We start from the raw sequence: 57,671 nt of genomic DNA, 5'->3' as shown, positions 1-57,671 counted from the left end.
AATAGCTGGTTAAACCAACTGACAGAGTTGACGATAGAGCCAGGTTCTACGATGAAAACTTTTACATTAGCAGCTGCAATTGAAGAAGGTAAATGGTTTCCGAATGCTATTTTCCAGTCTGGTCAATATACTGTTCTTGATCGAACTATTAGAGATAGTAACCAGGTAGGATGGGGGCCTATTTCCTATTTACAAGGAATACAACATTCTTCAAACGTAGGTATGGCTCATTTATTAAAGTTAATGGGTGATGATACTTTTATTTCATATATGAAAAAATTTGGTTTCGGTGAAAAAACAGGAATTGATTTACCTAATGAAGCAACTGGCCAAATTTTAGATAAATACCCGATTAATCGGGTAACAACTACTTATGGACAAGGTTCTACGGTTACTCCTATTCAATTGATTCAAGCAGTTTCTGCTGTAGCAAACGATGGTAAAATGATGCAACCGTACGTAATTGATAAAATCGTGAATCCAAATACGAAGAAAATCGTCAAAGAGAACACCCCGACAATTAAAGGCAATCCTATTTCGAAAAAAACGGCAAAAGAAGTTAGAAAAATTTTAGCCTCTACCATTTATTCCGAAATAGGTACAGGTCAAGACTTTGCGAGTAAGGAATATGAAGTAGCCGGTAAAACAGGGACAGCACAAATTCCGAAAGCATCAGGTGGTTACTATTGGGGGAAAAATCAGTTCTTGTATTCATTTTTAGGTATGGCTCCTGCAGATAATCCTCAGTTAGTTATGTACATTGCTGTGGAAAAACCTAAGCTTGGACTAACAGAGGTGGGCTCCGAGCCAACATCAACAGTGTTTAATACAGTTATGGGAAGTAGTTTAAAGTACTTAAATATTAAGCCTCAAAAAATTAAGAAAACAAAATCCCAAACGATGGAGAACTTAAAAGGCCAACTTGTTGAGGATGTTGAAAAAAAATTTGAAGAAAATGGCATCGAAACGGTTACTATAGGTAATGGTAAAAAAATTATTGATCAATATCCAGCAGAAAAAACAGAAGTCGTATCTAGTGGTTTTGTATTCTTGAAGACAGATGGAGATTCAATAGTACCTGATTTCACAGACTGGTCACTCCGGAACATTTTAACGTATCAAACAATGGCTGGTGCTAATATAGAAATTCAAGGTGAAGGCTATGTACAGAAACAAAGTATTAAAGCCGGTACTGTACTAAATGCAAACAAGAAAATTATTCTGAAAATGAAAAAACCAGAGGAACGTTACAAATAGTTCATGTGATTTCGCAAAGAATTTGAATAGTACGGAGAGTCATATCATACTTTGTAAGAAAAAAAGGTGTGATATGTCGAACAATGTGGGCCACTAAAAGTACAAAAAAAAGAATGCAGTGGATGTGGATTGTCTTTGTTGCTTTATTCCTCATGCTTATTGGAAAATTAGTACATGTACAATTTGTACAACATGATTTGTTAACAAAAAGGGCAGAAGAAAGTTGGGATCGTGAAATACCAGTTTCAAGTCTAAGAGGGAATATTGTAGATCGTAATGGTAAGTTGATTGTCGGTAATAAACTAGCCCCAACATTGTATTTTATGCCAGCTCAAAATGATAAACCTTTAGAAGCTGCAAAAGAGCTGGCAACTTTACTAGGAGTAGATGAGCAAGCATTGGCAAAAAAAATGCAACAAAGAGTTAATGTTATTAAGCTTGCTCCTGAAGCTAAAAACATATCTAAAGAGCTTGCCGAAAAAATACAACAAAAAAATATACCAGGACTCTACGCTGGGCTTGATTACATACGTTATTATCCGTATGATCAATTACTCTCTAGGCTAATCGGTTTCACAGGTTATGATCAGCAAGGATTAGCTGGATTAGAGTATCAGTACGATGATTTATTGATGGGAAAAGCTTCCGCAATCCGCCTGTTTACAGATGCGAAAGGTGCTGCATTACCTCATGTTCAAGATAGTTGGAAAGAAGGTAATGACGGTGCAACAATGGAGCTGACCATTGATGTTGATATTCAAAAGGTCGTAGAACGTGAGCTTGCTCAAGCAATGGTGAAATACGAGGCAGACCAAGCAATGGGTATTGCAATGAATCCTAAAACTGGTGAAATATTAGCGTTAGCATCCTATCCAACATTCTCTCCTCCTTCATTTTCCAAAGTTGATTCCAAAATTTATAACCGAAACCTACCGGTGTGGATGACATTTGAGCCAGGTTCTACATTTAAAATCATTACATTAAGTGCAGCGTTAGAAGAACAAGTAGTCGATTTGGATAAGGATCAATTCTTTGATCCGGGCTACTCTATGGTAGAAGGGGCTCGTCTGCGTTGTTGGAAGCGAGAAGGGCATGGAAGTGAAACGTTTCTAGAAGTTGTACAAAATTCTTGTAATCCAGGTTTTATTGAGTTAGGAAGAAGAGTAGGACCAACAAAACTTCAGAAATATATTCGGGATTTTGGCTTTGGGCAAAATACAGGATCGAATATGGCAGGAGAGTCTAGTGGGATATTGTTTTCTGAAAAGGCATATGGTCCAGTAGAGCATGCTACAACGTCATTCGGGCAAGGGATTTCTGTCACACCAATTCAACAAGTCCAGGCAGTATCAGCAGCTATTAATGGTGGCACGCTTTATCAACCATATATAGTAAAAAATCTAATCGATACTGATACAGGCAAAGTGTTGAAAAACTATAAACCAGTAAAAAAACGCCAAGTAATTAAGCCTGAGACGTCTAAAAAAGTCCGAGAAGCATTAGAATCGGTCGTTGCTCTAGGTTCCGGTCGCAATGCATTTAGAGATCATCTACGTATAGGTGGTAAAACTGGAACGGCTCAAAAAGTTGAAGATGGGCGATATAAGGATGGCGAGTACATTGTATCCTTTATCGGCTTCGCACCTGCAGATGATCCAGAAATCGTTGTTTATGTTGCAATAGATAACCCAAAAAACGTTACGCAATTCGGTGGAGTTATTGCAGCACCAATTGTAGGGCAAATTATTGAAGATGTTCATGATAAAGTGGGTATTACTGAACGTAAAGGACAATTAGAAAAGGAATACAAATGGGGGGATGTGGAGAAAGTGCGTGTTCCTAATTTGGTCGGTCAAACAAGAGAAAATATAGCAAAATTACAGTATCCGTTTCGTTTAGAATGGCATGGAAATGGCTCCAAAATTGCATCTCAACTGCCAAAAGCAGATGCACAAATCGGACTAGATGGCATAATTCACGTTTATTTAGAAAAATAGCGTGTGTTAGTCTTTAAAAATAGAATTGAAACTACTATGATAGTACATGTACTAAAGAAGGTTAGAAGGAGAATTTTCATGACAATTGCAACAACTTTAATCGTTTTGGCCACTTCGTTCGTCTTAACGGCTATTACAGCACCAGCTGTTATTCCGTTATTACGTCGAATGAAATTTGGTCAGAGTATTCGAGAAGAAGGACCAAAATCACATCAGAAAAAAGCGGGAACTCCAACGATGGGTGGCGTAATATTCTTATTCGCTATTATCGCAACAACAATTGTATTAGGTTTTCTAAATGATGCCTTTACTTCACAATCTGTTGTATTAATTCTTGTCTTATTCGGCTTTGGTTTAATCGGCTTTTTAGACGATGGTCTTAAAATTATTTTCAAACGTAATTTGGGTTTAACATCCCTCCAAAAGTTAATCGGACAAATCATTATTTCGATTGCTGCCTATTTCTTATTAGGTCTAGGCGTTTTCCATAATACAATTCAGATACCACTTACTGATTTCGCCTTAAACTTAGGTGGGTTTTATGTTTTATTCTTAATCTTTTGGTTAGTAGGTTTCTCTAACGCTGTCAACTTAACAGATGGGTTAGATGGTCTTGTATCAGGAACGGCTTCCATTGCTTTTACTGCATTTGGTGTTTTAGCACTTGTAAACAATCAAGTTGATATCGCGATATTCGCATTTGCTGTAACAGGTGCTTTACTTGGTTTCTTACTATTTAATGCAAATCCAGCAAAAGTGTTTATGGGGGATACAGGTTCACTTGCTTTAGGTGGGGCACTTGCAATGCTGTCAGTATTAGTTGGGCATGAAGTGTTATTACTATTGATTGGTATTATCTTTGTCGCTGAAACACTATCTGTTATTTTACAAGTAGCAAGTTTCAAATTGACAGGTAAACGAATTTTTAAAATGAGTCCACTACATCACCATTTTGAGTTATCAGGCTGGTCTGAATGGCGTATTGTTCTAACATTCTGGTTGACAGCAGTAGTTGCAGCGTTGATCGCAGTGGTTCCGGAGGTCTTGAAATGAAAAACATAAAAGGGATGGAACATAAAAAGGTACTTGTACTAGGATTAGCAAAAAGTGGCATCGCAGCTGCGGAATTACTGCATAAAATGGGCGCATTTGTTACAGTGAATGATGCTAAGCCTTTTGAAGAAAATACGGATGCCCAACGTCTTTTACAACAAGGAATTACAGTAATTTGCGGTCGTCATCCAGAGGATTTACTGGATGAGGGTTTCGAATTAGTTGTTAAAAACCCTGGTATTCCTTATACAAATATCTTAGTAGCAGATGCTGTAAAACGAGGTATTCCAATCTGGACAGAGATAGAGCTTGCTTACTTAATAAGTGATGCACCAATGATTGGTATTACGGGATCCAATGGTAAAACAACAACGACCACTTTGCTTTATCATATTTTAAATCAAGGTGGTTTAAATCCTCTGATTGCTGGAAATATAGGTACAGTAGCATGTGCAGTCACTGAAAATGCTACGGAGGAAAATGTAATTGTTACAGAATTATCTTCATTCCAATTAATGGGTACTGAACAATTTAAACCTAAAATTGCGATTTGGACAAATTTATACGAGGCGCATATTGACTATCACGGTTCGATGGAAGAATACAGTAATGCTAAATTTGCTGTAACACGTAATCAGGATGCATCAGACTATTTAATCTATAATGCAGATCAAGAAATAGTTGCTAGTTATGCAAATAAATCACATGCACATAAAATTCCATTCACAACAAAGGGTATCAATTATTTAGGAATTAGTGCAGATGATGACATGATTTACTGGTTAGGTAAACCATTTATCGAACGTAGTAAAATTGCTCTTCCTGGACAGCATAATTTAGAGAATGTTTTAGTAGCAGTAGCAACAGCAATCATTATGGATTGTCCGAAAGATAAGATTGAGCATGTTTTATTATCATTTACGGGTGTTAAGCACCGCACTCAATTTGTTCGAGAATGGCAAACTCGTAAAATCTTTAATGATTCTAAAGCAACTAATACACTGGCTACTCGCAGTGCATTAGCAGCGTTTAAACAGCCGATTGTTTTACTTGCAGGTGGTTTAGATCGAGGGCATTCATTCGAAGAACTACGTCCACATATGGGCAATGTTCATGCGGTTGTCGTAGCTGGGGAAACAGCTAAGCGATTTGCTGAATTCGCGGAATCATGTGGTGTTGCAAAAATAGCATATGCTGATCATATGGAGTCAGGTGTTAAACAAGCAGCGTATTTATCAAATGAAGGAGATGTTATCTTATTATCTCCTGCATGCGCAAGCTGGGATCAATACCCAACTTTCGAGGTGCGTGGTGATAAATTCATCGAAGCTGCTATGAAGTTGTAAGGAAATTTGAACAACAGGAAGGATGCCATAGCTGAATCAACGTGAACGCACGCTATTTATGAGTGCAATCATTTTATTGACATTGATAGGCATTGTTTTCGTCTATTCTGCAGGGACTTATTGGGGCAAGGTACACTATGGGAATACTGCCCCTTTTCTTTTCAAGCAGCTAATCTATTTAGGTGTGGCAGTCGCCGCATTTTACGTTGTTTCCAATAGTTCCCTACTAAGAATGGAAAAAAGTTGGTCAATACTGTACATATTTTCTCTCTTACTTTTAATTGCGGTATTGATTCCTGGAATAGGCGCCGTGCGAAATGGTTCTCAAAGTTGGATTGCTTTTGGACCCCTTAGTATTCAGCCCGCTGAATTTGCTAAGATTGCATTGCTAGTAAAATTAAGCTTTGTATTAGCACGTAAGAAAAGTACGGAAAGAACCATTCAATTAAATCACTTTGTATTGATTTTATTGCCAGCAGCGCTTATAATGCTGCAACCTGATTTTGGTTCTGCGTTTATTTTACTTGTATCATCCTTTGCCTTACTTTTTATAGCTGGTTATCCAATTCGTTTTTACGTTTTTCTAATGATGGTTGGTATAAGCGGTTTAGTTGGTTTAATCATGGCGGCTCCATATCGATTAAAGCGTATAGAGGCGTTTTTGGATCCTTGGTCAGACCCTTTAGGTAGTGGCTTCCAAGCAATTCAATCCTTACTTGCTATAGGTCCAGCGGGTTTGTTTGGACATGGTTTTGGGAACAGCCGTCAAAAGTATCTCTATTTACCCGAACCACAAAATGACTTTATCTTTTCTATCATTGCCGAAGAAACAGGCTTTATAGGCGCAGCATTGATCGTTATAACCTTTGCGGTAGCTTTATACTCTGGATATGCTTTAGCGGTCAGAACGCAGCAATTAAGCTATTATTACAGCGTTGCAGCATTGATTAGTATGCTCGGCTTTCAAGCATTTTTGAATATTGGTGTTGTTTCAGGATTACTACCTGTCACAGGGGTGACTTTGCCTTTTATAAGTTATGGTGGTTCTTCCTTAATGTCCGCTTGGCTTATAGTCGGTGTTATTTGGAATTTTACAAAAAGAGTTTAAAAAAAAGAGGAAGGAGTGCACAGTATGGAGAAAATTATAGATATAGAAGAACGTATTCCGACGCTTCGTGAACGTCGAAAAAAAAGGACGAATCAGCGGTTTACAATATTGCTAGCCATTTTCGGCATTATCTTACTGGCACTTCTTTATTTTCAATCATCATTAAGTCACGTAAGTGAAATTAAAGTTACCGGAGGTCAATTAAAAAATGCGGAATACTACACAAAGCATAGTAAGATCCGTGTAGGAGATTCTTTATGGGGGTTTAAAACAAAGAAAATTGAAGAGATTATTCAAAAGAAAGATTGGGTAGAGAGTATATCTGTTGAACGGAACTGGTTAAACACTGTAAATATAAAAGTGAAAGAGTATGATAAAAAAGCTTTTATTAAGAATGGTGGTCAATATAATCTAGTGATGCAAAATGGTGTAATCTACAGCTTAGATGAAATACCACATGATTTGAATTTACCAATTTTGGTTGGTTTTCAAGAAGACGCTTTATTACTTAAGATGATTAAACAGTTGGACAAAGTCGATAAAGAATTAATGACTTTAATATCTCAGATAAATGCTGTTCCAACAAAATCCAATCCGTATGCGATACGTTTATTTATGAATGATGGTTTTGAAGTTCGTGCAACTATTACGACATTGGCAGAAAAACTAGGTTATTATCCATCTATTATTTCGCAAGTCAAAAAAGGTGAAAAAGGGGTTATTGACTTAGAAGTAGGTTCATTCTATCGCTCGTATTCGAGTGAATATGGTAAACCAACTTCAAAGGAGGAAGTAGATGACCAAACAACCGGCCAATAAAAAACGCCATTCATTTAAACATCAATTTGCCTTTTTAGTAGTTTCGATTGCTTTGGGCTTTCTATTCGCATATGCCTATAATATGGCAAAGACTAAAGACAACTCGATGACTGAAATAGACTCTTCTGATTTTGAAAAAAAGGAGCAATTACGTGAGGGTTTAATTGCTCAACAAGAACGTAATAAAGAACTTGAAGAAGAAAAAATACTTTTACAACAAAAAATAAAGGATTACGAACAAGACTTTTCGGGTAATGAAGAGGGATATAGGGCTTTAGTAAAGCAGGCAGATGATTTACGTCTTTTACTTGGTAAAATATCTGGACATGGTACGGGTGTTACAGTAACACTGCAAGATGCTGAATATGATCCGAAATCGGTTAACCCGAATGACTATATCGTTCATGAAAGTCACGTCTTTAAAGTATTGAATGAATTAAAGATTTCTGGAGCTCAAGCTATTGCTATTAATGGTCATCGATTACAAGCTAATTCCTATATTAAATGTAATGGGCCAGTAATTACGATTGATGATGACCAATTCCCAGCACCATTTGTCATTGAAGCAGTAGGTGACCCAAAGGTATTATCTGCCGGTTTAACATTAGCAGGTGGGGTTTTTGACCAACTTACTGATGATAATATCGTTGTGACGATTGATGGGAGTAAGCAGCTTGTCATGCCTGCCGTCCAAGGAAATTCTTAATGGCCTTAAGTAAGGAGGCGACAGATTGAAGCGTAAAATGCATATACCTTTCATCAGCGTTTTGTTCATTATTGGATTTATGTTAGCGATGCAGTATAACACGGTGAAAAACCCACAACAACGTGATACACGTGATTTATGGGATATTCGCAGAGAATTATCGCTAGAAAAGCAACTTCATTCAGAACTGTTAGCAAACATTCAGCAGTTAAATGCAACGATAAGTAAATATGAGAATGTAGAAAATGATAGCCCAGATCGCATATTGAGGGAAACAGTTCAAGGACTGAAACAAGAAGCGGGATTAACGACAATAAAATCTCCTGGGTTAGTGCTAAGAGTTGATGCTTCAACAGAAGCGAAGATATTAGGACAAGCAGTGCCAAATATCTCACCGGATTTATTAGTGAAGCTTGTCAATGATATTAATCGTTTTAAGGGTAACGCAGTCGTAATTGATGGTAAGAGAATCGTACAAACAACAGCGATTCGTGATATTAATGGACATACAACTGTTAATAGTTTAGCTGTTCGAACACCACCATTTATGATAACTATTAGTACAAGTACTTTAGGGGATGCTAAAAAACTTGCAAGTTATCTGGACGCTTCATCTATTGCAGATGACTTTTATATTGATAATTTAACTTTATCAATTGGAAAACCACAAAATAAGGTAACATTAGGTGGATTTGATCAATCTTTTCACAATAAATATTTATCAGAAAAGACAAAGGGGGAATAGGATTTGTGGTTACCGTTACTTGGTTTACTATTAGGTATTTCCCTTGGTCTGTTAACTGATGTTCAAATACCTACTGTTTATGAAAGTTACTTATCCATTGCAGTCCTTGCTGCTTTAGATACTCTCTTTGGTGGGATAAGAGCACAATTACAACGAGTATATGATGATTATGTATTTGTGACAGGCTTTTTCTTTAATATTGCACTAGCAGCAGGATTGGCATTTTTAGGAGTTCACTTAGGTGTTGATCTTTATTTAGCAGCTGTTTTTGCTTTTGGAGTACGGCTTTTCCAAAATATTGCTATCATTAGAAGGATATTATTATCAAAATGGAATGATAAAAAAGCAAAATCATCTTAAAAAGCAGTCTAATAGAAGGAATTTTTTCGAAAAAACAGGAATTTATTTAGACAAGTTACTCAATTTACAATAGAATATTGTTAAGAGTTGTTGAAGGAGGTGCCACAGATTGAATCACTCAGAATTATATGTATCACTAGATATAGGATCATCATCCATTAAAGTCGTTATTGGAGAAGTAAATAATGAGACTTTACATGTAATAGGAGTAGGGAATGTAAAATCTACTGGCATTCGTAAAGGTAGTATTGTAGATATAGATGCTACAGTACAATCTATTAAAAAAGCGGTCGAACAAGCCGAAAGAATGATAGGGATGACTATTAATAAAGTTATTTTGGGTATTCCTGCCAATCAGGCTATGCTTCAGCCTGTTAAAGGGGTAGTTGCTGTTAATAGTGACAACCGTGAAATAGGAGATGAGGATTTAGATCGCGTTATGGAATCGGCACAAGTGATGTCAATTCCGCCAGAGAGAGAGCTAGTCAATTTAGTTCCTAGACAATTTATAGTAGATAATTTAGATGAAATCAAAGACCCTCGAGGTATGATTGGCATCCGATTAGAAATGGATGGTACATTAATTACTACTTCTAAAACGGTCCTGCATAATGTACTCCGGTGCGTTGAAAAAGCGGGATTGGATATACAACAAATTTACTTACAGTCACTTGCTGCAGGTGAATTTGCATTAACAGAAGATGAAAAGAACCGAGGCACTGCATTTATTGATATTGGCGGTGGTTCAACAACAATTGCTGTTTTCAAGGATGAACATTTCACACACACAGCTGTTATTCCAGTAGGTGGAGAACATATTACGAAAGATTTATCGATTGTATTAAAAACACCGACAGAACAAGCTGAGAAGATTAAAATTGACTATGGACATGCATTTTACGACGACGCTTCAGAAGATGAACTTTTTGAAGTGCCAGTTATTGATGGAGATACAAAGGAGCAATTTAGTCAGAGGTACATATCCGAAATTATCGGTGTTCGATTGGAAGAATTATTCGAATTGATAATCGACGAGTTGTATCGGATGGGTATTCAAGATTTACCAGGTGGCGTAGTATTAACTGGTGGCGTTGCCAAATTAGAAGGTATTTCTCAACTAGCTCGCCATGTGTTACAAACGAGAGTAAGAGTTTACACGCCTGAATATATTGGTGTAAGAGAACCTGAATTTACATCAGCAGTAAACTTAATCCGTTATGCATATATGGAATCTGAGTTTCTCGGAGATTATAGCGATGACAAACCGCTAGGACCAATTCAAAATACAGAGTCAAATACAAAAATACCAGCCGCTTATGATACACAAGAGCAAAAAGAAGGCGTAGTTGGTAAGGTTCGGAGTTTCTTAACCAAATTTTTAGAATAATATAGGCGGCTTTCTCTACACACAATGAGCTAAATTAGGAGGAATAGAGATGTTAGAATTTGATACAGATATCGAACAACTAGCAGTTATTAAAGTAATCGGCGTTGGCGGCGGCGGTAACAATGCAGTCAATCGTATGATTGAACATGGTGTACAAGGTGTAGAATTCATTGCCGTGAATACAGACTCACAAGCATTAAAACTATCGAAAGCTGATGTGAAATTACAGATTGGTAGTAAATTGACACGTGGTTTAGGTGCAGGAGCAAATCCAGAAGTAGGGAAAAAAGCTGCTGAAGAAAGCAAAGAACAATTAGAAGAAGCATTGAGCGGAGCAGATATGGTATTCGTCACTGCAGGTATGGGTGGCGGTACTGGTACAGGTGCAGCTCCTGTCGTTGCTCAAATTGCTCACGACTTAGGTGCATTAACAGTAGGGGTTGTAACACGACCATTCACCTTCGAAGGCCGTAAACGTCAATCGCAAGCATATGGCGGTACAACTGCAATGAAAGAAGCAGTTGACACTTTAATCGTTATTCCAAATGATCGTCTACTTGAAATTGTAGATAAAAACACGCCAATGTTAGAAGCATTCCGTGAAGTAGATAATGTACTTCGTCAAGGTGTACAAGGTATTTCTGATTTAATCGCAACGCCTGGTCTTATTAACTTAGACTTTGCAGATGTTAAATCTATCATGTCTGATAAAGGTTCAGCATTAATGGGAATCGGTATTGCATCTGGTGAAAACCGCGCAGCAGAGGCTGCTAAAAAAGCGATTTCAAGTCCATTACTTGAAACATCGATTCATGGAGCAAAAGGTGTCCTTATGAATATGACTGGTGGCTCGAACCTTGGTTTATATGAAGTAGGAGATGCTGCTGATATTGTAGCTGCTGCCTCAGATGAAGATGTGAACATTATTTTCGGTGCGGTTATTAATGAAAATTTAAAAGATGAAATAATCGTAACAGTTATTGCTACTGGATTCGCAGATGATGAAATGCCTGTAGACACGCGTTCAGCTGGTCGTGGAGGAATCGGTGCTGGTCGTCCTGCTACTGCTGCTCCTCAACAACAAAGTCGTGAAGTAAGACAAGAAGAAGTGAAAGTACATCAAGAGCCTGTGAGACAAACACAAACTTCACAATCTCAAGATGATGCTTTAGATATTCCTACATTCTTACGTAATCGACAAAAGAGACGTTAATTGAAAAATGGAACTTGCCCACACAACTTATTGTGTGGGCTTTTTATTTTGTGAAAAAATATCTAAAAAAAAATGTCAGTATACACTTTTTTCTGTCGCAAATTTTTTGCAAGTTCACTTCACGGTTTGACATTTTTTGAAGTTGTCGGATGTTAACCTTTCAGTAGGGAGGCGATGTCATGTACGGAGAAGTGATCTTAGCGCTCAATACAATTTTCAATTACATTGTCTTGTCCTTTACAAGTAAAATAGGTGCATTACAAGTGTCGAGAAAAAGATTGTTGTTAAGCGCGCTAATAGGTGCATGCGTCGTTGTCTTTATTGGTCAATCTGTTATACCTATGATTTTTGCTTTTGTCATGATGACAATTAGTGCTTTTGGATTTCACTTTAAGAAATGGTTCAAAAGTTCTATTATTTGCATTGTGGCTGCATTATTTGCAGGTGGTTTATTGACTGCGCTCGAGCCACTATTTTTCAAAATGCCAACTGTCTATTTCGCTTCGACAAGTAGCATTATCGCAGTTGCCGGGCTTGTTCTATTACAAAATAGATGGACGGTTAGTAAACAGCAATCGCTTGAGCGTGGGCTTGTATTTGATACGACAATGACGTTTCAAGGGGTAAGCTGGAAGTTAAGTGGATTTATCGATACAGGTAATAGTTGCATCGAACCATTAACTGGAAGGGCTGTTCATTTTATTGCTTGGCGCTCGTTAGAAGATCGTATTGATGTTGTGCTAAAAAATGCACTACAAAGTTGGCAATCATCTAATCCTTACAAATTATCGATGTTCCCGAAAGAGCTACAAAGTAAGCTAACGGTTATTCGATTCTCAACTGTACAAGAGCAAACGGTTTATGGAATCGCGTTCCGTTTTGATCAGTGGGAGGTACACGGGGAAGATGGTTTCTTTATCGCACCAGGTTTTTTTGTACTTACAAGGGAATCAGATCATTTCCCACAGCAGGTAGATGTCATTTTGAATGTCTCAACGCTTTGTCAATAATGATGGAAGGGGTTTTTTACATGATTCGTAAATTTTGGCACTGGCTACAGCAGAAGTTCGCTACTTGGAGAACGAAGGGTACTTTTTATATAGGAAGTCATGAATCGCTGCCTGTACCATTGAAAAAAGAGGAGGAGAAGGAAGTTATTGCGGCGTTTATGCGAGGAGATATGAGTGCTAGAGATACATTAATTGAACGTAATTTGCGTTTAGTAGTCTATATTGCTAGACGTTTTGATAATTCGAATACACCAATTGAAGATTTAATCAGTATAGGCTCAATTGGATTAATAAAGGCAATAGAAACATTTAATACAGAAAAAAATATCAAACTCGCTACATATGCTTCTAGATGTATCGAAAATGAAATTTTAATGCATTTGAGAAAAACTAGTCGAACTAAAGGTGAAGTGTCACTAGATGAACCGCTCAATTCAGATGCAGATGGTAATGAATTATTATTATCGGATATTTTAGGAACGGACGAGCATATTATTACGGATAATGTTGAAAAAAAAATCGAGCGCCAGCATATGTTTCAAGCGATTCATATATTGGAAGAACGCGAGCGCTATATTATGGAGTGCCGCTTCGGATTAAACGGCAGAGAAGAGATGACGCAAAAGGAAGTTGCTGATCATCTCGGTATTTCACAATCTTATATTTCTCGTTTAGAGAAGAAAATTATTCATGAATTACGTGAAAATTTAAATCAACCAACTATGTGATGGTTGAAATTGGTCATTTTTCCACCGCATATTCTGCGACTTAACGGACAAACTGAACTTACAACAAAGAAAGAAACGTCCGGAGGAAATGACTATGCGAACAAAAGTGGATTTATGCGGTGTAGATACTGCAAAGTTACCTGTATTAAAGCATGAGGAAATGCGTCAGTTATTTATCCAATTGCAAAGTGGCCAAGAGGAAGTAAGAGATCAGCTCGTTATGGGCAATCTACGTTTAGTGCTCAGTATTGTAGGGCGTTTTGCATATCGTGGTGAACAGGCTGATGACCTGTTTCAAGTCGGCTGTATTGGTTTATTGAAATCAATTGACCATTTTGATTTGTCTCATAATGTGCGATTTTCAACCTATGCAGTGCCTATGATTATTGGGGAGATTCGCAGGCATTTGCGGGACCATCACCCACTGCGTGTTGCTCGTTCCTTGCGTGATATTGCCTATAAGGCAATGCAGGCTAAAGAACAATTTATCAATGAGCAATTACGTGAACCTACTTTATCTGATTTAGCGCGTATGACAGGCTTGCCACAAGAAGATATTTTATTTGCTTTAGATGCAATTCAAGAACCAATGTCACTGCATGAACCGATTTATTCAGATGGTGGGGATCCAGTTTATATGATGGATCAACTTAAAGACAATGCAGTTTCTGAAGAACGATGGTTGACATATGTAACCATGAAAGAAAATGTGATGAAGCTAGATGAAAGGCAACAAAAAATCTTAGCAAAACGTTTTTATTATGGTGAAACGCAAACTGAAATTGCAAACGAATTAGGAATTTCGCAAGCGCAAATTTCAAGACTAGAAAAAAGTGCAATCAAAACAATTCAAAAGCAAATATCACAATACGATAATTAATAACTATGGCAAAGACGTATCAAACTCTAAAAGTTGATGCGTTTTTTGCTATTTCCCTTCATAGACTGTGTTAGGAGGGATGTAGATGAGATTTTCTGATATCCAAAGAAAAGAAATTATTGAAGCAGGCAATGGCCGTTTTTTAGGATTTGTACTAGATGCAGTATTGTCGGAGGAAACGGGCTTAATTGAAGCATTCGTAGTATCCGAACCGAAGAGATTCTTTCAATTTTCACAAAGTGATAATGATGGAATGAAAATTCGTATAGAAGATATTCTTGTAGTTGGGAAGGATGTCATATTAGTCAAAGCACGATAGTCAAATGTATGACAATTCATTGATAATTCATGCGTTGCTTGGTACAATAAGTTAACAAGTATCTTTGAAAAGATGGGAAAAAAATGACTTCAATTATAAATAACTTACAAGAAATTCAGCTAAAGATTGAAAAAGCAGCAAACAGGGGAGATAGACAAGTAGAGGGTGTATCAATTATCGCAGTTACAAAGCAAGTGTCTACTGAACGAGCTATTGAAGCGCTAGATGCAGGGTTAAATCAATTAGGCGAAAATCGACCGGAAGGCTTGTTAGAAAAGAGAGCAACAATTACCGATCGTGCTGTATGGCATTATATTGGGTCAATGCAAACACGGAAAGTTAAACAAGTCATCGATAAAATTGATTTTCTACACTCTTTAGATCGTCTTAGTTTAGCAGATGAAATTGAAAAAAGAGCAACTCGTATTGTGAATTGTTTTGTACAAGTAAATGTCTCAGGCGAAGAATCAAAGCATGGTCTACAACCGGAAGAAGTTATACTATTTATCGAGCAATTATCGCAATATTCTCATATCCGCGTAGTGGGTTTAATGACAATGGCCCCAAATACAGAAGATCTAGAAGTAGTTCGCAACGTTTTTAAAAATCTTAAAAAACTACAATTAGAAGTCGAAAATAACGGATATGCTCACGCACCATGTCACGATTTATCGATGGGAATGTCAAATGACTATGAAATCGCTGTCGAAGAGGGTGCAACATATGTTCGGATTGGTACGGCTCTAGTTGGCACCGAAAGAAGGGATTCTTAATGAGCATGAAGGATAAAATTAAGAACTTTTTTTTACTAGAAGAAGATGATGGAGACTACTATGAGCAATCACAACAATCGCAACCACAACAGCAAGAGCAACGCCAACAAAGAGTCATGTCACAACCTGTTCATCAAGCTGTAGTAAATCAACCTGCAGTTAAAAAAGTAAGCAACAAGGAGCGACGGAATGTGGCAACTGAACATACAAATACACCTAATTTAGTGAGTATTACACAAAAGTCTTCTAAGGTTGTCTTAGCTGAACCACGTGTCTATGCCGAAGCACAAGATATTGCTGAACATTTAAAAAGCAAGCGTGCAGTCGTTGTGAATTTACAGCGTATTGATAAAGAGCAAGGCATTCGTATTATTGATTTTTTGAGTGGTACAATCTGTGCGCTTGGTGGAGATATAAAACGAATTGGCACTGATATTTTCTTATGTACACCTGACAATGTTGAAGTTGATGGGAATATCTCTGAATATTATTATGAAGACTGATCAAACTGAGGAGTTTAATAATTTATGTTTATAATAGGTACAATAATAACAAAATTAATTTCATATTATTCAATTGCGCTTATCGTTTATATTTTGATGTCGTGGATTCCATCTGCATATGAGTCTAAATTCGGTCAAATTTTAGGTAAAATTTGTGATCCGTATTTAGATATATTTAGACGTTTTATTCCACCACTAGGTATGATTGATATTTCGCCAATCGTCGCAATTTTTGCATTGAATTTGGCAAATCAAGGAGTAATAAGTTTATTTAATGGATTTTTACTCTAATTTTTTAGTCAATCTCACTCTTCCCCACAATATGAATGTGGGGTTTTTTTGTCAAGAGAGGAGGGATGTTATGGAAGAGGTATTCCAGCATTTTCGCCCAGATGAGCGAGAATTTATTGACCAAGTTGGTGGCTGGCTTATAGAAGTAGAAAATCGTTATACCCCAAAGTTAACGGACTTTCTAGATCCGCGTCAACGATATATCGTACAGTCAATCATTGGGCATCAGGGTGATATTACAATGGCTTATTTTGGTGCATTTGATGAAGCTGAGCGTAGAAGAATACTTTTATACCCATCCTATTTCGAACCGGTAGAAGAAGACTATCAAATCACAGTATTTCATTTGCGTTATCCATCTAAGTTTGTTCAGCTTGAACATCCAGATGTTTTAGGGGCGCTACTATCACTTGGTTTGGGAAGAGAGAAATTTGGGGATATAAGATTAGACAGCTCTACAGCCCAATTTGCTATTACATCTGAGATTGAAGATTATGTAAGAGCTAATCTCACTTCAATTGGAAAAGTGAAAGTAAATGTAGAATCTCTAAATTCAACTGAAAAGTTATTACCGAATGAGGAAATTTGGACGGATGAAATGATGACAGTAAGTTCGTTACGTTTAGATACGGTTATTGCATCTGTGTTTAATATTTCTCGTCAGAAATCAGCAGCGCTTATAAATAGCGGGAAAGTGAAGGTTAACTTTACTATCAGAGAAAATATATCTTTTGAATTGCATGAACTCGATTTATTATCTATCCGAGGCTTTGGAAGATTTATCATTAAAGCTATTGAAGGACGAACAAAAAAAGATAAAATTCGCATTAATATTGGTCGAATGGAAAGAAAATCATAATATTTACATTAAATTTGTTGTTTTTTCGATGTATTTACCATTAATGACCTGTATAATAGTTTACAATATATATTATGCTATAAGGGAGAGTGTAGAAAATGCCATTATCGCCTGTTGATATACATAATAAAGAGTTTACTCGTGGTTTCAGAGGTTACAATGAAGATGAAGTCAATGAGTTTTTAATGCAAATCATTAAAGACTATGAAGTTATTTTAAAAGAGAAAAAAGAGCTAGAAAGCAAATTGCTAACTTCAAATGAGCAAATTGGTCACTATAACTCTATTGAGTCTACTCTTCAAAAATCAATCGTCATTGCACAAGAAGCTGCTGAAGAAGTACGACGTAATTCTACAAAAGAAGCAAAATTGATCGTTAAAGAAGCTGAGAAGAATGCTGATCGTATTGTTAACGAAGCTCTATCTAAAGCTCGTCGTATTGCATTAGAAATTGAAGAGTTGAAAAAACAATCTAAAGTATTCCGTAATCGTTTCAAAATGATTGTAGAAGCACAATTAGATATGATTGAATCAGATGATTGGGATCATTTATTGGAGTATGAAATTGATTCAACAGAATTAGAACGCCTGGATACACCAGTTGAGTAAACGATACTTGACTGAATGCTTTCAGTTTTCTATAATGTCAACATATCAATATAAAAGTTATGATGGAGACAGTATTTTTTGAGTGCTGGACAAGCGATTCGGGGACGGTGTAAGCTCGGACTAAATACTCAATGAGGAAAATCACTCCGGAACTAGATTGCTGAAAGCAGAGTAAGTAATCTCGGCTCACACCACGTTACGGTGTCTAAGAGGCGTATGATTTATTAATGATACGCAATTAGGGTGGTACCGCGAGATAACTCCTCCTCGTCCCTTTTTTGGGATGGGGAGTTTTTTATTTGTTTTAAAAAAGAGGAGGATTTTTATGGAATACAAAGATACGTTATTAATGCCAAAAACAGATTTCCCTATGCGTGGAAACTTACCGGCCAATGAACCGAAAATGCAAGAGAAATGGGAAGAGATGGACATCAATGCAATGGTGCTAGAACGCACTAAAGACCGTCCTGCTTTCATCCTACATGATGGTCCCCCATACGCAAACGGTGATCTTCACATGGGACACGCATTAAACAAAGTTTTAAAAGATATGATTAATCGTCACCGTTCAATGACTGGCTATTTTGCACCATATGTTCCAGGTTGGGATACACATGGTCTACCAATCGAGCAAGCATTAACAAATAAAGGTGTAAACCGTAAAGAAATGACAACTGCGGAATTCCGTAAACTTTGTGAAGAGTATGCTTACGAACAAGTTGATCGTCAACGTACTCAGTTCAAACGTATTGGTGTTCGCGGTGATTGGGATAATCCATACATCACCCTAAAACCTGAATTCGAAGCGCGTCAAATTAAAGTATTTGGTGCTATGGCTGAAAAAGGTTATATCTATAAAGGATTGAAACCAGTTTATTGGTCTCCATCAAGTGAATCAGCATTAGCTGAAGCGGAAATCGAATACCAAGATATCAAATCACCATCAATCTATGTTGCATTTAATGTGAAAGACGGTAAAGGTGTTGTAAATACTGATGAAAGTTTTATCATCTGGACAACAACTCCGTGGACGATTCCAGCTAACTTAGGTATTTCAGTGAACCCAGAATTCACATATGCTGTCGTAAAAGTAGCAGATAGGAAATTTATCGTTGCTAAAGGATTGCTTGAAAAAGTAGCAGAAACGTTAGAATGGGAAAACTACGAAATCGACCGTGAAATTGCTGGGCAAGATTTAGAGTATGTTGTTGCATCTCACCCATTATATGATCGTGATTCACTTATCATGTGCGGTGATCACGTGACGCTTGATGCAGGTACAGGTTGTGTTCATACAGCTCCTGGACATGGTGAAGATGATTTTAACATCGGTAAAAAATATGATATCGGTGTTTTAAGCCCAGTCAATAACCGCGGTGTATTAACTGAAGAAGCTCCTGGTTTTGAAGGATTGTTCTATAATGATGCCAATAAAGAGATTACAAAAGCTTTAGAAGAAAAAGGTGCTCTATTAAAACTTTCATTCTTCACGCACTCATATCCACATGACTGGCGTACAAAAAAACCAGTTATCTATCGTGCGACTGCCCAGTGGTTTGCTTCAATCGAAGCATTCCGTCCAGAATTATTACAAGCAATTCGCGATACAAACTTTACACCTGTTTGGGGTGAAACACGCCTATTCAATATGATTCGTGATCGTGGTGACTGGTGTATTTCTCGTCAACGTGCATGGGGTGTTCCAATTCCAGTATTCTATGCTGAAAATGATGAACCAATCATTACTGAAGAAACAATTGAACACGTTGCAAATCTATTTAAAGAACACGGTTCAAATATTTGGTTCGAAAGAGAAGCCAAAGATTTATTACCAGAAGGATTCACGCATCCGGGTAGTCCAAATGGTGAATTCACAAAAGAAAACGACATTATGGACGTTTGGTTTGACTCAGGATCAACACACCAAGGAGTATTAGATGAGCGTCCAGAATTACGCTACCCTGCAGACCTTTATTTAGAAGGGTCTGACCAATACCGTGGTTGGTTTAATTCTTCACTTATTACAAGTGTTGCAATGCATGGGTACGCGCCATATAAAGGATTACTTTCTCATGGCTTCGTTCTTGATGGCGATGGTCGTAAAATGAGTAAATCTTTAGGTAATATTATCGCCCCTATCAAAGTAATGAACCAATACGGTGGCGATATCCTGCGTCTATGGGTTGCATCAGTTGATTATACTGCTGACGTTCGTATTTCTATGGATATCATGAAGCAAGTTTCTGAAGTGTACCGTAAAATTCGCAACACGCTACGTTTCCTTCATGGTAACGTTAGTGACTTCAACCCTGAAACAGATCGTGTAGCATATGCAGATCTTCGTGAAGTGGATCGTTTTATGTTTATGAAGTTACAAGAGGTTATTAAAGCAGTTCGCACACATTATGATAACTATGAATTTGCGGGCGTGTATCACACAATCAATAACTTCGTAGCAACTGAATTAAGCTCATTCTACTTAGATATCGCAAAAGACGTTGTATATATCGAAGGTACTGATAATAAAGACCGTCGTGCAATGCAATCAGTTATGTATGATACATTACAAGCATTATTAAAATTATTAACACCAATCATTCCGCATACTACAGATGAAATGTGGTCATATTTAGCTGATACAGAAGTAGTAAGTGTTCAATTAACTGATATGCCTGAAGCTGTTGAACATGGAGATTTTGAAGCACTACGTATGAAATGGTCTCAAATCATTACTGTTCGTAATGCAATATTAAAAGCATTAGAAGAGGCGCGTAATGCTAAAACAATTGGTAAATCATTAGAAGCAAAAGTAACTGTCTTTGCAGATGAGGTGACTACTGCTTTACTTGCAGATCAAAACATTAACTTTGCTCAATTGAATATCGTTTCTGAATTTGTTGTAGGTAGCGAAATTGCACAAGCTCCAGCAAATGCAGTAGTCGTAGAAAATGTAGCAGTACTTGTAGAAAAAGCTACAGGTGAAAAATGTGAACGCTGTTGGTCAATTTCAGAAACAGTTGGACAAAGTGAGTCACACCCAACATTATGTGCACACTGTGCGGACGTTGTAGAAAAATACTATCCAGAAGCATAGTTTAGAAAATGAGCAGCCGATAAATTAATCGGACTGCTCATTTTTTTGAAGAATAATTCTTTCGTATTACCATAGCAATTGGAGTTATGCCTTCGTAACTTCAAGAATTTATTGAAAGAGACTTTTTGTTACAAAAAGAGGTATATTATTAGTAGTTTTTTTCATTCATAGCTCTGATATGTTAAAATGATTAAGATATAGAGTAAACGGAGGATATTGCAGTGTATAAATATTATGGGCTAGCAGCTTTTGTAGTTATTATCGATCAACTATCAAAATGGAATATCGTTAAAAACATGCAACTTGGTGAAAAAATTATGCTATGGGATCCTTATTTTGGACTTCTTTCGCATCGTAATCGCGGAGCAGCATGGGGAATGTTGCAAGGACAATTTTGGTTATTTGCACTTGTTACGGTAGCTGTAATAATCGGTATTCTTTATTATTTTCATAAAGAAGCAAAAGGTAAGCCATTATTTCAAGCGAGTTTAATGTTCATATTAGGTGGAGCGATTGGTAATTTTATTGATCGTGTGTTTCGCGGTGAAGTAGTGGATTTTGTAAATGTACTAATCCCAGTTGTTAATTATGATTTCCCGATTTTTAATATTGCAGATGCAGCGCTAACAATTGGCGTTGTGATGTTGATTATTTATATGCTCTTTGAAGAGAAACTCAATCAGAAAAAGGTGAAGCAATGACAGCAGTAAGTTATACAGTAATGCAAGAATTGAATGGTGAACGTATTGATAAAGCATTTGCAGCAATGCAACAAGATTGGTCACGTTCTCAAATTCAAACTTGGTTAAAAGACGGAATCGTTATGGTAAATGATGAGCCTGTTAAAACAAAATATAAAGTCAAAGAAGGGGACGTTATTTCAGTAACGCCACCTGAGACAGAACCACTTGAAATAGTGGCGGAAGATTTAAATTTAGAAATCGTCTATGAAGATAGTGATGTGATTGTAGTTAACAAACCAAAAGGTATGGTCGTACACCCAGCACCAGGTCATGCAACTGGTACACTTGTGAATGGTCTAATGTATCACTGTCAAGATTTGTCAGGTATTAATGGCGTTGCACGACCAGGTATCGTACACCGTATTGATAAAGATACTTCTGGTTTATTAATGGTTGCCAAAAACGATAAGGCACATGAATCATTAGTACAACAACTTGTGGATAAAACAGTAACTCGTCGCTATACGGCGCTAGTTCATGGTCATATTCCACACGATAAAGGGACAATAGATGCACCGATTGGCCGTGATTCACGCGATCGTCAAAAAATGGGTGTTGTTGATAATGGAAAGCACGCTGTGACGCATTTTGCTGTTATCGACCGTTTGGGAGTGGATTACACTCTAGTCCAATGTAGACTTGAAACAGGGCGTACGCACCAAATCCGTGTCCATATGAACTATATTGGTTACCCATTAGCAGGTGATCCTAAATATGGACCGAGAAAAACACTCGACTTTGGTGGACAAGTTCTACACGCTGGTGTATTAGGCTTTATACATCCTTCAACTAGTGAATATTTAGAATTTGAAGCGCCATTACCAGCGGATTATGAAGAATTATTAAAAGAATTGAAAAGTAACTATTGACATTTTAAGTCCTAGAGTAATATACTTGTCGTAGTAAAAAATTAAATATTCACCTTTAAAGACAGTCCAGAGAGGCTGAGAAGGTATGCGTGAAATGTGGAAAATCCTTGTGATGCAAGTTTTTTTGACATATCTTAAGTACACCTATATCCTCTTGGGCTAATTGCTCAAGAGGTTTTTTTATGCCCATAATGAAAGGAGGAAAAATAATGACACAGAAGGCAGTATTGCTTGATGAACCCGCAATGAATCGTGCATTGACTCGAATAGCTCATGAAATTATTGAACGCAATGAAGGTATTGATGAGTGTATTCTAGTCGGCATTAAAACGAGAGGCGCATATTTAGCAAGAAGGCTAGCGCAAAAGATTAATAGAATTGAAGGTAAGGAAATTCGCACCGGAGAACTTGATATCACACTATACCGTGATGATTTATCAACGAAAACAGATAACGAAGAGCCACTTGTACAGCAAGTTGATATTACAGACAACGTATCAGAGCAAAAAATCATACTTGTAGATGATGTGCTATACACAGGTCGAACAGTAAGGTCAGCAATGGATGCGGTCATGGATTTAGGAAGACCCTCACAAATCCAATTAGCTGTATTAGTCGATCGAGGTCATAGAGAACTACCTATTCGTGCTGATTATGTAGGGAAGAACATTCCGACATCAGGAAATGAAAGAATCGTAGTAAACATGGTTGAAGTTGATGCTACAGATTGCGTCACAATTCACGAATAAGTAAGGAAAAGAATGTGAGGATAACAGGATATGACAAACGCAGTATTAGATATAAATGAAAAACCAAAAGCACTCCAACTTGTTACACTAAGTGCTCAACATATGTTTGCGATGTTCGGCTCAACAATATTAGTACCTAAACTTACTGGTTTGAGCCCAGCGATGGCCCTTTTAACAAGTGGTATCGCAACGCTAATATTCTTATTAGTAACAAGATTTCAAGTCCCAGCTTACTTAGGTTCTTCATTCGCATTTATCACACCAATTATCTTTGTATCAAACACGGGTGGTGTTGGTAGTGCGATGATTGGAGCGATGTTCGTCGGTTTAACTTACGGTATTGTCTCATTACTCATTTGGAAAACGGGCTATAAATGGATTATGAAGATATTACCACCCATCGTAGTAGCACCGGTTATTATGGTTATCGGCCTCGGGCTTGCAACGGTCGCAGTTGATATGGCGATGAATATTCCAGATGGTAACGGCGGGAAGATATATAGCTTCCCAGACTTCTCTGCAGCATTAGTTACGTTAGCAGCAGCCATTATTTGTACAATCTTCTTCAAAAATATCATTAGCACAATGCCGATTCTTATCGGTTTAGTAGTTGGTTATATATACTCAGCAGCAATCGGTATTATTGATTATACTGCAATTGGACAAGCAAAATGGTTTGCACTTCCTGACTTCTTAATCCCAGGAATAGATTATGAATTCAAAGTGACAAGTACATTACTTCTAGCGATGGTACCAATCGTGATTGTTACGATTTCAGAACATATTGGGCACCAATTAGTATTAGGTAAAGTTGTAAATCGTAACTATATTAAAGAACCAGGTTTACATCGTTCACTATTAGGTGATGGATTAGGAACGCTTATTAGCGCTTTCATCGGCGGACCACCGAAAACAACTTACGGTGAAAATATCGGTGTCCTAGTATTAACGAGAGTATATAGTGTGTATGTCATCGGTGGCGCAGCAGTCTTAGCGATAGTCATGGCATTCTTCTCGAAAGCAATGGCAGTTATCGAAACAATCCCAACTTCAGTGTTGGGCGGTGTATCAATTCTACTTTTCGGAATCATCGCTTCTAGTGGTCTACGAATGCTAGTTGAAAATAAAGTTGACTTTGATGATAAACGTAATTTAGTTATTGCATCCGTCATCTTGATCTTTGGTATCGGTGGCGCAATGTTGAAAATCCCGCAAGTTTCAGACACATTCGCAATTGAAGGCATGGCCCTAGCAGCCATTGTTGGTGTCATATTAAACTTAGTACTACCAGGTCGCGATAAAGATGTCGCTGATTTGGATGAGTAATATTTAAATACTGTACCTTTTAACAGATTGCCCAGAGAGGCAAAGAAGGGTTATATAGATTTGAAAGCATGTGCGAAAGCGCTATGCTTATCCTGTCATATCCTTCCTCAGCCTCCCTACAATTTAGGGAGGCTTTATTTATACACTAGGAGGCTCATGATGAAAAACTTACTATCAATCGAACATATTTCTAACGAGCAAATTGCTACTATTTTAAACCGTGCGTCAGAGTTAGAAGCCGGTGCACCATCACAACTTGACCAATCATACAACGTAGCGAATCTATTTTTCGAGCCGAGTACAAGAACGAAAACAAGCTTTGAAATGGCAGAGCGCAAAATAGGGGTAACAGTTATCCCATTCGAGACAGGTTTTTCAAGCACCCTAAAAGGTGAATCATTGTACGATACTGTGAAAACGTTGGAATCTATTGGACTTGATGCAGTAGTGATTCGTCATAAGATGGATGCTTACTATGAGGAACTACTGGAGGGAATTAACCTATCAGTGATTAATGCAGGTGATGGCGCTGGTCAACACCCATCTCAATCATTACTTGATTTATACACAATACAAAAAGAATTCGGAAGATTCAAAGGATTGAACATTACAATTGCAGGGGATGTTTCACATAGCCGCGTGGCAAAATCAGATGCTTATGCATTGCGCAGTCTAGGTGCAAATGTCAACTTCGTTTGTCCAAAAGAATGGCAAGGAGAGTTTGAAGCACACCAAAGTTGGGATGATTTAATCGAGACAAGTGACGTCATTATGTTGCTACGTGTACAGCACGAGAGACATGAAGGAAATGCGAACTTCTCTAAGGAAAACTACCATGCACAATACGGCTTAACAAGTGAACGTGAAAAACAAATGAAGGATGGTGCAATCATAATGCACCCTGCACCGGTTAATCGTGGTGTTGAAATTGACTCTACTTTAGTAGAGTGCGAACGTTCAAGAATTTTTGACCAAGTAAGTAATGGGGTATTCATTCGAATGGCTATTTTAGAAACGATCCTGAAAGGAAGAATGTAAAATGACAAAGCTTATTCAAAACGTACAAATACTTAATGAGCAAGGTGAACTTAAAAAAACTGAAATTTTCATTGAAGATGGTAAAATTGCTGCTATCGGAAAAGCCTTAAACAAAACAGCTAACAAAGTCATCGATGGTCAAGGGAAAATTGTAGCTCCAGGCTTTGTGGATGTCCATGTACATCTTCGTGAGCCAGGCTTCGAACATAAAGAAACGATTGCGACGGGCACAGCATCTGCAGCAAAAGGCGGTTTCACAACAATTTGTGCAATGCCTAACACAAAGCCAGTACCAGATTCAATTGAAAATCTGGACTACATAAATAGTTTGATTGAAGATAGTGCAGTCATTCGTGTTTTACCTTATGGGTCTTTAACAGTCGCACAATCTGGGGATAAGCGTACAAACTTAACAGACTTAAAAGCTCATGGTGCAGTTGCATTCTCTGATGATGGTGTTGGTGTACAAGAAGCTGCAACAATGTTTGAGCAAATGCAAGATGCAGCAAAAATTGGTATGACAGTTGTTGCACACTGCGAAGATAATTCATTAATCTACGACGGTGTAATGCATGAAGGACGTCGAAATCATGAACTTGGATTACCAGGTATTCCATCAATTTGTGAATCTGTTCAAATTGCTCGTGACGTTCTACTAGCTGAGGCAGCAGGTGCACATTATCATGTATGTCACGTATCAACAAAAGAATCGGTACGTGTAGTACGCGATGCAAAAGCAGCAGGCATAAACGTAACTGCCGAAGTTTGTCCGCACCACCTTCTATTAGAAGAAATGGACATTCCATCAGATGATGCAAACTGGAAAATGAATCCTCCATTACGTGCGAATGATGACTTACAAGCATTACATGAAGCTTTACTAGATGGCACGATTGACTGTATCGCAACAGACCACGCTCCACACACAGTTGAAGAAAAATGTTGTGGCATGGTAGGTGCTCCATTCGGGATTGTCGGTTTTGAAACAGCATTCCCACTACTGTATACAAAGTTTGTTGAAACAGGTAAGTGGACATTAAAACAATTAATCGATTGGATGGCTGCAAAACCAGCTGAGTTATTCAACTTACCATATGGCAAGATTGAAGTTGGTACATCAGCGGATTTAATCTTACTTGATCTGGATAAGGAACAAACAATTGATGCTGAGGGTTTCGTATCAAAAGGTAGAAACACGCCATTCAATGGATGGACAGCAAAAGGCTGGCCAGTTATGACAATCTTTGAAGGAAACATCGTATGGGAGGAAGTACAATGACAAACAGAAAGTTAATTCTAGAAAATGGTATCGTATTTGAAGGAGAAGCCTTTGGTAGTGACTTAGCGTCAAACGGAGAAGTTGTATTTACAACAGGAATGACAGGCTATCAAGAAACGTTGTCTGACCCATCATTTGCAGGACAAATTGTAACAATGACATATCCCTTAATCGGTAACTATGGTATTAATCGAGACGATTTTGAAACAATCGATCCTTCAATAAAAGGGTTTGTAGTTCGCGAATTAGCTCAAACACCATCAAATTTCCGTTGTGACACAACACTAGATGAATTTTTCAAAATGAAAAGAATCCCTGGTATCGAAGGAATCGATACAAGAAAGTTAACTCGTTTGATTCGTGAAGAAGGTTCAATTAAAGCTGCACTAACTGCTGCAGGTGAAGATGTGGATGTTGAAGCAGTAGTGGCAAAACTTAAAGCAACTACATTCCCTACAAACCAAGTAGAACAAGTTTCTACAAAAACACCATATCCAAGCCCAGGTCGTGGTAAAAAGGTCGTATTAATTGACTTCGGTATGAAGCATGGTATTTTGCGAGAGTTAAACAAACGTGACTGTGACGTTGTTGTAGTGCCTTACAATATGCCAGCGGACGAGATTTTAGCATTATATCCAGATGGTATTATGTTATCAAACGGACCTGGAGATCCAAAAGATGTACCAGTAGCGATTGAAACAATTAAAAATCTAATCGGAAAAGTGCCAATGTTCGGTATTTGCTTAGGGCATCAACTTTTCGCACTAGCTTGTGGCGCAGATTCATTCAAGCTTAAATTTGGACACCGTGGTGCTAATCATCCAGTAAAAGAACTAAAAACGGGACGTACTGAACTAACATCACAAAACCATGGATATGCAATCGATCCAGCTTCCCTAGAAGGAACTGGGTTAGAAGTTACGCACCTTGCATTAAATGACGGAACAATCGAAGGTCTAAAACATAAAGAACACCCAGTATTCACAGTACAATATCATCCAGAAGCATCACCAGGACCAGAAGATTCAAACCATTTATTTGATGAATTTATCGAGTTAATGAATGTAGATACTAGAAAGGAGCAACACCATGCCTAAACGTCAAGATATCAAAACCATTTTAGTAATCGGCTCAGGCCCAATCGTAATTGGACAAGCTGCAGAATTCGACTATGCAGGAACACAAGCTTGTCTATCATTAAAAGAAGAGGGCTACCGTGTCATTTTAATTAACTCAAATCCAGCAACAATTATGACGGATACTGAAATCGCTGATAAAGTGTACATCGAACCAATAACATTGGAGTTTGTTTCACGTATTATTCGTAAAGAACGCCCAGATGCAGTCCTACCAACTTTAGGAGGCCAAACAGGCTTGAATATGGCTATCGAATTACATGAATCAGGCATTTTAGATGAATTAAACATCGAAATTCTTGGTACAAAACTTGATGCTATCAATAAAGCGGAAGACCGTGACTTATTCCGTAACTTAATGTACGAGTTAGGGGTTCCAGTACCAGAATCAGACATTATCCACAACTTAGAAGAAGCACATGCTTTTGTTGATAAAATAGGTTATCCAGTAATCGTTCGTCCAGCATTCACACTAGGTGGAACTGGTGGTGGTATTTGTCATAACGAGCAAGATTTAAACGAAATCGTGACATCAGGTTTAAAATATAGCCCGGTAACACAATGTTTATTAGAAAAATCAATCGCGGGTTTCAAAGAAATTGAATATGAAGTAATGCGTGACTCGAATGACAATGCAATCGTAGTTTGTAACATGGAAAATGTTGACCCAGTTGGGATTCATACAGGTGATTCAATTGTAGTTGCACCATCTCAAACTTTATCAGATCGCGAATATCATATGCTTCGTAATGTATCACTTAAAATCATTCGTGCACTTAAAATCGAAGGTGGTTGTAACGTTCAACTAGCCCTTGATCCACATAGTTTCAATTACTACATTATTGAAGTAAACCCACGTGTATCACGATCATCAGCACTTGCTTCAAAAGCAACTGGTTACCCAATTGCGAAGCTTGCTGCGAAAATCGCAGTTGGTCTAACACTTGATGAAATGATGAACCCTGTTACAGGTAAAACTTACGCTTGCTTCGAACCGGCACTTGACTATGTTGTTGCAAAAATTCCACGCTGGCCTTTCGATAAATTCGAAAATGCAAAACGTAACTTAGGAACTCAAATGAAAGCAACTGGTGAAGTTATGGCAATCGGCCGCAACTTCGAGGAAGCTATGTTAAAAGCAGTTCGTTCACTTGAAACTGGCCATAAACATATTGAAATGAAGAATTCTGAAGATCTATCAGATCAATGGATTGAAAAACGTATCCGTAAAGCTGGAGATGAGCGATTATTTTTCCTAGGAGAAGCGTTACGTAGAGGTGTGACAATCGAAACAATCCATGACTGGAGCCAAATCGATTTATTTTTCTTAAATAAATTTAAAAACATTGTCGATTATGAAACTGTATTAAAAGATAATCCTCATGACAAAGCAGTATTGCGACAAGCAAAACGTATTGGATTTGCTGATGAAACAGTTGCGAAAATTTGGAATACAACAGCAGATGTAGTCTATGATTTCCGTAAAGAAAATGGCATCGTGCCAGTTTACAAAATGGTAGACACATGTGCTGCAGAATTTGAGTCAGAAACACCATACTTCTACGGCACATACGAAGAAGAGAACGAATCAAACAAATCAGATCGTGAATCTGTAATCGTGCTTGGGTCAGGTCCAATTCGTATCGGACAAGGGGTAGAGTTTGACTACGCAACAGTACACTCAGTATGGGCGATTAAAGAAGCAGGTTATGAGGCGATCATTATTAACTCAAACCCAGAAACAGTTTCAACAGACTTCTCAATCTCTGATAAGCTTTACTTTGAACCATTAACAATTGAAGATGTTATGCACATCATTGATCTTGAACAACCAAAAGGTGTTGTAGTGCAATTCGGTGGTCAAACAGCGATTAACCTAGCAGATAAATTAGAAGCACGAGGCGTGAAAATCCTAGGAACATCACTAGATGCAATAGACCGCGCTGAATCACGTGATCGCTTCGAGGAAGCATTAAATGAAATCGGCATCCCACAACCAATGGGTAAAACGGCGACTTCTGCGGAGGAAGCAATAGTTATTGCTAAGAGAATTGGATTCCCAGTTTTAGTGAGACCATCATATGTACTTGGTGGACGCGCAATGGAAATCGTTTATAACGAAGAAGAACTACAATATTACATGGAGCATGCAGTTGAGGCTAGTCCAGAGCACCCAGTATTAGTCGACAGATATTTAACGGGTACAGAAATTGAAGTAGATGCGATTTGTGACGGTGAAAACGTCTTAATTCCAGGTATTATGGAACATATCGAACGTGCAGGTGTTCACTCAGGTGACTCGATTGCAGTATATCCTCCTCAACAACTGTCTCAAAAACATATTGATACATTAACTGACTATACAACTCGTTTAGCAAAAGGGTTGGAAATCAAAGGGTTAATGAACATCCAATATGTAATTTCTGAAGACGAAGTATATGTTATTGAAGTAAACCCGCGTGCATCTCGTACAGTACCGTTCTTAAGCAAAATTACGAACTTACCAATGGCGAATATTGCAACAAAAGCGATACTTGGCCAATCAATTGTTGAACAAGGTTACCCTACTGGCTTAGCGCCGATTCAACAAGGTGTTTACGTGAAGGTACCTGTATTCAGCTTTGCGAAACTACGTCGTGTAGACATTACATTAGGACCTGAAATGAAATCAACAGGTGAAGTAATGGGTAAAGACAGCACATTAGAAAAAGCACTATATAAAGGTCTAGTAGCAGCGGGTATGGATATTAAGGATCACGGGTCAGTATTAATGACGGTAGCAGACAAAGATAAAGACGAAGCAATTGCTTTAGCTAAACGCTTTACAAATATCGGATACAGCATCTTAGCAACACCAGGAACTGCGAAAGCGATTGAGGAAGCAGGTTTAAAAGTAAGCGTTGTTGATAAAATCGGATCGAATGGTCCTACTTTACTTGACGTTATCCAAAATGGCGGTGCGCAATTAATCGTCAATACATTAACAAAAGGAAAACAACCTGCACGTGACGGCTTCCGTATCCGCCGTGAATCAGTAGAAAATGGGGTTCCATGCTTAACATCTCTTGATACTGCAGAGGCAATGCTTCGAGTAATCGAATCTATGACCTTCACAGCTGAAGAAATGCCTAAGCAGGAGGTGCGAGGATGATTCACCAAGAACGTATGCAAGTTGTACGCCACCAGAAAATCGCAGAGGATATTTTTGAGCTGACCTTAACTGGTCAGTTGGTCCTTGATATGAAACAACCAGGTCAATTTGTCCATGTACGTGTAACGGATACATTTGAACCATTACTGAGAAGACCGATTAGTATTGCATCCATTAATCATGAACTATTGCAGTTCACAATGATTTACCGTGCAGAAGGGCGTGGAACAACAATCTTATCGGCAAAACGACTAGGTGAAGAAGTGGATATACTTGGACCGCTAGGACACGGTTTCCCTGTAGAAGAAGCAGAACCAGGTCAAACAGCACTTTTAGTTGGTGGTGGTATTGGGGTTCCTCCTTTGTATCAGCTTTCAAAAGAATTACATGCAAAGGGAGTACGTACAATTCACGTACTAGGCTTCCAATCTGAAAACAACGTCTTTTATGAAAAACAGTTTTCCGAGTTAGATGACACATATATCGTAACAGCTGATGGTAGTCAGGGGACAAAAGGATTTGTCACAGACTTTTTAAAAGATAAAGCACCTTCTTTTGATGTTTTTTATAGCTGTGGACCAACGCCAATGCTAGCAGCATTAGAGCAAACTTATCCAGATAAAAAAGGTTTCCTATCCTTTGAAGAACGCATGGGCTGCGGTATTGGAGCTTGTTTCGCCTGCGTATGTAATACCACAGATACAACTGATAAAGAATACTTGAAGATCTGTTCTGACGGTCCAGTCTTCCCGAGAGGAGTTGTGAAGCTATGAATAGATTACAAATCGAATTACCAGGATTATCATTAAAAAACCCAATTATCCCAGCTTCAGGGTGCTTCGGATTTGGACAAGAATATGCACAACTTTATGATCTATCTCAGTTAGGTGCAATCATGATTAAAGCTACAACATTAGAAACGCGCTCGGGTAACCCAACACCACGTGTTGCTGAAACAGCAGCGGGTATGTTGAATGCCATTGGCTTACAAAATCCAGGGCTAAAGCATGTGTTAACACATGAACTTCCTTGGTTAGAAAAATATGATGTACCGATTATTGCAAATGTTGCTGGAACAGAGACTGCTGATTATGTAGCAGTAGCAGAAGCTATTTCAAAAGCACCAAATGTACATGCATTAGAGTTGAATATTTCTTGTCCAAATGTTAAATGTGGCGGGATTCAATTCGGTACAGATCCACAATCAGCAAGTGACTTAACGGCTGCAGTAAAGGCTGTGTCAGATGTACCAGTCTATGTAAAGCTATCACCAAATGTAACGAATATTTCTGAAGTTGCTAAAGCTGTAGAAGCAGGCGGAGCAGATGGTATTACGATGATTAATACATTGATCGGTATGCGTCTACATCCGAAAACGGGAAAACCGATTATTGCTAATGGTACCGGAGGTTTATCAGGTCCGGCTGTAAAACCAGTAGCAATTCGCATGGTCCATGAAGTAAGTCGAAATGTCAATATTCCTATTATTGGAATGGGTGGAGTTGCAACTGCAGAGGATGTTATCGACTTCCTATCTGTGGGGGCGAGTGCTGTAGCAGTAGGTACTGCCAACTTTGTGGATCCATTTGTATGCCCAAATATCATTGAAGCATTACCACAAAAGCTAGATGAATTAGGTTATGACAAAATAACAGATGTAATTGGAAGGAGCCACCGCTAAATGAATGATAAGCCTATTATCGCGTTAGATTTTTCAGATGAACAGAAAGTAATGACATTTCTTTCTCAGTTCAACGAGCCACTATTTGTGAAGGTGGGTCTTGAGCTTTATTTACAAGAAGGGCCAGACATCATTCGCAAAATTAAAGCGCAAGGTCACGACATATTTTTAGATTTAAAACTGCATGATATTCCAAATACGGTGAAATCAGCGATGAAAGGCTTAGCAAAACTAGGTGTAGATCTAGTCAATGTCCATGCTGCAGGCGGCTCCAATATGATGACGGCTGCTCTTGAAGGTCTAATAGAGGGAACGGAGGCTGGTAAAGAGCGACCAGCTTTAATTGCGGTAACTCAGTTAACTTCAACGACTGAAGAGCAAATGCAAAACGAGCAAAAAATCAATTTATCATTAGATCAATCAGTACTGCATTATGCCAAGTTAGCACAATCAGCGGGTTTAGATGGTATAGTTTGCTCTGTACTTGAAGCAAAAGCAATCAGCGAAATATGTGGAGAAAGCTTCTTAAAAGTAACACCAGGAATTCGTATGGCTGGTGGTGCAGCACATGATCAAAAACGTGTTGCTACACCTGATTTCGCACGTCAAGAAAGCTCGACGCAAATCGTAGTAGGGCGTGCAATAACTCAAGCAGAAAATCCAGTTGAATCGTACCATGCTGTACAACAATTATGGGGAGGACAACAATAATGACAATTCAAAAAGAAGTAGCACAAGGCATGTTAGAAGTAGGAGCGGTAGAACTAAGTCCGAATGATCCATTTACTTGGGCTTCAGGTATTAAATCACCAATCTACTGTGATACACGTTTAACGATTTCTTATCCAAAAGTACGTACAACAATCGCAAACGGTCTTGCAGCGCTTATTAAAGAAAACTTCCCAGAAACAGACGTAGTAGCTGGTACAGCAACAGCAGGGATTCCGCATGCAGCATGGGTAAGTGATATTTTAGACTTACCAATGGTATATGTACGTTCAAAACCAAAAGACCATGGTCGTGGTAACCAAACAGAAGGGAAACTTTCAACAGGTCAAAAGGTAGTTGTAGTAGAAGATATCATTTCAACAGGTGGCTCAAGCATTACAGCTGTAGAAGCACTTCGTCGTGAAGGGGCAGAAGTACTTGGTGTTGTTTCAGTGTATTCATATAAATTACCGCGTGCTGAACAAGCCTTTGAAGAAGTTGGTGTTCCTTACTATAGCCTATCAAACTTCGAAGCGTTAGTTGAAGCGGCAAAAGAATCAGGTGCTATTGATGAATCAGACATTCCAGGTTTACTGCAATGGCATAAGGATTTAAAAGCAGGGAAATTAAAATAATATATTTAATTTAGGCATTCAAAAAAACTAGCATGAGAATCGGAATTCTCTCATGCTAGTTTTTTATTGTTCAAAATTCTAATTCGAATTAAGGAATTATTTTTCATGGAAATAAAATAATTGGGAAAAAATGTTGCTAAATTATAGAAAATGTTTTAAAATCAATTAAACCAATAAGTTAACTAGGAATATTAACTGAATTTCTTATCTTGAGAAACTGAGGGAATTGGCCCGTTGAAGTTTCAGCAACCCCTATTGTTTAGGAAGGTGCTAACTCCAACATGATTGCATGAAATCATGAGAGATAAGAGTTGAATTAGCTCCCCTCAACTCTCTTTCTAGATTATGTAGAAAGAGCGTTTTTTATTAGAAGTTGTTTATTCCGTAATTGGTTAATAAAAAAGAGAGAGGTTTTAAGATGGTACAAAGAATTGATGGAAAACAAGAGAAGTTTGTATTGAATGGAGCGACACAAGTAGGAAGTGTTATTTTAAAAGTAAAGGATCTGGAGCGTCAAATTGCATTTTATGAAAATGTAGTTGGTCTTGATGTATTAGAGAGAAATACACAACATGCTAAGTTTGGTGGAAAAGGTAGTAACACAGTTATTTTTGAATTAGAAAAAACAGCAGAAAAATTACAACCGGCTAAAAGCACAGGTTTATTCCATACAGCATTTTTATTACCAAGTAGAGAAGCATTTGCAACGAAATTTTTCGAAATTCTGCGTAATAAGGAAACGATTGATAGTCCAGTAGAACAAGCTTCACGTTTCCCGCACTTTGAACGCTTCATCCCAATTGCTAGATTAGATAGTGCGAGTGATCATGGATATAGTGAGGCATTTTATTTGTATGATATTGAAGGAAATGGTATTGAGATATATGCTGATCGTAATCGTGAAGATTGGGATAAGTATCCAGGCGGTAGTAATCCACTTAACTTTAAAGAATTAGCACCGTTAGCTGATTTTGAAACAGATGGTAAATTACCAACAGAAACAATTGTTGGCCATGTCCATTTACGAGTGGCTAATATCGAGGAATCGGTAGGTTTTTACGTCAATACGTTAGGTTTTGAGGAACAGGTAATTATTGATACAGCATTCTTTATTTCGACAGGTGGCTATCATCATCATATTGCGGGAAATGTATGGTCGGGTGAGGGGCTACAAAAGGCGGCGGAAAATGAATCAGGATTGAAAGAAGTAAGGTTTAAATTACCAACAACAGAAAATTTTGAAACAGCAAAAAAATATATTAAACAACAAACACAAATTCAAGATTTGGGAAATAAGTTTGCGGTAGAAGATCCAAGTGGTAATCGTATTGTTTTTGAAATTGCATAAAACAAATAAAGTAAAATCGTTATAGAAGGTGACAAAATGAAGTTTGATTTTATGTATTTTTTAGAGTCGTTACCACAGTTATTGAAGTATGTATATATCACATTAGGTGTTTCTATGGTATCCATGATTATTTCATTCCTTATTAGTATTATGCTTGTTCTCATTGATCGTAATCGAATGAAAGTGTTATATCCATTATCTCGATTATATATTTCATTTTTTAGAGGGACACCATTACTTGTGCAGTTATTCGTTTTATATTTTGGACTTCCTCAGATTTTCCCAGAGATGGCTGTTATAACGTCCTTACAAGCAGCCTTAATCGGTCTAAGCTTAAATAATGCAGCGTATTTATCTGAAATTTTACGTGGTTCTTTAAATGGAGTTGAGAGCAATCAAATGGACGCTTGTTTGTCTGTAGGAATGACAAAAATGCAAGCCATGAGAAAGGTGATTTTTCCGCAGGCTATTCGAGTAGCAGTTCCTGCACTTGGTAATAATTTTATTGGGCTAATTAAAGAATCATCTTTAACGTTTGTATTAGGCTTAGCAGAAATTTTAGCTCATGCTAAAATGCTTGCTGCAGAGTCTTATCTTTATATGGAAAGTTACTTAGCTGTTGCAATTATCTACTGGGGATTAACCATTATTATTGGTTGGCTACAGAGACGATTAGAATATCGCTTGGAAGTACCTTACCTGTAATTAAGGAGTGAAAAAGGATGATAAGTGTTCAGAATCTTCATAAATCATATAAAGATAACGAAGTATTAAAAGGAATTTCTTTAACTGTGGAAAAGGGTCAAGTTGTAGCGATAATAGGGCCATCTGGATCAGGTAAGTCGACTCTATTAAGATGCTTAAATGTTTTAGAACAAGCGGATAAAGGGCAAATAATAATTGATGACGTAACAATAGATGTCGCCAATCTAACAAATAAAAAGGCACAATTATTAAGGCATAAAACTGCTATGGTTTTTCAAAACTATAGCTTATTTAAGAACAAAACTGTAAAAGAAAATATTACATTGCCGTTAATTACTGTACAGAAAAAGTCGCAAGTGGAAGCTGAAAGTATTGCGAAAAAATTACTATTACAAGTTGGTTTATCTGAAAAAGAAAACTATTATCCAAATAGTTTGTCGGGTGGTCAGCAACAACGCGTAGGGATTGCTAGAGCTATCGCTCTAAATCCTTATGCAATTTTGTTCGATGAACCTACTTCAGCACTCGATCCAGAACTAGTAGGAGAAGTTCTACAAGTAATTCAAAGCCTAGCGCTTTCGAATATGACTATGATTGTAGTAACTCATGAAATGTCATTTGCAAGACAAGTGGCTGATCATGTTGTTTTTATGGCGGAGGGTTCTATTATTGAACAAGGAACTCCTGAAGAGATTTTTAATAATCCAAAGCAGGAAAGAACACAGAAGTTTTTACAACAATTAAGTAGTAGAAATCAGTTAGTGGATAAGGAGTTGGTAGTATGAAATCTAAAAAAATATTGTCATTTATAATGGTTTTTACAGTGGTTGTGGTATTAGCGGCATGTAGTTCAAAGGATTCTTCTAAAAGAGAGAATTCTGTGAAAGCAGATGAAAAAGTTCTTAATGTTGGGACAGCTGCTGGGAGAAGTCCATTTATCTATCAAAAGGACAATAAAGTAATTGGTTATGATGCGGATATTATTGAAGCGGCTGCAAAAAAAGCAGGATACAAAGTAAATTGGACAACAGCTGATTTTGAAGGATTATTTGGATCATTAGATTCAGGTCGTATTGATACAATTGCAAATCAATTATCAGTGACAACTGAGAGAGAAGAAAAATATACATTTACCGTACCGTACCTATATTCAGGGTCAGTATTTGCGGTAAAGGCAAATAATGATAATATAAATTCGATTGATGATTTAAAAGGTAAAGTGGTTGGGGTAGGTTTAGGGACAGCTGCTGAAAAAGAATTAAAAGATATAAATAAAAACAATGACTTTACGATTAAAACATTTTCTGAGGACCCTACAGCGGAATTGAAGGAAGTATCATTAGGACGTGTTGACGCGTATTATAATGATCAAGTACAAGTGAAAACGACGATTGAAAAAGCTAAATTGGATGATGTGAAAATAGGGTTTGGTCCTACATCATGGGGAAATATTGCATTTCCATTTACTACTGATAGTAAAAAGGTAGAAGATATCTCGAAAGCTTTAGAAGAATTAACAAATGACGGTACATTAAAAGAAATTTCAGAGAAATGGTTAGGCATAGATGCAACGAAGAAGCAATAAAAGTCATATGAGTAAAAGGAGATGTCTAAAAGTACCTATAATAAAAGTACCGATGGAAAACAATTTGTTTTTTCATCGGTACTTTTTTATTTGTCTTGTTTTTGGTGAAAGTGGCTGGAGAATTCCAGCTGCTTTCAGTAGATTTGGGCTATTGCCACAATTCCAAACTCCATTATGACTTTACTTAAGTCACAGAGTGAGAAGAAGAACAACGACCAATTGGATTAATGCGTTAAATTTTTGTTTCACTGCGTATAAATAGTGTTTTCACTTCCGTAACCTGCATCAGCATCGATGTTTTTTGAGGAAATAGTAATGATGGACCTTTTAACGTCACTTTATGTGGTATAAAACATCAAGTATCGTTTGGTCGTTGATGCATTGTCTAGCCTAGTTAAGTGGAAAAGTTTGATAAATATCCTGTTGAATGCAGGGTTTTATCTTATTTCACTATAGTTGCAGGATTCTTTAAAAAGGATTCTACTAATTAGTTGTTTTTTTGTTTGCTACTAATAACGGGTTGACTGTTTCCTTTTTATCAAATTTATTCAAAAGCTACACCGCTTTGTTCATGAGTCTAAATTTTTTTAAAAACAACTGGCCATGACCCAAAACCTCCTGGGAGTAGCTCACATAGGCCGTTTTTGAAATCATGGACAGCATCACCTTGAATTAGTCCTTTAATTATAAAGGGTTAGGTGTGAATCGGAAAGAATGAAAAACTCAGTAAAACGATAAAACGAGTTGATTGGAATGCAGGCGGCGACTCCTTGGGGAATTTGCGAACATTTTGAGACCCTACAGGAGCGTTAGCGACGAGGAGGCTCAAGGTTCGTCCCCCAGGAAAGCGTCCGCCGGAACGGAAATTAACGGCATCGAAGAAAAAGCCATGACAGAAACGATTAATCGTTTCTATCATGGCTAAAATTCATTTTATGGACTTTTTCAGTGCCCTCGTTTTTTATACGAGTTTTTTGGAGGCTTATTAAAAGCAGCCCCCTTTTATTTGTTCTTAAAAGTTATTTTAACTTCATAATCAGTTCTTCATCAGGCGTAACATAAAGAGTTTTTTGCTCAAAGTAGATAACAAAGCCGGGTTTTGACCCATTTGGTTTTTTCACCTGACGTATTTCAGTGTAATCGACAGGTACTGATGAAGATTCACGTGCTTTACTAAAATAGGCTGATAAAGTTGCGGCTTCTAGTAAAGTTTGTTCATCTGGTTCAGATGAGTGAATAACGACGTGAGAGCCTGGGATATCCTTAGTATGCAACCAAATTTCAGATTTACGTGCGATTTTAAATGTTAAATAATCATTTTGTTTATTGTTTTTGCCAACTGAAATATCAATACCTGTAGAAGATTTGAATTTTTCTGGAGCTGGTTTAGTTGGCTTTTTACGTCGTTTAGAAGCACGTAGTTTTAAGTAGCCCTGTTCCGCTAACTCTTCACGAATCTCCTCTATATCAGCAGGTGCAGCTTGTTGTACTTGTTGCGAAAGCATTTCAAAGTAAGTTAAATCTTCCTTTGTTTTATCAAGTTGCTCCTGAACCATTATAAGAGCGTTTTTTGCTTTATTGTACTTAGTATAATAACTCTGTGCATTTTCAACAGGTGTTTTTCGTTCACTAATTGGGATCGTGATTTCTTCACTGTCTTCGCTATAATAATTAACAACAGTGACTACTTTTTGCCCTTTTTCAAAAGCATATAAGTTGGCCATTAATAGCTCGCCGTATAATTGGAATTGGTCTAAATTATTAGCTCGATCTAAATCTTTTTGCAGTTTTTTTAATTTTAATTTGAGCTTGCTTATTTCATTTTGTAACCAACGCTCTAAATCCCCAGCTTGTTGTTTTACGCGGTCCCTCTCAGCTCTTGCAAAGAATACGCGGTCCAGTAGAGTACTTAACGTTGAATAGCTTGTATGTTCACCAACTAAATGTGTTAATGCCACTGGTGAAAAGTATGTTTTTCCATTTGCTTCAGTATAGGTTGGTGAATTTCCACCAATTTCAAATTCCTCTATAAATGATGGGAAGATGTCGGCTATCGGTTGCTCCTTAGTTTCACTTCTAAATAATAACTCAGTAGCGTGTAATGGGGAGAAGCCGGTAAAATGCTGTACAATTTCTTGTGTATTCTTTTCTTTGGCAAAGAATAGTTGCAATGCTTCAGAACTTACTGTTTTAGGATCTTCCTTATCCTGTTCAGGTGGTGTGATAAAAGGTTGACCAGGTAAGACTGTACGGTAGCTATTCATAGCAGGTGGTAGATGCTTTAAGCTATCAACGATTTTGTCTGTTTCTTTGTCGACTAAAATTAAATTGCTATGACGTCCCATGATTTCTGCGTGTAATTCTCGCGTAATTGGATCACCAATTTCATTTTTACTAGCAATTTTAAAAATGAGGATTCGATCGGCACCTTCTTGGCGGATTGATTCAATAAATCCACCCTCTATATGTTTACGAAGTAGAGAGCAAAACATAGGTGGTTCCTGTGGGTTTTCGATTGTTTGTTCTGTGATATGAACACGTGCATAGGAAGGATGAATTGAAAATAGTAATTTATGATTTCCTCCATTAGCACGAATATGTAAAATGATTTCTTGGGTGTTCGGTTGATGCACTTTCGCGATTCGGCCCGTTACTAACTGTTGTAACTCTTTTGCCATTGCGATTGTAAATAAACCATCATAAGCCATAAGTGATTCCTCTTTCAAAACGTTTTGTTCTATCTTACCATTTTTTTTGTCTAAATAGGTAAGCAGAGCTTTTGTAAAATATAGTTCTTCGTGACCGATGACTATTAATTCTAATCATTTTTTTGTTCCATTAAGTTAACTTCTAACAAATCTGCAAGCCAAAACTTGTTTTCATATGTTATAATTAAAAATCAGTATGCAAAGAAGGATGTGACTGACCTTGGTGCGTAGTATGACTGGATTTGGCAGGGGTGTCACAACAACGGAACAATTTCAGCTTACTGTAGAAATTCGATCGGTAAATCATCGCTTTTTAGAAGTTACAACACGTTTTCCGAAAGAGTGGATGGAAGCGGAAGTTCATACAAAAAAATTGCTTTCCTCATTAGTTTCAAGAGGTAAGTTAGATGTTTCCGTATATGTGAAAGAATTGTCACAGCAACAGCAAGTTGTACAAGTGAATTGGCCTCTAGTCAATGCTTATAAAGAAGCAAGAGAAGAATTGCAAAAACAGATATTGCTTGACGAGAAGTGGTCGATGACAGAACTTTTGAATTTAGAGCAAGCATTAACTGTCAAAGTGCAAGAGACATCAAAAGAAGAAATTTTAACAGCTGTTGATCAAGCTGTACAACAAGCAGCAAAGGCATTGATCCAAATGCGCGAAAGAGAAGGTCAGGAATTGCAAGGGGCGGTAGTAGGTTTCAAAACGGATTTAGCAGAGCAAATAAAGTTAGTTCGTAAAGTTGCCGATCAAGCCGTACAAAAGTATCGCGATAAGCTCGTTACGAGAATTGCAGAACTTACAGACATTAGCGCATTAGATGAACGATTATTAGCAGAAGTTGCGATTTTTGCTGAAAAAGCAGATATTGCAGAGGAATTAGACCGCTTAGCAAGCCATTTTGTCCAGCTTGATGAAACGCTTCAAGATGACATTTCTATCGGACGAAAACTCGATTTCTTATTGCAAGAAATTCATCGTGAAATTAATACGATTGGTTCTAAAAATCAATCTGTTGAAGCTTCAGCTGCAGTTGTCCAAGCGAAAACGATTCTTGAAAAAATGCGAGAACAAGTTCAAAATATTGAATAATTGTGTTTACTAAATGTACTATTAATATATTGTAATGATGAGGGAGAAAGCATGAGAAGAGAACGTGGATTATTGATTGTCCTATCTGGCCCTTCAGGTGTCGGAAAAGGTACTGTGCGAAAAGCACTTTTTTCACAACCAGATACTAATTATGAGTATTCTATTTCCATGACTACACGTCTACCACGTGAAGGCGAAGTTGATGGAGTTGATTACTTCTTTAAATCAAAAGAGGATTTTGAAAGTTTAATCGAACAAGGACAACTCCTTGAATATGCACAGTATGTAGGAAACTATTACGGTACACCTCTGGAATATGTAAACAAAACTTTGGATGCTGGACGCGATGTATTTTTAGAAATTGAAGTACAAGGTGCAGCTCAAATTCGTGACAAGGTTCCAGATGGTTTATTCATCTTCCTTGCACCACCTAGTATTTCAGCATTGCAGCAACGTTTAGTTGGGCGTGGTACTGAAACAGAAGATGTGATTGCAACGCGTATTGCTGCTGCAAATCAAGAATTAGAAATGATGAATTTGTACGATTATGTCGTTGAGAACGATGAAGTACAATTAGCTTGTGATCGTGTCAATGCAATCGTAGTTGCGGAACATTGTCGACGTGAAAGAGTAGAAAAACAATACTTAGCTATGCTGAGAGGAGAATAAATAGATGTTATACCCATCTGTTGACGTATTAAAACAAAAAATCGATTCAAAATATTCATTAGTGAGTCTTGCTTCAAAAAGAGCGCGTGCAATGCAAGAAGGTAGTGACTATAGGCTTTCATCTTACAAATCACATAAAAATGTAGGGAAAGCACTTGAAGAAGTTTCTGCTGGTGTCTTAAGTCAAGTAGCTCAAGACGAATCAGCTATTTACGAAGACGAAGTTTAATGACATGACAACGTAGAGGCTCCTGAGGAAATTTAACATTTCTTTGGGAGCTTGTCGTTTTGAAAGGAAGAAAAAAATGCTTGCAAATAAAAACATTTTACTTTGTGTTTCGGGCGGAATTGCCGTCTACAAAGCAGTAGCATTAGTTAGTAAACTATCTCAAGCTGGTGCAAATGTTAAAGTAATGATGACTGAATCTGCAACACGTTTTGTAACACCTTTAAGCTTTCAAGTAATGTCTAAAAATGATGTTTATACAGACACTTTTGATGAAAAAGATTCAAGTGTCATTGCTCATATCGATTTAGCAGATTGGGCGGATCTAATCATCGTAGCGCCCGCAACTGCAAATGTAATTGGAAAGCTTGCCAATGGCATTGCAGATGAAATGGTAACAACAACATTATTAGCAACAACTGCAAAAGTGTGGATTGCACCGGCAATGAATGTTCATATGTATGACAATCTAGCAGTTAAACGCAATATTGCCCAGTTAGCTGAAGATGGCTATGAGTTTATAGAACCATCTGAGGGCTTTTTAGCCTGCGGATATGTTGGCAAAGGTCGTTTAGAAGAACCCGAGAAAATTACAGCATTAGCCGCAAGTTTTTTCAAATCTAAAAGTGGGCTTTTAAAAGGAAAGAAAGTTGTTATTTCTGCAGGGCCTACACGTGAAAGAATTGACCCTGTACGTTATTTGACCAATTTCTCAACTGGAAAAATGGGTTACGCCATGGCTGCAGCAGCACATGAACTAGGTGCTGAAACAGTGCTTGTATCTGGTGTGGTAGCAATAGAGCCTCCAGCTGGTGTGCGAGTAGTACATGTGGAAAGTGCTGAGGACATGCTCCGAGCTATGTTAGTTGAATATGATGACGCCAATATTGTTGTAAAAACAGCAGCGGTAGCGGATTATCGTCCGAAAACAGCACATATGCAAAAAATGAAAAAACAGCCAGGTAATGCAACTATTGATTTAGAGCGCACAACTGATATTTTACTGACATTAGGGGAACATAAAAAAGATCAACTACTAATTGGTTTTGCTGCGGAAACCAATGACGTATTAAAATATGCAAAAGGCAAACTAGAAAAGAAAAATGCAAATTATATTGTTGCTAATGATGTAACGCAAGATGGAGCAGGTTTTGGTACTGACACAAATACGGTTACACTCGTTGGTCAAAATGATTTCGAAAAAACATTCGTTCATCTTCCGAAAAAAGAGTTGGCACTTGAATTATTTAAAACCATTTTAGCTAGGGAAGAAAATTCAATATGATAGCACAAGTCATCGTAGACGTAGCGGCATATCCAGTGGATCGACCGTTTGACTACGCTGTTCCCTATGAATGGCAAGCGCTTGTTGAAGCTGGATGCCGTGTGAAAGTGCCATTCGGTCCTCGCAATGTGCTTGGTTTCATCACTGCTTTAAAGGAAGAAACGGATGTCCCACTAGAAAAATTAAAACCACTATCTCAGTTACTCGATATTGAACCTGTTTTAACAGGTGAAATGCTACAGCTTGCCCAGTGGATGACAAACCACACTTTATGCTTTGAAATTGATGCATTACAAGTTATGTTACCCTCGGCATTACGAGCGAAATATGAAAAAACCATTCATCTCACAGGCTCTTTAGGAGACCTGCCAGCTGAATTACAAAACCTTTTTGGTAATAAGACATCAATCCCATATAAGAAAGTAGAAATTGCTGGATTTCTAAGGTCACTGAAATACTGTATTGGACAAGGAACTGTCCAAATAAAAACAGTCGTTAAACAGCAAGGTCAAGTAAAGGCTGTTCGTAAGATTCAAATTTTGGATGATAAAGAGAAATTGCAACAAATTGCAGTTGATATTCCAAAAAGAGCAAAAAAACAAGTTATGGTCGCTGAATGGATGGTGGATCATCAAAGTGCTATTTTTGTACCGGAAGAACTTTGCCAAACACTTAATATTACAACTGCCGTTCTTAGTGCAATCATTGAAAAAGGTGCTGCAACGTATATTCAAGAAGAGGTATACCGTGACCCATTTACAAAGGATGCAGTGAAAACGAAGCCACTTCCACTAACTGATGAACAAGAAGTGGCATTACAGCAAATATTAGCAGCGATGAGACATAAACTACCTACAACTTTTTTGCTACATGGTATTACAGGTAGTGGGAAAACAGAAGTGTATTTACAGGCTATTCAAAGTACCCTTGAAAAAGGGAAGGAAGCGATTGTGCTAGTACCGGAAATATCTTTAACACCTCAAATGTCAGAGCGATTTCGTTCGCGTTTTGGGGAACAAGTTGCTGTTCTGCATAGTGGACTATCTAAAGGCGAAAAATATGATGAATGGCGAAAGATTCAAAGAGGAGAAGTAAAGGTGGTAGTAGGTGCTCGATCTGCTGTTTTTGCTCCCTTCACAAATGTTGGCCTATTCATATTAGATGAAGAGCATGAATCGACATATAAGCAAGAGGATTCACCACGTTACCATGCAAGAGATGTAGCTATTTGGCGTAGTGAATACCATCATTGTCCTGTCATATTAGGTAGTGCAACGCCTTCTTTAGAATCTTTTGCTAGAGCAAAGAAGAAAGTATATACATTATTAACACTGAAAAAACGTGCAATGCAGCAATCCTTACCAACAGTTGAAATTATCGATATGCGTGAACAATTGAAAAAAGGGAATCGCTCAATGTTTTCAGAGGAATTAGCCGAAGCAATGCGTATGCGACTTGAAAAAAAAGAGCAGATGGTATTATTCCTCAATCGTAGAGGCTTTTCTTCTTTTGTATTATGCAGAGATTGTGGTACCGTTGTGCAATGTAAAAACTGTGATATTTCCATGACCTATCATCGTTCCCAAGAAAAACTGAAATGTCATTATTGCGGCTATGAAGAACAAGTGCCACATGAATGCCCTGAATGTCAAAGTGAACATATCCGTTTTTTCGGTACCGGAACGCAAAAGATTGAAAGTGAAATATATAAACTCTTTCCTGAAGCAAGAGTACTTCGAATGGACGTAGATACAACGAGACAAAAGGGTTCGCATGAGCGTATATTAGATTCCTATGGTCGAGGGGAAGCTGATATTCTACTAGGAACACAGATGATTGCTAAAGGGCTTGATTTCCCGAATATTACGTTGGTTGGTGTTTTGAGTGCAGATACTTCATTAAATTTACCGGATTTTCGAGCTGCTGAGCGTACATTTCAATTACTTACACAAGTAAGTGGTCGTGCAGGGCGCCATGAAAAGCCTGGAGAAGTATTTATCCAAACATATACACCTGAGCATTATGCAATCGAACTTTCAAAAGAACAAGATTATGAGCCGTTTTATGTGCAGGAAATGCATATAAGACAGCGTTTCGCCTATCCACCGTATTATTTCGTTGTACTTATTCAAGTGACGCATGAAGATGTACTAATGGCAGCAGAATATACAGGTAAGGCAGTGGATTGGTTACGAATGCAACTATCACAAAATGTTGGTATTATTGGTCCGACAGCAGCGTCTATCAGTCGGGTGCAAAATAGATATCGTTATCAATGTTTGATAAAATATAAAAAAGAGCCTAATTTAACGGCTACATTACAACAATTAATTCGCATGTATCGAACAGACTGGGTGAAAAAAGGTATTCAATTAACCGTCGATTTAGATCCTTCATCCATTTAGATATAATCGCAAGAAAAGAGGGCATTATGGCAGTATTAGAAATTATAAAAAACCCAGCAAAAGTGTTAGAAGCTAAAGCGGCACCTGTAACTAAATTTGATGCAGAGTTAGCACAGTTACTTGATGATATGTATGATACAATGCTTGAGCATGATGGAGTAGGTATTGCAGCACCTCAAGTGAATAAAAGCATTCAAGCAGCCATTGTAGAAATGGGGGAGGAAAGAGCCATTCTTGAAATCATTAATCCTACTATTTTAACAACGGACGGTTCAGCTATAGAAATTGAAGGTTGTTTAAGTTTCCCTGAACTTTATGGTGATGTAGAGCGTCCTGATTATGTTCATATAAAAGCACAAGACCGTAATGGAGAATGGTATGAAGTCGAAGCAGCAGGTTTCGATGCTCGTGTAATTCAACATGAAATTGACCATTTATTTGGTGTGTTATTTGATAAGAAAATTACTCGTGTTTATACGCTTGAAGAATTAGATGAAATGGCGGAAGAAGAGGAGGAACAGGAATGATTTCCATTGTATTTATGGGGACACCTGCCTTTTCGGTACCAGTTTTACGTATGCTGCATGAAGAAGGCTATAATATTAAAGCGGTAGTTACACAACCAGATCGTCCTGTTGGTCGTAAACGTGTGTTAACACCACCACCTGTCAAAGAAGAAGCTGTTCGTTTAGGATTACCAGTAATTCAACCAGAAAAACTTCGTGGTTCTGATGAGTTGCAAGAAATCATAGGTTTAAATCCAGATTTAATTGTTACAGCAGCTTTTGGTCAAATTTTACCTAAGGAATTATTAGATACACCTAGACTTGGTTGTGTGAATGTGCATGCATCATTACTACCAGCATATCGCGGTGGAGCACCTATTCACCAATGCTTAATCGATGGGCAAGAAAAAACAGGTGTTACGATAATGTATATGGCAGTTAAACTTGATGCAGGTGATATTATTTCACAAGCAGAGCTTACAATAGAAGAACAAGATTATACAGGTCTATTATTTGATAAATTAAGTATTATTGGTAGAGACTTATTAAAAGAAACGTTACCATCTATTATCGAGGGCACTAATAGTCGTATCCCACAAGATGAAACAAAAGTGACTTTTGCTCATAATATTTCACGTGATCAAGAGCTAGTTAATTGGCAGCAAAACAGTACAGATATATATAACCAAGTACGAGGTTTGCATCCATGGCCAGTAGCATACACGAAATTAAATGGCGATAATGTGAAAATTTGGTGGGCACAAAAGTCCGATAAAAAACATAGCGAAGTACCTGGGACTGTCATTGCTATTGATAGAGAATATTTTACAGTAGCAACAGGTAACGGAGAAGCAATAAATATTTTAGATTTACAACCAGCTGGCAAAAAGCGTATGACTGCGATGGATTACTTAAGAGGTACCGGGTCAAAATTACAGATTGGGGACCGTTTTGAATGACAAAAAAGAAAGTTAAAATTTGGGATGGTAATGTTCGTGACGCAGCATTAACTATCCTTCTTGCAGTAGATAAACAGCAAGCATATAGTAATTTACTTCTTCATCAAACAATTGAAAAATATAATATTAAACCGAAAGACCGTGCCCTTTTGACGGAACTTACTTACGGAACACTTCAATATAAAATGACTTTAGATTATTATTTAGAGCCATTTGTTCGCGGGAAATTGGATGATTGGGTGAGATGGTTATTACGCTTGTCTTTATATCAAATTGCAAACTTGTCGAAAATTCCGGATCATGCAGCAGTAAATGAAGCTGTTGAAATTGCTAAACATCGAGCACGCCACCAAGGTGTCTCTAAAACAGTAAACGGTATTTTACGTTCGATCCTACGTGACGGCATTCGAGATACGACCGATATTAAAGATCCGGTTGAACGACTTTCTATAGAAACAAGTCATCCAATTTGGTTAGTACGACGTTATGTTGAAGCTTACGGCGTTGAAAAATCATCTGATATGCTGTTTGAAAATAATCTACCACCACAACAAACTATTCGAGTGAACACAGCTAAAGTGACAACAGATCAAGCGCTTGAAAGTTTATGGGGCGAAAAGTATGAAGTTGTACGAAGTAAAGTGTTACCGGAAGCTTTGCATTTATTAACTGGTCAAGCTGCACGAACAGAATCGTACAAAAATGGTCTAATCACCATTCAAGATGAAAGCTCTATGATTCCAGCTTACGCTCTGCAAGTAGAACCAGGCATGAGAGTATTAGATATGTGTGCAGCACCAGGCGGTAAAACAACACATATTGCTGAGAAAATGAAAAACGAAGGCGAGTTAATCGCTACCGATTTACATGCTCATAAACTAAAACTTATTAATAGTAATGCCGAACGTCTAGGTCTAACTATTATTGACGCACAAGTATTAGATGGTCGAAAAGCAACTAAGCAATTTGAAAAGCAATCATTCGATCGGATTTTAGTCGATGCTCCTTGTAGTGGATTAGGGGTTATTAGACGTAAACCGGATATTAAATATACGAAAAAAGAAGAAGACTTTGCATCACTACAACCAATACAATTACAATTACTGGATTCAGCTTATGAGTTATTAAAGAATGAAGGCAAAATGGTTTACAGTACTTGCACAATTGATAAAATTGAAAATGATGGAACAGTTGCTGCATTTTTAGAGAAGTATCCGGATATGGAGCTTGAACCTGTACCAAATGTGCCAGACGTACTTAAAGAGCTTCAAACAAATGGAATGATGCAAGTCTTTCCACAAGACTTTAGCAGTGATGGCTTTTTCGTTGCTGCCTTTAGAAAAAAAGGAGAATTTACAAACTAATGGATCAAGAAATACAAAAACCAGTAAGAGTAAAAAAAGAAAAACCACAATTACGCCAATCGATTTATTCATTATTACCGGAAGAAATGCAAACTTGGTTAAAGGACAACGGTGAAAAACCGTTCCGTGCTGGCCAAATTTTTGACTGGTTATATGTAAAACGTGTAACAACTTTCGATGAAATGTCTAACCTCTCAAAAGAATTACGCGATAAATTAGCTGCTGACTTTGAACTTAGTACATTAGGTACTTTAATCAAACAAGAATCTAAAGATGGTACAATTAAATTCTTGTTCCAATTACAAGACGGTTATTCAATTGAAACTGTATTAATGCGCCATGAATATGGGAACTCTGTTTGTGTAACGACACAAGTGGGTTGTCGTATTGGATGTACATTCTGTGCATCTACTTTAGGCGGATTAAAACGTCATTTATTAGCAGGAGAAATTGTTGAGCAAGTTGTCAACGTTCAAAAAGCATTAGATGAAGTAGGCGAACGAGTAAGTCATGTCGTTATTATGGGAATCGGCGAACCGTTTGACAACTATGATGCCATGATGAGCTTCTTAAAAGTAATCAATCATGAAAAAGGTTTGAACATTGGAGCACGCCATATCACAGTTTCAACTAGTGGTATTATTCCTTCAATTTATAAATTTGCGGATGAACAATTACAAATCAACTTTGCCTTGTCATTACACGCACCTAACCAAGAATTACGTCAACGTTTAATGCCAATCGCAAAAGCGTATAAATTACCAGATCTAATTGAAGCCATTCGTTATTACACCGAGAAAACTGGTCGTCGAGTTAGTTTTGAATATGGTCTATTTGGCGGAGTAAATGACCAAGTAGAACATGCTGAAGAGTTAGCAAAATTAATCAAAGGTATTAAATGTCACGTGAACTTGATTCCAGTAAACTATGTTCCAGAACGTGACTATGTGCGAACACCAAAAAATGACATCTTCTCGTTTGAAAAAACGTTAAAAAATCATGGTATTAATGTAACAATTCGACGCGAACACGGTTCAGATATTGATGCTGCATGTGGTCAATTACGTGCGAAGGAGAGAAAGCAAGAAACGACGAATTAATGGGGTGACTGGCTGTGGAATATATAGTAGCGAGTGATATCGGAAGAAAAAGAACGGTAAATGAGGACCGAGCTATATTCATTGAACGCGAAGATGCATTTAAACTTGCTATTGTCGCTGATGGTATGGGTGGACACAATGCTGGAGATATAGCGAGTGGTATGGCGGTTTCTGGATTTGAACAGTTATTTTTGCAAGCAGATGTGGGATCCTTTCAATCAATTGAATTAAAAAAAGAATGGCTGTTAACATCTGTTCAAGAACTCAATGCATCGATATATCAATATTCTTTATCACACGAAAATTGTCACGGCATGGGAACAACTTTAATAGCCGTTTTGATTGATGCTGACGAATGTATCATTTGCCACGTCGGAGATAGTCGTGTGTATTTTAGCACGGAAACAAATTTGCAACTTATTACAAGAGATCATTCTTATGTGAATGTACTCGTCGATAATGGGGAAATTAGTGAAGAAGAAGCCGAAAGTCATCCTAAGAAAAATTACATTATTAAATCTTTAGGAACAGAAGCAACAATTGCACCAGATTTTTATATGGTGCAATTCGTTGCTGATTCCTATTTATTAGTTTGTTCGGATGGACTTAGTAATAAATTAACGAAGCAAGAAATGCAATCAATTATTCATCTGCCACTACCGATTCAGGAAAAAGGTGAACAACTGATACAACTGGCAAATGAAAATGGCGGTGAAGATAATATCTCGCTTATTTTATTTGCAAATAATATTAAGGAGGTGTAAGAATGCTTGTTGGAAAAAGATTAAGTGGCCGTTATAAAGTTCTTGAATGGATTGGCGGCGGCGGTATGTCCAATGTTTATCTTGCACATGATATGATTTTAGATAGAGATGTAGCAATTAAAGTGCTACGATATAGCTTTTCTGATGAGGAGGAGCTTCATCGACGTTTCCAAAGGGAAGCGCTATCTGCCACAAGTCTTACACACCCTAATATTGTGAGTATTTATGATGTTGGTGAAGATGGTGATATGCATTATTTAGTAATGGAATACGTTGAAGGCAAAACTTTAAAGCAATACATACAAGAATTTGCACCATTATCACCAATGAAGTGTGTCATGATAATGGAGCAATTAACGTCAGCTATTGCACATGCTCACCAAAATCAAATTGTTCATCGTGATATTAAGCCTCAAAATATTTTAATGGATCAAAAAGGTAATGTGAAAATTACAGATTTTGGTATCGCTATTGCGTTAACAGCCACGTCTTTTACACAGACGAATTCGGTTTTAGGCACAGTTCACTATTTGTCACCTGAGCAAGCACGTGGAGGAACAGCGACAAAGAAATCGGATATTTATGCCTTGGGAATTGTGCTATATGAATTATTAACAGGCAAGTTACCGTTTTTGGGTGAATCAGCCGTTTCGATTGCACTTAAGCATCTACAATCTGAAACGCCATCTGTTAGAGCTATTGTACCCTCTATCCCACAAAGCTTAGAAAATGTCGTGTTTAAGGCAACTGCAAAAGACCCGACTCACCGCTATTCTACTGTTGAAGAACTTCAAGAAGATTTATCGACAGTTCTTGAAGAAAATCGAAGTCAGGAATCTAAATTTATGCCTCCAGTTGACCACGATGAGACAAAAGCAATGCCAGCCATTACAAAGTCGCAAATGATTCAAAATGCGGACATAGAAAAAACAAAGGCAATGCCAGTGGTAAAAGATAATAAAAAGAAAGAAAAAAAGAGCAATAAAAAGAAATCGAAGAAAAGCAAATTACTGCTACTTGTAAGCGGTATAATTACTTTCCTTTTATTGTTTATATTAGCCCTATTCTTATTCCCTAATTTATTCCAAGAAAAGAAAGTGGAAGTTCCGGATGTTGCTGGACAAGAGGTAGCGAAAGTTATTGATTTACTTGAAGAGAAAGGTTTTGAGGTAGGAAGACAAACCGAAGAATCTTCTGATGAAATTAAAGAAGGACATGTTATTTCAACGAATCCTGCTGCTGGAAAAGAGCTGAAAAAAGGTTCTGAAATTGATATCATGATAAGTTTGGGACAGAAAAAAATAACATTGATTGATTATAAAGGTCGTGACATAGAACTAGTAAAAAAGTTACTATCCAAGTATAAATTTAAAGAGGACATCCAAATAAAAACAAAGCACTCTGATCAAGCACCTGGCACTATTATAGACCAGACACCTGAGGCAGGTGATTCTGTTGTACCTGCTGACACAGTTATTGTTTTTACTGTAAGTGAGGGTCTAGAGCAGTCGCAAGTTTCAAATTTACTAGGATATGATCAAGCTTCTTTAAATAATTATGCAAAATCCTCTGGTTTTAACGTTCATATTGCAAAAGAGGATTACTCGGAAACTGTTTCAAAAGGACAAGTTATCTCTCAAACTCCTCAAGCAGGTAATATGGCTAGTATCGGCTCTACAATTAATGTAGTTATTTCAAAAGGACCGCGAGAAAAACATGTTCAAGTATACATTCCTACAATTGATATTCCATACGAACCTGAAGAAGAGGGCGTGGAGCAAGAAGTAAAAATTTACATCCAAGATCATAAGAACTCAATTGCTGATGTTGAACATCAGTTTAAAATTTCTGAATCAAAGAAAATGCGACTTCAATTAGAAATTGAAGAAGGGCAAAAAGCAATTTATCGCGTTGTCCGTGATGATAAAATAATTATAGATAAAACTATAACTTATGAACAATTACAAAAAATGAAGAAATCGCAATAAGGAGGAATCGCATGGCGAAAGGTCAGATCCGAAAAGCGTTAAGCGGATTTTATTATGTTCACTCAGATGGTGAACAAATTCAATGTCGCGGTCGTGGTGTATTCCGAAATAGAGGTATTTCACCACTTGTTGGTGACTTTGTGGACTTTGTGGTTGAAGGAGATAATGATGGTACAATTACAGCTGTTCATGAGCGTCATAACGAGCTTGTACGCCCACCAGTGGCCAATATTGACCAAGCTATACTTGTCTTCTCAGCGAAGGAGCCAGCGTTTAATACAATTTTGTTAGATAAATTTTTAGTGGCTTTAGAATCTTTCCATATCCACCCGATTATTTGCTTAACAAAAACGGATTTATTAACTTCAGAAGAAAATGATGTAATTCAACAGTATATAAAAGATTATGAAGAAATAGGTTATGAAGTGATTCAAACCTTTAAAAGTGATCCGGAAATAATGGTGAAAATTCAACAGGTATTGGAAAGTAAAACAACTGTATTAGCAGGACAATCAGGTGTTGGGAAGTCTACTTTATTAAATACAATTATGCCATCATTAGAATTAAAAACAGGGGTTATATCAGAAGCACTAGGGCGAGGAAAGCATACGACAAGACATGTTGAGCTAATCCCTCTTGCTGGAGGTTTAATCGCTGATACACCAGGATTTAGTTCTTTTGATTTCGATACACTTGAAAAAGAAGAGTTAACTTCTTGTTTCCCGGAATTACAGCGTTTATCGGAAGATTGTAAATTCCGTGGTTGCTTGCATTTAAAAGAACCCAAATGTGCTGTGAAAGCTGCTGTAGAAAATGAAGAAATTATGCGATATCGCTATGACCATTACTTGCAATTTTTGCAAGAAATAATTGATAGGAAGCCGAGGTACTAATGATGATTCAAATCGCACCATCTATATTAGCCGCTAACTTTTCAAAATTAGCTGATGAAGTAAAAGAAGTTGAAGCAGCAGGAGCTAAATTGATTCATATTGATGTTATGGACGGACATTTCGTACCGAATATTACAATGGGCCCGATCGTAGTGGAAGCGCTACGTCCGGTTACAGATCTACCGCTTGATGTACATTTAATGATTGAAAATCCAGACCAATATATTGAAGACTTTGCAAAAGCCGGTGCAGACTATATTACAGTGCATGTAGAAGCATGTCGTCATTTACATCGTACTATTCAATTGATTCGTTCATATGGCGTGAAACCAGGTGTTGTCTTAAATCCTCATACACCTATCGAATCAATTCAACATGTTTTAGAAGATATTGATATGGTACTATTCATGACAGTAAATCCAGGCTTTGGTGGACAAAAATTCATCCATTCGGTAGTGCCTAAAATTGAACAACTTTCAATAATTATTAAAGAAAAAGGCTTGAATGTTGAAATTGAGATCGATGGTGGTATTAACGCAGAAACAATCGTTCCTTGTGCAAAAGCAGGAGCAACAATATTTGTAGCTGGCTCAGCAATATATGGTAAAGACGACCGTTCAAAAGCGTTGCAAGAGATTCAATTAGCGGGAGAACAAGCAATACAATGAAAACTGTTGTGATTTGCGCTGGAGGCCCTGAGCAAGAAATCGTGTCCAACGATTTCTTGCACTCTTTTTCTGATGCTATTTTTATTGGTACTGACCATGGTACGATGTATTTATTGCATAGGGGAATTGTTCCAGATATAGCTGTTGGTGATTTTGATTCGATAACCAAAGAAGAGTGGCAAGAAATTTCCGAGCGAGTGCCTTATATAGAACGTTACTCACCAGAAAAGAATGAGACAGATACTGAACTCGCAATTATTAAAGCGCTATCATTAGAGCCAATTACAGTGTATATTACTGGGGTAACGGGTGGTCGTTTAGATCATTACGAGGCAAATTTGCACACAGTATACCAATTACAATTAGCGCATCCACAACTACATATAAAAATAGTAAATCGTTCAAATGAACTACAATTTTTACTCCCTGGTGAACATACAATGGTACAGGATGATCATTATAAATATATGTCCTTTTTTGCTTTCAAAGGCCCTGTAGAGAATATGACGTTGCGCGGTGTTTTATATGAAACCACCAATGAAGTAATTGAAGTAGGAACCTCTCGTTTTACAAGTAATGAAATATCTGACGGAATTGCGTCTATTTCATTCACAGCAGGCATATGCTTAATGATAAGAAGTATAGATGACTAAGCGAGGAGTGGAGAGTTGAAAGTATACACGTTCCAATTGCCTAAATTCGTCAGTGGGTTTGCGAGGGTTTGTTTACAAGCATTTCAAAAAGAATCATCATCAACTGCAACAGCTAAACAGCGAAAGAAAAAAGAAAAAATGCCAGGGTGACGATAAGTCAACCTGGCATTTATTATGAGTGCATTATACGCGCTCAACTTTTCCTGATTTCAAAGCTCGTGCAGAAACCCATACACGTTTCGGTTTACCGTCAACTAGAATACGGACCTTTTGTAGGTTTGCACCCCATGTACGCTTGTTAGCGTTCATTGCGTGGGAACGAGCGTTGCCGGAACGAGTTCTACGTCCAGTAATTACGCATTTTTTTGGCATTTTTATATTCCCTCCTCACAAAAAGAAGCTGAAAGATTATAATTTCAGTTCGGTATTTCACATACTTTAATAATTTAACATACACTTTTATGCATTGCAACTGATTTCGATAGACTTTCAAGAAAAAAACCTTTACAGTCTATACTAGACGAATATATAGGTTTTCTTTTATAATCGAATTTTGTATAGTACAATAAGAGTTAGTCAAAATGGAGTCAGGAGGCATTTTTATGTCAGTTGAATTTAAAAACGAATTCGGAAACATTGATATTTCTAATGATGTTGTCGCACAAATGGCTGGTGGAGCTGCTATTGAATGTTACGGCATTGTAGGTATGGCAAGTAAACACCAAATTCGTGATGGACTAACAGACATTTTACGCAAAGAGAATTTTGCAAAAGGTGTTCTTGTACGCCAACAGGGCGAAGATTTACATATTGATATGTATGTAATCGTTAGCTACGGCACTAAAATCTCAGAAGTAGCATACCAAGTCCAATCAAAAGTAAAATATACACTAGATAAAACACTCGGAATGGCAGTGAAATCAGTCAATATCTATGTGCAAGGTGTTCGCGTAGCGAACGTGTAAGAGGAGGAACTCATTCAAATGAAGTCATTAGACGGGATTAAATTTGCCGAAATGGTGCAAATGGGATCACATCACCTATTCCAAAATGCAGATTATGTGGATTCTTTAAACGTATTCCCTGTGCCAGACGGTGATACAGGTACAAATATGAATTTATCGATGACATCAGGTGCAAAGGAAACTGAAGCAAATGCTGTTGAACATATCGGTAAAACAGCCCAAGCCTTATCAAAAGGATTATTAATGGGAGCACGTGGTAACTCAGGTGTTATCCTATCACAATTATTCCGTGGCTTTGGTAAAGCGATCGAAAAAGAAGCTACAGTCGATGCCATCCAATTCGCGCAAGCATTCCAATACGGCGTTGATACCGCTTATAAAGCGGTTATGAAACCTGTAGAAGGTACTATTTTAACAGTTGCAAGAGAAGCTGCAGCACATGCAGTGGAAGTAGCCAAGACAGAACAAGATATTATCGTTTTGATGGACGAGTTAGTTAAATCTGCTAAAGCATCACTAGCTAACACACCTGAATTACTACCTGTACTAAAAGAAGTTGGAGTAGTAGATAGTGGTGGTCAAGGCTTAGTATATGTTTATGAAGGCTTTGTGGCATCACTTAAAGGTGAAGCGCTTCCAGAAAAAACTGTAGCTTCTTCAATGGACGATTTAGTAAATGCTGAACATCATAAAGTACAAGACTTCATGGATACATCAGAAATTGTGTACGGTTACTGTACTGAATTCATGGTTCGTTTCGAAGACGAGAAATTAGGCAGTAAACCTTTTGATGAAGCGAAATTTCGAGAAGATTTAAGTCATTATGGAGACTCTTTGCTAGTTATTTCAGATGATGAAGTCGTGAAAATTCACATTCACTCGGAACAACCAGGTGAAGTAATTGCTTACGGACACCAATTTGGTAGCTTGATAAAAGTGAAAGTCGACAATATGCGTCAGCAACATACAGATATCGTTGGTGAAGGGCATACTAATGAAACGGCTAAAAAAGCACAGAAAAAACATCCATATGCAATCGTTACAGTAGCAATGGGTTCTGGTGTTGCTGAGCTTCTAGAGAGTGTTGGCGCTTCTTATGTTATCGAAGGTGGACAAACAATGAATCCATCAACAGAAGACATTGTTAATGCCATTAAAGCAGTAGGTGCAGAACGCGTACTAATTTTACCGAATAATAAAAACATCGTAATGGCAGCAGAACAGGCAGCTGAAGTATTAGATATTGAAGCTGCAGTCGTACCTACAAAATCAGTTCCTCAAGGAATGGCAGCAGTTCTTGCATTTAATCCTGATGTTTCAATAGAAGAGAATAAATCGAATATGACATCAGCATTTGCTCATGTGAAAACAGGTCAAGTAACATTTGCCGTTCGCGATACTTCAATTGATGGT

General features: G+C 37.6%; 56 protein-coding genes, 1 riboswitch and 1 other annotated feature (2 of these 58 cut by a window edge). Of the genes, 54 read left to right on the top strand and 2 right to left on the bottom strand.

The features are described from left to right. The 37 genes from ACQKMD_RS02370 to ACQKMD_RS02190 all read left to right on the top strand — a co-directional run. A protein-coding gene (locus tag ACQKMD_RS02370) for a penicillin-binding protein (protein ID WP_427749102.1) crosses the window boundary here: on the top strand, positions 1-1,257 show its 3' portion. Its footprint begins 876 nt before the window's first position; only the last 1,257 of its 2,133 coding nucleotides appear in the window; its start codon lies beyond the left edge, outside the window; the stop codon is at positions 1,255-1,257. Between the two features lie 83 nt (positions 1,258-1,340). Further along, entirely contained in the window at positions 1,341-3,254 is a 1,914-nt protein-coding gene (locus ACQKMD_RS02365) for a stage V sporulation protein D (protein WP_427749100.1), read from the top strand. A 78-nt stretch (positions 3,255-3,332) separates the two neighbouring features. Next, complete coding sequence (gene mraY, locus ACQKMD_RS02360; RefSeq protein WP_427749098.1) at positions 3,333-4,307, top strand: phospho-N-acetylmuramoyl-pentapeptide-transferase; 975 nt, start codon at positions 3,333-3,335, stop codon at positions 4,305-4,307. Beyond that, positions 4,304-5,653 (top strand): UDP-N-acetylmuramoyl-L-alanine--D-glutamate ligase, encoded by a 1,350-nt coding sequence (gene murD / locus ACQKMD_RS02355; RefSeq protein ID WP_427749096.1) that lies wholly within the window; start codon positions 4,304-4,306, stop codon positions 5,651-5,653. The genes mraY and murD overlap by 4 nt, the downstream gene beginning before the upstream one ends. 58 nt (positions 5,654-5,711) lie before the next feature. Next, on the top strand, positions 5,712-6,761 hold the full coding sequence (ftsW, locus tag ACQKMD_RS02350) for a putative lipid II flippase FtsW (RefSeq protein WP_427749094.1): 1,050 nt from the start codon (positions 5,712-5,714) through the stop codon (positions 6,759-6,761). Between the two features lie 24 nt (positions 6,762-6,785). Continuing rightward, positions 6,786-7,580 (top strand): cell division protein FtsQ/DivIB, encoded by a 795-nt coding sequence (locus tag ACQKMD_RS02345; RefSeq protein ID WP_427749092.1) that lies wholly within the window; start codon positions 6,786-6,788, stop codon positions 7,578-7,580. Further along, a complete protein-coding gene (locus ACQKMD_RS02340) occupies positions 7,558-8,286 on the top strand; it encodes a DUF881 domain-containing protein (RefSeq protein WP_427749090.1) in 729 nt (242 codons plus the stop codon). Before ACQKMD_RS02345 ends, ACQKMD_RS02340 begins: the two co-directional genes overlap by 23 nt. Before the next feature lie 25 nt (positions 8,287-8,311). Then, a complete protein-coding gene (locus ACQKMD_RS02335; RefSeq protein WP_427749088.1) occupies positions 8,312-9,031 on the top strand; it encodes a DUF881 domain-containing protein in 720 nt (239 codons plus the stop codon). A gap of 3 nt (positions 9,032-9,034) precedes the next feature. After that, complete coding sequence (locus ACQKMD_RS02330; protein ID WP_427749087.1) at positions 9,035-9,391, top strand: small basic family protein; 357 nt, start codon at positions 9,035-9,037, stop codon at positions 9,389-9,391. Between the two features lie 109 nt (positions 9,392-9,500). Then, positions 9,501-10,778 carry a cell division protein FtsA gene (gene ftsA, locus ACQKMD_RS02325; RefSeq protein WP_427749085.1) on the top strand — a complete coding sequence of 426 codons (1,278 nt, stop codon included), beginning with the start codon at positions 9,501-9,503 and terminating at the stop codon, positions 10,776-10,778. 49 nt (positions 10,779-10,827) lie between these two features. Beyond that, positions 10,828-11,991 (top strand): cell division protein FtsZ, encoded by a 1,164-nt coding sequence (gene ftsZ / locus ACQKMD_RS02320; RefSeq protein ID WP_427749083.1) that lies wholly within the window; start codon positions 10,828-10,830, stop codon positions 11,989-11,991. A 179-nt stretch (positions 11,992-12,170) separates the two neighbouring features. Beyond that, positions 12,171-13,001 carry a sigma-E processing peptidase SpoIIGA gene (locus ACQKMD_RS02315; protein WP_427749081.1) on the top strand — a complete coding sequence of 277 codons (831 nt, stop codon included), beginning with the start codon at positions 12,171-12,173 and terminating at the stop codon, positions 12,999-13,001. After that, complete coding sequence (sigE, locus tag ACQKMD_RS02310; protein WP_427749312.1) at positions 13,001-13,729, top strand: RNA polymerase sporulation sigma factor SigE; 729 nt, start codon at positions 13,001-13,003, stop codon at positions 13,727-13,729. Before ACQKMD_RS02315 ends, sigE begins: the two co-directional genes overlap by 1 nt. 94 nt (positions 13,730-13,823) lie before the next feature. Continuing rightward, positions 13,824-14,609 (top strand): RNA polymerase sporulation sigma factor SigG, encoded by a 786-nt coding sequence (sigG, locus tag ACQKMD_RS02305; protein WP_038183877.1) that lies wholly within the window; start codon positions 13,824-13,826, stop codon positions 14,607-14,609. Between the two features lie 85 nt (positions 14,610-14,694). Then, a complete protein-coding gene (locus ACQKMD_RS02300; RefSeq protein ID WP_427749079.1) occupies positions 14,695-14,928 on the top strand; it encodes a PRC-barrel domain-containing protein in 234 nt (77 codons plus the stop codon). Positions 14,929-15,011: 83 nt separating this feature from the next. Then, positions 15,012-15,701, top strand: a complete 690-nt coding sequence (locus ACQKMD_RS02295; RefSeq protein ID WP_427749077.1) for a YggS family pyridoxal phosphate-dependent enzyme — start codon at positions 15,012-15,014, stop codon at positions 15,699-15,701. Beyond that, complete coding sequence (locus ACQKMD_RS02290; RefSeq protein ID WP_427749075.1) at positions 15,701-16,204, top strand: cell division protein SepF; 504 nt, start codon at positions 15,701-15,703, stop codon at positions 16,202-16,204. The genes ACQKMD_RS02295 and ACQKMD_RS02290 overlap by 1 nt, the downstream gene beginning before the upstream one ends. Positions 16,205-16,228: 24 nt before the next feature. Further along, positions 16,229-16,495, top strand: a complete 267-nt coding sequence (locus ACQKMD_RS02285; protein ID WP_427749074.1) for a YggT family protein — start codon at positions 16,229-16,231, stop codon at positions 16,493-16,495. 70 nt (positions 16,496-16,565) lie between these two features. Continuing rightward, positions 16,566-17,354, top strand: coding sequence for an RNA-binding protein (locus ACQKMD_RS02280; RefSeq protein WP_427749072.1), 789 nt, complete (start codon positions 16,566-16,568; stop codon positions 17,352-17,354). 98 nt (positions 17,355-17,452) lie between these two features. After that, positions 17,453-17,962 (top strand): DivIVA domain-containing protein, encoded by a 510-nt coding sequence (locus ACQKMD_RS02275; RefSeq protein ID WP_427749070.1) that lies wholly within the window; start codon positions 17,453-17,455, stop codon positions 17,960-17,962. Positions 17,963-18,012: 50 nt separating this feature from the next. Next, positions 18,013-18,240 (top strand) — a binding site (T-box leader). A 47-nt stretch (positions 18,241-18,287) separates the two neighbouring features. Then, positions 18,288-21,056, top strand: coding sequence for an isoleucine--tRNA ligase (gene ileS / locus ACQKMD_RS02270; protein WP_427749068.1), 2,769 nt, complete (start codon positions 18,288-18,290; stop codon positions 21,054-21,056). Between the two features lie 221 nt (positions 21,057-21,277). Beyond that, positions 21,278-21,757: a signal peptidase II gene (gene lspA, locus ACQKMD_RS02265; protein ID WP_427749066.1), complete on the top strand. Its 480-nt coding sequence runs from the start codon at positions 21,278-21,280 to the stop codon at positions 21,755-21,757. Then, complete coding sequence (locus ACQKMD_RS02260) at positions 21,754-22,668, top strand: RluA family pseudouridine synthase (protein ID WP_427749064.1); 915 nt, start codon at positions 21,754-21,756, stop codon at positions 22,666-22,668. Before lspA ends, ACQKMD_RS02260 begins: the two co-directional genes overlap by 4 nt. 209 nt (positions 22,669-22,877) lie before the next feature. Beyond that, positions 22,878-23,417 carry a bifunctional pyr operon transcriptional regulator/uracil phosphoribosyltransferase PyrR gene (pyrR, locus tag ACQKMD_RS02255; protein WP_053417522.1) on the top strand — a complete coding sequence of 180 codons (540 nt, stop codon included), beginning with the start codon at positions 22,878-22,880 and terminating at the stop codon, positions 23,415-23,417. A 30-nt stretch (positions 23,418-23,447) separates the two neighbouring features. After that, positions 23,448-24,743, top strand: a complete 1,296-nt coding sequence (locus ACQKMD_RS02250) for a uracil-xanthine permease family protein (RefSeq protein ID WP_427749062.1) — start codon at positions 23,448-23,450, stop codon at positions 24,741-24,743. Positions 24,744-24,902: 159 nt separating this feature from the next. Beyond that, entirely contained in the window at positions 24,903-25,781 is an 879-nt protein-coding gene (locus tag ACQKMD_RS02245) for an aspartate carbamoyltransferase catalytic subunit (protein ID WP_427749060.1), read from the top strand. Between the two features lies 1 nt (position 25,782). Further along, positions 25,783-27,060, top strand: a complete 1,278-nt coding sequence (locus ACQKMD_RS02240; protein WP_427749058.1) for a dihydroorotase — start codon at positions 25,783-25,785, stop codon at positions 27,058-27,060. Beyond that, positions 27,057-28,157: a carbamoyl phosphate synthase small subunit gene (locus ACQKMD_RS02235; RefSeq protein WP_427749057.1), complete on the top strand. Its 1,101-nt coding sequence runs from the start codon at positions 27,057-27,059 to the stop codon at positions 28,155-28,157. The genes ACQKMD_RS02240 and ACQKMD_RS02235 overlap by 4 nt, the downstream gene beginning before the upstream one ends. Continuing rightward, the gene (carB, locus tag ACQKMD_RS02230) at positions 28,150-31,347 is read left to right on the top strand and encodes a carbamoyl-phosphate synthase large subunit (RefSeq protein WP_427749055.1); all 3,198 of its coding nucleotides are present in this window, start codon (positions 28,150-28,152) and stop codon (positions 31,345-31,347) included. The genes ACQKMD_RS02235 and carB overlap by 8 nt, the downstream gene beginning before the upstream one ends. After that, on the top strand, positions 31,344-32,120 hold the full coding sequence (locus tag ACQKMD_RS02225; protein ID WP_427749053.1) for a dihydroorotate dehydrogenase electron transfer subunit: 777 nt from the start codon (positions 31,344-31,346) through the stop codon (positions 32,118-32,120). Before carB ends, ACQKMD_RS02225 begins: the two co-directional genes overlap by 4 nt. Further along, positions 32,117-33,028 (top strand): dihydroorotate dehydrogenase, encoded by a 912-nt coding sequence (locus ACQKMD_RS02220; protein ID WP_427749051.1) that lies wholly within the window; start codon positions 32,117-32,119, stop codon positions 33,026-33,028. The genes ACQKMD_RS02225 and ACQKMD_RS02220 overlap by 4 nt, the downstream gene beginning before the upstream one ends. Then, positions 33,029-33,739, top strand: a complete 711-nt coding sequence (gene pyrF / locus ACQKMD_RS02215; protein WP_427749049.1) for an orotidine-5'-phosphate decarboxylase — start codon at positions 33,029-33,031, stop codon at positions 33,737-33,739. After that, complete coding sequence (gene pyrE / locus ACQKMD_RS02210) at positions 33,739-34,371, top strand: orotate phosphoribosyltransferase (RefSeq protein ID WP_427749048.1); 633 nt, start codon at positions 33,739-33,741, stop codon at positions 34,369-34,371. Before pyrF ends, pyrE begins: the two co-directional genes overlap by 1 nt. Positions 34,372-34,572: 201 nt before the next feature. Further along, positions 34,573-34,682: riboswitch (SAM riboswitch) on the top strand. A gap of 107 nt (positions 34,683-34,789) precedes the next feature. Then, complete coding sequence (locus ACQKMD_RS02205) at positions 34,790-35,719, top strand: VOC family protein (protein ID WP_427749047.1); 930 nt, start codon at positions 34,790-34,792, stop codon at positions 35,717-35,719. Positions 35,720-35,755: 36 nt separating this feature from the next. Then, positions 35,756-36,424 carry an amino acid ABC transporter permease gene (locus ACQKMD_RS02200; protein ID WP_427749045.1) on the top strand — a complete coding sequence of 223 codons (669 nt, stop codon included), beginning with the start codon at positions 35,756-35,758 and terminating at the stop codon, positions 36,422-36,424. Between the two features lie 17 nt (positions 36,425-36,441). Beyond that, the gene (locus ACQKMD_RS02195; RefSeq protein ID WP_427749043.1) at positions 36,442-37,209 is read left to right on the top strand and encodes an amino acid ABC transporter ATP-binding protein; all 768 of its coding nucleotides are present in this window, start codon (positions 36,442-36,444) and stop codon (positions 37,207-37,209) included. After that, positions 37,206-38,009 carry a transporter substrate-binding domain-containing protein gene (locus tag ACQKMD_RS02190; protein ID WP_427749041.1) on the top strand — a complete coding sequence of 268 codons (804 nt, stop codon included), beginning with the start codon at positions 37,206-37,208 and terminating at the stop codon, positions 38,007-38,009. Before ACQKMD_RS02195 ends, ACQKMD_RS02190 begins: the two co-directional genes overlap by 4 nt. Before the next feature lie 1,019 nt (positions 38,010-39,028). Here the strand turns inward: ACQKMD_RS02190 and ACQKMD_RS02185 are convergent. Next, positions 39,029-40,717, bottom strand: coding sequence for an Rqc2 family fibronectin-binding protein (locus ACQKMD_RS02185; RefSeq protein WP_427749039.1), 1,689 nt, complete (start codon positions 40,715-40,717; stop codon positions 39,029-39,031). Between the two features lie 220 nt (positions 40,718-40,937). Between ACQKMD_RS02185 and ACQKMD_RS02180 the strand changes: the two genes are divergently transcribed. The 15 genes from ACQKMD_RS02180 to spoVM all read left to right on the top strand — a co-directional run bounded on the left by ACQKMD_RS02180 (position 40,938) and on the right by spoVM (position 55,443). Beyond that, complete coding sequence (locus tag ACQKMD_RS02180; protein ID WP_427749037.1) at positions 40,938-41,813, top strand: YicC/YloC family endoribonuclease; 876 nt, start codon at positions 40,938-40,940, stop codon at positions 41,811-41,813. A gap of 51 nt (positions 41,814-41,864) precedes the next feature. After that, the gene (gene gmk / locus ACQKMD_RS02175; protein WP_427749035.1) at positions 41,865-42,482 is read left to right on the top strand and encodes a guanylate kinase; all 618 of its coding nucleotides are present in this window, start codon (positions 41,865-41,867) and stop codon (positions 42,480-42,482) included. Between the two features lie 4 nt (positions 42,483-42,486). After that, a complete protein-coding gene (rpoZ, locus tag ACQKMD_RS02170) occupies positions 42,487-42,711 on the top strand; it encodes a DNA-directed RNA polymerase subunit omega (protein WP_038183947.1) in 225 nt (74 codons plus the stop codon). A 76-nt stretch (positions 42,712-42,787) separates the two neighbouring features. After that, positions 42,788-43,993, top strand: a complete 1,206-nt coding sequence (gene coaBC, locus ACQKMD_RS02165) for a bifunctional phosphopantothenoylcysteine decarboxylase/phosphopantothenate--cysteine ligase CoaBC (protein ID WP_427749034.1) — start codon at positions 42,788-42,790, stop codon at positions 43,991-43,993. Then, positions 43,990-46,398 carry a primosomal protein N' gene (gene priA / locus ACQKMD_RS02160; RefSeq protein WP_427749033.1) on the top strand — a complete coding sequence of 803 codons (2,409 nt, stop codon included), beginning with the start codon at positions 43,990-43,992 and terminating at the stop codon, positions 46,396-46,398. Before coaBC ends, priA begins: the two co-directional genes overlap by 4 nt. A gap of 26 nt (positions 46,399-46,424) precedes the next feature. Continuing rightward, positions 46,425-46,925, top strand: a complete 501-nt coding sequence (gene def / locus ACQKMD_RS02155) for a peptide deformylase (RefSeq protein WP_427749031.1) — start codon at positions 46,425-46,427, stop codon at positions 46,923-46,925. Then, positions 46,922-47,863 carry a methionyl-tRNA formyltransferase gene (gene fmt / locus ACQKMD_RS02150; protein ID WP_427749029.1) on the top strand — a complete coding sequence of 314 codons (942 nt, stop codon included), beginning with the start codon at positions 46,922-46,924 and terminating at the stop codon, positions 47,861-47,863. The genes def and fmt overlap by 4 nt, the downstream gene beginning before the upstream one ends. Beyond that, positions 47,860-49,227: a 16S rRNA (cytosine(967)-C(5))-methyltransferase RsmB gene (gene rsmB, locus ACQKMD_RS02145; RefSeq protein ID WP_427749027.1), complete on the top strand. Its 1,368-nt coding sequence runs from the start codon at positions 47,860-47,862 to the stop codon at positions 49,225-49,227. Before fmt ends, rsmB begins: the two co-directional genes overlap by 4 nt. After that, positions 49,227-50,327, top strand: a complete 1,101-nt coding sequence (rlmN, locus tag ACQKMD_RS02140; protein WP_427749025.1) for a 23S rRNA (adenine(2503)-C(2))-methyltransferase RlmN — start codon at positions 49,227-49,229, stop codon at positions 50,325-50,327. The genes rsmB and rlmN overlap by 1 nt, the downstream gene beginning before the upstream one ends. Positions 50,328-50,341: 14 nt before the next feature. After that, entirely contained in the window at positions 50,342-51,091 is a 750-nt protein-coding gene (locus ACQKMD_RS02135) for a Stp1/IreP family PP2C-type Ser/Thr phosphatase (protein ID WP_427749023.1), read from the top strand. A gap of 2 nt (positions 51,092-51,093) precedes the next feature. Then, a complete protein-coding gene (gene pknB, locus ACQKMD_RS02130) occupies positions 51,094-53,079 on the top strand; it encodes a Stk1 family PASTA domain-containing Ser/Thr kinase (protein WP_427749021.1) in 1,986 nt (661 codons plus the stop codon). Between the two features lie 11 nt (positions 53,080-53,090). Beyond that, positions 53,091-53,972 (top strand): ribosome small subunit-dependent GTPase A, encoded by an 882-nt coding sequence (gene rsgA, locus ACQKMD_RS02125; RefSeq protein WP_427749019.1) that lies wholly within the window; start codon positions 53,091-53,093, stop codon positions 53,970-53,972. 2 nt (positions 53,973-53,974) lie between these two features. Then, positions 53,975-54,640 carry a ribulose-phosphate 3-epimerase gene (gene rpe / locus ACQKMD_RS02120; protein WP_427749310.1) on the top strand — a complete coding sequence of 222 codons (666 nt, stop codon included), beginning with the start codon at positions 53,975-53,977 and terminating at the stop codon, positions 54,638-54,640. After that, positions 54,637-55,293: a thiamine diphosphokinase gene (locus ACQKMD_RS02115; RefSeq protein ID WP_427749017.1), complete on the top strand. Its 657-nt coding sequence runs from the start codon at positions 54,637-54,639 to the stop codon at positions 55,291-55,293. The genes rpe and ACQKMD_RS02115 overlap by 4 nt, the downstream gene beginning before the upstream one ends. A 15-nt stretch (positions 55,294-55,308) precedes the next feature. Further along, entirely contained in the window at positions 55,309-55,443 is a 135-nt protein-coding gene (gene spoVM, locus ACQKMD_RS02110) for a stage V sporulation protein SpoVM (protein WP_427749015.1), read from the top strand. A 33-nt stretch (positions 55,444-55,476) separates the two neighbouring features. Here the strand turns inward: spoVM and rpmB are convergent, their stop codons facing one another. Next, positions 55,477-55,665: a 50S ribosomal protein L28 gene (gene rpmB / locus ACQKMD_RS02105; RefSeq protein ID WP_038183978.1), complete on the bottom strand. Its 189-nt coding sequence runs from the start codon at positions 55,663-55,665 to the stop codon at positions 55,477-55,479. A gap of 230 nt (positions 55,666-55,895) precedes the next feature. On the opposite strand from rpmB, the gene ACQKMD_RS02100 reads away from it, so the two are divergent. Both ACQKMD_RS02100 and ACQKMD_RS02095 read left to right on the top strand, forming a co-directional pair. After that, positions 55,896-56,258 (top strand): Asp23/Gls24 family envelope stress response protein, encoded by a 363-nt coding sequence (locus ACQKMD_RS02100; protein ID WP_427749013.1) that lies wholly within the window; start codon positions 55,896-55,898, stop codon positions 56,256-56,258. Between the two features lie 18 nt (positions 56,259-56,276). Then, positions 56,277-57,671, top strand: partial view of a DAK2 domain-containing protein gene (locus ACQKMD_RS02095; protein WP_427749011.1) — the 5' portion only. Its footprint extends 267 nt past the window's final position; 1,395 of the gene's 1,662 nt are visible here — the first part of the coding sequence; the start codon lies at positions 56,277-56,279; the stop codon falls past the right edge of the window.

This window comes from Viridibacillus sp. NPDC096237 (genome assembly GCF_050278625.1).
Classification (GTDB): Bacteria; Bacillota; Bacilli; order Bacillales_A; family Planococcaceae; genus Viridibacillus.
The sequence above is the reverse complement of the archived record's forward strand: the minus strand, read 5'-3'. Positions and strand labels throughout refer to the sequence as shown.

What these genes read in the sequence shown, in the direction of transcription:
- ACQKMD_RS02365 (WP_427749100.1), top strand. Translation starts at nt 1,341, where the DNA reads ATGTGGGCCACTAAAAGTACAAAAAAAAGAATGCAGTGGATGTGGATT.
- mraY (WP_427749098.1), top strand. Translation starts at nt 3,333, where the DNA reads ATGACAATTGCAACAACTTTAATCGTTTTGGCCACTTCGTTCGTCTTA.
- murD (WP_427749096.1), top strand. Translation starts at nt 4,304, where the DNA reads ATGAAAAACATAAAAGGGATGGAACATAAAAAGGTACTTGTACTAGGA.
- ftsW (WP_427749094.1), top strand. Translation starts at nt 5,712, where the DNA reads ATGAGTGCAATCATTTTATTGACATTGATAGGCATTGTTTTCGTCTAT.
- ACQKMD_RS02345 (WP_427749092.1), top strand. Translation starts at nt 6,786, where the DNA reads ATGGAGAAAATTATAGATATAGAAGAACGTATTCCGACGCTTCGTGAA.
- ACQKMD_RS02340 (WP_427749090.1), top strand. Translation starts at nt 7,558, where the DNA reads ATGACCAAACAACCGGCCAATAAAAAACGCCATTCATTTAAACATCAA.
- ftsZ (WP_427749083.1), top strand. Translation starts at nt 10,828, where the DNA reads ATGTTAGAATTTGATACAGATATCGAACAACTAGCAGTTATTAAAGTA.
- ACQKMD_RS02315 (WP_427749081.1), top strand. Translation starts at nt 12,171, where the DNA reads ATGTACGGAGAAGTGATCTTAGCGCTCAATACAATTTTCAATTACATT.
- sigE (WP_427749312.1), top strand. Translation starts at nt 13,001, where the DNA reads ATGATGGAAGGGGTTTTTTACATGATTCGTAAATTTTGGCACTGGCTA.
- sigG (WP_038183877.1), top strand. Translation starts at nt 13,824, where the DNA reads ATGCGAACAAAAGTGGATTTATGCGGTGTAGATACTGCAAAGTTACCT.
- ACQKMD_RS02300 (WP_427749079.1), top strand. Translation starts at nt 14,695, where the DNA reads ATGAGATTTTCTGATATCCAAAGAAAAGAAATTATTGAAGCAGGCAAT.
- ACQKMD_RS02295 (WP_427749077.1), top strand. Translation starts at nt 15,012, where the DNA reads ATGACTTCAATTATAAATAACTTACAAGAAATTCAGCTAAAGATTGAA.
- ACQKMD_RS02290 (WP_427749075.1), top strand. Translation starts at nt 15,701, where the DNA reads ATGAGCATGAAGGATAAAATTAAGAACTTTTTTTTACTAGAAGAAGAT.
- ACQKMD_RS02285 (WP_427749074.1), top strand. Translation starts at nt 16,229, where the DNA reads ATGTTTATAATAGGTACAATAATAACAAAATTAATTTCATATTATTCA.
- ACQKMD_RS02280 (WP_427749072.1), top strand. Translation starts at nt 16,566, where the DNA reads ATGGAAGAGGTATTCCAGCATTTTCGCCCAGATGAGCGAGAATTTATT.
- ACQKMD_RS02275 (WP_427749070.1), top strand. Translation starts at nt 17,453, where the DNA reads ATGCCATTATCGCCTGTTGATATACATAATAAAGAGTTTACTCGTGGT.
- ileS (WP_427749068.1), top strand. Translation starts at nt 18,288, where the DNA reads ATGGAATACAAAGATACGTTATTAATGCCAAAAACAGATTTCCCTATG.
- ACQKMD_RS02260 (WP_427749064.1), top strand. Translation starts at nt 21,754, where the DNA reads ATGACAGCAGTAAGTTATACAGTAATGCAAGAATTGAATGGTGAACGT.
- pyrR (WP_053417522.1), top strand. Translation starts at nt 22,878, where the DNA reads ATGACACAGAAGGCAGTATTGCTTGATGAACCCGCAATGAATCGTGCA.
- ACQKMD_RS02250 (WP_427749062.1), top strand. Translation starts at nt 23,448, where the DNA reads ATGACAAACGCAGTATTAGATATAAATGAAAAACCAAAAGCACTCCAA.
- ACQKMD_RS02245 (WP_427749060.1), top strand. Translation starts at nt 24,903, where the DNA reads ATGAAAAACTTACTATCAATCGAACATATTTCTAACGAGCAAATTGCT.
- ACQKMD_RS02240 (WP_427749058.1), top strand. Translation starts at nt 25,783, where the DNA reads ATGACAAAGCTTATTCAAAACGTACAAATACTTAATGAGCAAGGTGAA.
- ACQKMD_RS02235 (WP_427749057.1), top strand. Translation starts at nt 27,057, where the DNA reads ATGACAAACAGAAAGTTAATTCTAGAAAATGGTATCGTATTTGAAGGA.
- carB (WP_427749055.1), top strand. Translation starts at nt 28,150, where the DNA reads ATGCCTAAACGTCAAGATATCAAAACCATTTTAGTAATCGGCTCAGGC.
- ACQKMD_RS02225 (WP_427749053.1), top strand. Translation starts at nt 31,344, where the DNA reads ATGATTCACCAAGAACGTATGCAAGTTGTACGCCACCAGAAAATCGCA.
- ACQKMD_RS02220 (WP_427749051.1), top strand. Translation starts at nt 32,117, where the DNA reads ATGAATAGATTACAAATCGAATTACCAGGATTATCATTAAAAAACCCA.
- pyrF (WP_427749049.1), top strand. Translation starts at nt 33,029, where the DNA reads ATGAATGATAAGCCTATTATCGCGTTAGATTTTTCAGATGAACAGAAA.
- pyrE (WP_427749048.1), top strand. Translation starts at nt 33,739, where the DNA reads ATGACAATTCAAAAAGAAGTAGCACAAGGCATGTTAGAAGTAGGAGCG.
- ACQKMD_RS02205 (WP_427749047.1), top strand. Translation starts at nt 34,790, where the DNA reads ATGGTACAAAGAATTGATGGAAAACAAGAGAAGTTTGTATTGAATGGA.
- ACQKMD_RS02200 (WP_427749045.1), top strand. Translation starts at nt 35,756, where the DNA reads ATGAAGTTTGATTTTATGTATTTTTTAGAGTCGTTACCACAGTTATTG.
- ACQKMD_RS02195 (WP_427749043.1), top strand. Translation starts at nt 36,442, where the DNA reads ATGATAAGTGTTCAGAATCTTCATAAATCATATAAAGATAACGAAGTA.
- ACQKMD_RS02190 (WP_427749041.1), top strand. Translation starts at nt 37,206, where the DNA reads ATGAAATCTAAAAAAATATTGTCATTTATAATGGTTTTTACAGTGGTT.
- ACQKMD_RS02185 (WP_427749039.1), bottom strand. Translation starts at nt 40,717, where the DNA reads ATGGCTTATGATGGTTTATTTACAATCGCAATGGCAAAAGAGTTACAA.
- gmk (WP_427749035.1), top strand. Translation starts at nt 41,865, where the DNA reads ATGAGAAGAGAACGTGGATTATTGATTGTCCTATCTGGCCCTTCAGGT.
- rpoZ (WP_038183947.1), top strand. Translation starts at nt 42,487, where the DNA reads ATGTTATACCCATCTGTTGACGTATTAAAACAAAAAATCGATTCAAAA.
- coaBC (WP_427749034.1), top strand. Translation starts at nt 42,788, where the DNA reads ATGCTTGCAAATAAAAACATTTTACTTTGTGTTTCGGGCGGAATTGCC.
- priA (WP_427749033.1), top strand. Translation starts at nt 43,990, where the DNA reads ATGATAGCACAAGTCATCGTAGACGTAGCGGCATATCCAGTGGATCGA.
- def (WP_427749031.1), top strand. Translation starts at nt 46,425, where the DNA reads ATGGCAGTATTAGAAATTATAAAAAACCCAGCAAAAGTGTTAGAAGCT.
- fmt (WP_427749029.1), top strand. Translation starts at nt 46,922, where the DNA reads ATGATTTCCATTGTATTTATGGGGACACCTGCCTTTTCGGTACCAGTT.
- rsmB (WP_427749027.1), top strand. Translation starts at nt 47,860, where the DNA reads ATGACAAAAAAGAAAGTTAAAATTTGGGATGGTAATGTTCGTGACGCA.
- rlmN (WP_427749025.1), top strand. Translation starts at nt 49,227, where the DNA reads ATGGATCAAGAAATACAAAAACCAGTAAGAGTAAAAAAAGAAAAACCA.
- pknB (WP_427749021.1), top strand. Translation starts at nt 51,094, where the DNA reads ATGCTTGTTGGAAAAAGATTAAGTGGCCGTTATAAAGTTCTTGAATGG.
- rsgA (WP_427749019.1), top strand. Translation starts at nt 53,091, where the DNA reads ATGGCGAAAGGTCAGATCCGAAAAGCGTTAAGCGGATTTTATTATGTT.
- rpe (WP_427749310.1), top strand. Translation starts at nt 53,975, where the DNA reads ATGATTCAAATCGCACCATCTATATTAGCCGCTAACTTTTCAAAATTA.
- ACQKMD_RS02115 (WP_427749017.1), top strand. Translation starts at nt 54,637, where the DNA reads ATGAAAACTGTTGTGATTTGCGCTGGAGGCCCTGAGCAAGAAATCGTG.
- rpmB (WP_038183978.1), bottom strand. Translation starts at nt 55,665, where the DNA reads ATGCCAAAAAAATGCGTAATTACTGGACGTAGAACTCGTTCCGGCAAC.
- ACQKMD_RS02100 (WP_427749013.1), top strand. Translation starts at nt 55,896, where the DNA reads ATGTCAGTTGAATTTAAAAACGAATTCGGAAACATTGATATTTCTAAT.